Raw genomic sequence first — 55810 nt, 5'->3', positions numbered from 1 at the left:
TTTTCTTGGTATAGACCAGCACATCGCCGGGCGAGGCCGCGAATGTTTCGAGGTTCAGGACTACATCGTTCTGGTCCGTCCAAACACCGGCAACTTCAACGCCGTCGATGGCGCTGGGAGAAACAACCAGGTTGCCAGCTTCGATCGTGCCGCCGGCCACCACGGCCGAGGAGTTCCATAGCGCAAAAGTCGTGCCACCGCCGAGCAGGAGGGTGAGACCGGCGGCGCCGGCAATCGCGCCTTTGGTGAGCTTGTTCATGGTGAGGCCCTTCGGGTACTGGTCTGAAAACTTCGGGTGGTCGCAGGCCAGCAAGCGGCAGGCGTGGAGCAACGGCAAGAAGCCCGCTACGTGATCGCCGCGGGGTAAGCGCGACGGTGATGCGGCCGGTCGTCCACAACCCTGGGTATTGGGCCATGAATTTGCTACAGTCCGGTGGTGTTTTCTGCGGCTGTAGCTCCATCCGCGATTCACACACTAGATGGGACAGACAAATTTGTCTGTCCTGCTCCAACCCCCAGAATGGGGAATTGAGTTTTTGCGCAAATGGCGACGATTTGGTCTGTACGCACAAAGATTTACGCCGTTTAGCTCTATTTTCCGCAGATATACCGACGTTTCGACGTGTGGCTCCGTTGGTCGAACCTCGGCCGACGCTGGCGCGACGAACCGTTCTACCTCCGAATTGGTCTCATCCGCGGCAGGGTACACACTGGAGTTCTCACGAGGAGAGCCCATGACTTCACTTCCCCATACCCCGGCAGAGTCCAACGAGCACGTCGGCCCCTCGGTCGTCTGGTTTCGCGACGACCTGCGCGTCGGCGACCACCCGGCGCTGCACGCAGCCCTCGCCCGACACCGGCCGATCGTGGCCGTGTATGTGTTCGACGACGAGTCCCCCGGAGTGCGCACGCTCGGCGGCGCCGCCCGTTGGTGGCTCCACCAGAGTCTCAGATCGCTCGGTGCAACGCTCGAGGCGCTCGGCGGCGGGCTAATTCTGCGCCGCGGCCCGGCCGCACCGATCATCACCGAAATCGCCCGTGAAACGGATGCCGCTGCCGTCTTCTGGAATCGCCGCTACGGCTCCGCAGAACGCATGATCGATACCGCGATCAAGGCCGAGCTGCGCGCCGACGGCGTCGATGCCCACAGCTTCGCGGGTTCACTCTTGTTCGAACCGTGGACCATCCAAACCGGTCAGGGCGGCTCCTACTCGGTGTTCACGCCGTTCTGGCGTGCCTGCCAGGCCGGTCCGCCGCCGCGCGCGCCCTACCCCTCCCCCGACACCGTCTCCGGGTGGTCGGGCAGCCTCGCTACCGACAGCCTCGACGACTGGGGCCTCGAGCCGAGCGCGCCCGACTGGGCCGACGGGCTGCGCGCGGCGTGGCAGCCGGGCGAGACATCCGCTCAGCAAATGCTTGGGCGCTTTCTGGCCGAATCACTCCCCCGCTATGGGGCCGAACGTGACGAACCGGCTCAGAACGCGACGTCGCGTCTGTCGCCGTACCTGCGGTGGGGGGAGATCAGCCCGCACCAGGTCTGGGCGGCCACCCAGGAGGCGCAACGCTCACTCTCCGGGTCGGCGCTCGCGAGTGCGACCCGGTTTCTCACCGAGGTCGGCTGGCGGGAGTTCGCCTACCACGTGCTGTTTCACGCCCCCGAGCTCGCGACCAAGAACCTGCGGCCCGCCTTCGACGCCTTCCCGTGGCCCGAGCTCGACCACGAAGCCGTGACCGCGTGGCAACAAGGCCGCACCGGCTTCGCCCTGGTCGATGCCGGCATGCGCGAGCTCTGGCGAACCGGAAGTATGCACAACCGGGTACGCATGGTCACCGCTTCATTCCTGATCAAGAATATGTTGGTCGACTGGCGGGTGGGCGAGCGCTGGTTCTGGGACACCCTCGTCGATGCCGATGCCGCCAGCAACCCCTTCGGCTGGCAGTGGGTAGCCGGCTCCGGAGCGGATGCCGCGCCCTACTTTCGCATCTTCAATCCCGAACTGCAGGCGGCCAAGTTCGACCCGCACCAGCAGTACATCCGCGCCAACGTGCCCGAATACGGCACGGATACCTACCCGGCGCCCCTGGTAGACCTCGGCGAAACCCGCCGCGCCGCCCTCGCCGCCTACGACAAGGTGAAAGCCCAGTCGGCAAGCTAGGCGACCCGAACGGCCGCGATGCCCCTGGAATCCTTGGACGGTTTCTTTTCGGGCTTCTGTTCCGGCTTCTGTTCCGGCGACCCGACGTACCACATGCTCAGAACGCACATAATGAGGGAGCCGAGGGCGAGCGGGTTCTGCAGGTAGACCACGAGATAGCCGAGGCGGGGAACGAAGGCGATCACTCCGCCGATGACATCGGCAGCCGGCACAGTGAAGGGGTCGATCGTGTCGTTCGCATCGCCCTTGGTGGTCAGGGTGCCATCGTCGTTGATGGCCACGAGTCGGTGGGTGGTGCGATCGTCGGCGCGTCGAAAGGCGATGACCTGGCCGACTTCGTACTGGTCGGCCTCAACAAGCACGACGCTGGCCGGCAAAATGGTGGGCGACATTGATCCGGTGCGTACGACGTAGGCCCGGTAGGGCAGGGCGCCCGTGGCCACGAGAGCCACCGGAGTGAGGACGGCGGCGAGCACGAGCAGCAGAATCAAGGTGCCTTTGAGTCTCTTCACGGTACGCCTTTCACGCTCGAATTGGAATGGTGAATGGCCCGGACGTCGCTACCCGACAGCGACATCCGAGCCGTTTCATCAAGCCTTAGTGGCCGGGTTCCTGCCCAACTTGTGTTGCGACGATCTGGTACGGCAGCCCCGCATCTGTGGGCGTAACAGGGGCTCCGTTTTGCTGCTTGACCGGGTACGGAAGCCAATCGCCGCCGCCGACCTCAGACTGGTCTACAGCTTTGGCAGCGATCATAGCGCTGAAGGAAACTTTTCCTATTGACCCGGGCGCAAGGTTTTCTTGAAGCTTGTACGCTCGCTTGAGGGGCCAGCAGCCTGCCGGGTCAAATCCGGCACATCCGGGAACACCATCGCCATTGTCGTTCAAGTTCGCCGAATCAAACAGCGCTGTGCCGTTAGCTGAAAGATGGAATTCCATGAAGGTGCCTTCGTCATTCAACGCGTGTAGCGCCTCGGCGTTATTGAAGACGACCCAGACATCCTGGGGACTCAGGCCGTTGTTCACGTAACGTTCCGAGACAGTCTGCTTCTCACCGGGGAGCATATTGGTGAAGTGCAAGTCGAGGCTGTCGACGCCTGCGATCTTAATCGAGCCCTTCGTTCCATCAATGCTTCCCTGTTCGGTGTCGCTGAAGTACGCACCGGTCGGCCCCAATGCCGCGAGCGCCATGGTCAACGCAACAGCGACGCCCCCGGCCCCAATGATTGCTTTATTGCGTTTTAACATAAGTTTCACGTCAGTTTCATCTCAAATAGTCAGGCTTGGAGAGAACAATGAGATGTTTTCACTATTCCCATCCAAAACGTTAGGGGTGAGCAATGCTCGTGTATGCCCCCCATTGGGTGCCGCTCTCCCCCCAATCTGGGGGATGGAAGGCCTGCTGACGGCGGCATCGAAACCGAGTACGCAACGGATCTTTTAGCCTCGTTCGTCGACCTTCACGCCAGAATCGGCGGCAGGAGAATCGATCGGTGTCCCGCCCAGTCGTTTACCTCGTCGGCGCTTGCGCACGCCGGCCACGACGCCGACCAGGATCTCGTAGCCCGCGTAGGCGAAGAGCAATGAAGCGGCCACCGGAATGAGCCAGGCCCGATTGGAACCATTGACCGCACTGTTGACATACCCAATCAGCGGAACGGAGTACCAGAGCTGCCCTTGCACCTGCGCTTCGAGCACGGCGTCAGCATCGGCCGCCCCGTTGTTGTCACCCTTCGTGACGAACGTGCGCTCACCCGCCGAGGTATTGATGGCGATGATGCGGTGGGTGATGACGCCGCGTTTTCCGGTCTCCATTTGGTAGGTGATGACATCACCCAGTACCAGGGCATCCACTTCAACCGGCCGAACGATGATCAACGTGCCGGGCGGAAAGCCCGGCTCCATCGAGCTGGTGAGTACGGTCAGTGGGATCGATCCGGTGAACTTTGGGATCACGATCAGCACGACGGCGAGCGCGATAACGAGCAGCAACACGGCCAGACTCAGGGCAAACCTGATCTGACGCCACAGACCAGCGGCCTTTCTGGCCGGTTTGGGCAGCGGATATTGATCGGCCGGGAGAGTCGCGCTCAAAGCTTCACTCTTCACGCGACTCTCCATTCTGGGCACAGGGGCAGTTACAACGTCTGCGAAAGGATCACCGCGAGGCCGGACAGGTAAACCGCCCCGGTCTTCGCATCGTCGTCAACCGCGGCGTCTTCTGGGAATGCGATCGTGACGGTAACGAGAAGCTCATGCTCGCCAGCAGTCAGGTCGAACCCCGTGCGACCAACGCCCACACTGGCGCCAACCCCTCCGCCTTCAACCACCTCGACCGTGGTGGCTTTTGTGAGGAGCTCTTCCAGCGCCAGGTTCGCTTCCACGTCGTCGGAAATGATCGAGCCATGGTCGATGACAATTTGCGCCAGGATATTATCGCCCTGCGCGTCCACGTTAAGCACGGACTCGTAGGTGAGGATGTCACCCGGAACAATGAGGTATTCGTCGATGCTGGTGATCGCGTCGTCGTCCTGATCGGCCCAGGTACCTTCCTCCGCCTCGACCGTCAGCGTTCCAGCCGTGATGGTCGCACCGGCGATTGCCACGGTGTCATTCCACAGCGCGAACGTCCCGGCCCCGCCGAGGAGAAGTACGATACCGGCCGCACCTGCTATTGATCCCGTGAGGATCTTGTTCATGAAGTTCTTCCTTTACAAAAGTCGAGGGAAACGAGAAGAGATGGACCCCTTAGCGTCTTGCGCCGACGTTTAGGACAGGATCGGCGACATCCGTTCAAAGCCCGAATCAGCCTGCTCCTGGGCAGACCTGGCTACACGGCCAACGGGGAGAGTCGCGCGTTCGAATGTAAATTTCACGCGACTCTCCGCTCGCTGGCCTGCCGAGGAGTTATTAAAGGTGCTGCGTCAGCTTGACCCCGAGCTCGGACAGGTTGACCGATCCGGTCTTCGCAGCGTCGTCGTCTTCGTATTCGGCCGGGAATTTGATCGTGACGATCACCTGGTATTGAACGGAACCTTGCAGGAGTTCGAAATCAATTGACTGGTCGCCCCGAACGGGGGCCGGGCCGGCAGGACCCTCGTGGCGAGACACTTCCACCGCGGACACGTCGGTGTACTCCTTGAGAATCTTCTCGAGCGCCTTGTCTTCGGCAGAGTCGCTGTTCGCAGTGAGCTGACCCTTGTCGACAGACAGCAGCGCCTTGATGTTGTCACCGAGAGCTTCCACGTCGAGTAGCGTCTGGTAGGTGAGGGTGTCACCCGGAACGATGCGGTAGTCCGCAATATTAATCGCGGCCTCCGTCTGGTCTGTCCAGACGCCTTCCCCCGCTTTGACCGTCAGTGTGCCAGCCGTGATGTCCGCACCGGCGACCGCCGCGGTGTCATTCCAGAGCGCGAAGGTTCCCGAGCCGCCGAGGAGAAGAGCGGCAACAGCAGCGCCGGCGATAAAGCCCTTGATCATTCTGTTCACAATTGTGCCTTTCAATTTTCGGTTTTTGGTGTGAAATAATGAAATGTTTTCACTATTCCCAACCAGAACCTTAGAGTTGAAAAAAGCTCAGGTATTCCCCCATTGGGTACTCACGCCCCAAGTGAGGGATGGAACACGGGTTGGCCCAAAACGAAAAAACGGGCAAACGGATGCTTCACCCCTGTGATGATGCCGGGGTGAAGCATCCATTTGCCCGCTTTCGCGAACGCCGAATGAGTTATAAGAAGCGGGCGTACGCTCCGACCGTCAAGAAGGTCGGGAACTCGGGCTCGAGCGCCGACGTGCGCAGCACGGTGAGGGCGTCGTCGAAGCGGTCGGTGGGGGTGCGCTCGAGGCCGTCCACGATCTCGTCGAGCACCTCTTCGACCCAGTCGGAGTCGATTCGGCGACCCTCGGCGGTGACCGAGTTCTCGTGGATCCACTGCCAGAGCTGCGAGCGGGAGATCTCCGCGGTAGCGGCGTCTTCCATCAGGTTGTCGATTGCCGCAGCACCAACGCCGCGCAGCCAGGACTCGATGTAGCGGAGCGCTATGAGCACGTTGCCGCGCACGCCGGCCTCGGTGATCTGACCGCCGACCGAGGCGACGTCGAGTAGCTGGGCCGCCGTCACACTCACCTCGGGGCGGGTGCGCTCGACCTGGTTCGGCCGGTCGCCGAGCACCTTGTCGAACTCGGCCTGCGCGGTCGGGATCAGGTCGGGGTGCGCCACCCAGGAACCGTCGAAGCCGTCGGTGGCCTCACGCTTCTTGTCGGCGGCGACCTGGGCGAGCGCCTGCTCGGTGACGGCCGTGTCGCGACGGTTCGGGATGAACGCGCTCATGCCGCCGATGGCGAAAGCTCCGCGGCGGTGGCAGGTGGCCACGAGCAGCTCCGTGTAGGCCCGCATGAACGGCACCGTCATGGTGATCTGCTTGCGGTCAGGAAAGACGAAGCGACTGCCACGAGCCCGAAACGTCTTGATGATGCTGAAGATGTAGTCCCAGCGGCCGGCGTTCAGCCCGGCGCAGTGGTCGCGCAGCTCGTAGAGGATCTCGTCCATCTCGAAGCCGGCCTGAATCGTCTCGATCAGCACGGTGGCACGCACGGTGCCGTACGGGATTCCGAGACGCTCTTCGGCATAGGTGAAGATGTCATTCCACAGGCGGGCTTCCTTGTGGCTCTCCAGCTTGGCGAGGTAGAAGTACGGGCCGGTGCCGTTTTCGATGAGCTTCTTGGCGTTGTGGAAGAAGTACAGGCCGAAGTCGATCAGGCTGCCCGAGGACTTCATGCGACGGTTGGCTGCATCAACGAAGGTCACGTGCTTCTCGACCAAATGCCAGCCACGCGGACGCATCACGATGGTCGGCGTGGTCTTGTTCGTGATCTCGTATTTTTTGCCCTCGGGGCTCGTGTAGCTCAGCTGGCCGCGCACCTGGTCGAACAGGGTCAGCTGGCCCTCGATGACGTTGGTCCAGGTCGGGCTGGTGGCGTCTTCCTGGTCGGCGAGCCACACCTTGGCGCTCGAGTTGAGCGCGTTGATGGCCATCTTGCGGTCGGTCGGACCAGTTATCTCCACGCGGCGGTCTTCCAGACCGGGTCCGGCTCCTGCAACGCTCCAGGTTGAATCCAAGCGGATGCTCTCGGTAACGCTTAGAAATTTGGGGTCGCGACCATTCGCGGCATCCACTCGAGTCTGCAGCCGGGCAGCGAGCAGGTCGTGCCGAGTGCCGGCAAAATGCTCGTGCAGCTCGGCGAGAAATTCGAGGGCGTCCGGCGTGAGGATCTCGTCGTAGCGGTCTGCGAGCGGGCCGGTCACCTCGAGGTGCGGGCGGATGGTGGCGAAGCTGCCGGTCGTGGTCTTCACCTTGTCGGTCTTGATCGGCGCGGAGGTGACCGTCTGATCAATGGTCGGGTTTGGGGTGTTCATGGTCTGGCTCCTTGCGAAAGTAGGTGAAACCGACAGGGGGCGAACCCGAATTGCGGTGCGCCCGATCTCAGGCTGAATGGTGGTGGAACGGTTCTGCTTCGGTCGAACCGATGAGCGCGAGGGTGGATGCGTTCAGTGTTCAAATCGTCGTTACTGGCCTGTGTTCATACTCTGCCGGGTCTGCACGCTACAAAACCAAAATATACCGGCAGAAGAAACCCTGTTCTTCTGATTGTGGAAACTTTTGAATCGTGTGACACTGTGTGAATGGTTCCCGCTGAAGCCCTCGCCGCCCTGTCGTCCCTCGCCGTCGATGAACCCGAGCTCGACGCTCTCACCCTCGGGCGCCGCATCCGCGAGCTGCGTACCGCCCGCCGCATGACGCTCGACACCCTCGCCGCCGCCATCGACCGCGCGCCGTCGCAGGTGTCGATGATGGAGAACGGCAAGCGCGAACCGCGCCTGTCCATGCTGCGCACGATCGCCCTCGCCCTCGGCACGACCGTTGATGAATTGATGCGAACGGATGCCCCCTCCGAGCGAGCCGCACTGGAAATCTCGGTCGAACGCGCCCAGCGCGGCCCGGTGTTTCAGGCGTTGGGCCTCCCCCGCATCCGTGTGAGCAAGGGGCAGAGCGACGAAACGCTGCACACCATTCTGAGCCTGCACAACGAGATCGACCGGCTCAACCGGGAACGAGCCGCGACCCCGGAGGAAGCCCGGCGGGCTAACTCGGCCCTGCGCCAGATCATGCGGCAGCAGGACAATTATTTTCCCGAGCTTGAGGCCCAGGCCCTCGAAATTCTCACCGCGGTGGGGCATTCCGGCGGCCCGGTATCGCAGCAGCTCGTCGCCGACATGGCCACCCATCTGGGCTTCTCACTGCACTACGTGAACGATCTGCCGCACTCCACCCGGTCGGTCACGGACAAACGCAACGGGCGGATTTACCTGCCGACGAACCGCTCGGCCTCTCGGGATTCCCGCTCCCCGATCGTGCAGGCCTTCGCCAGCGAACTATGCGCACACGAGGAACCGAAAAATTATGCAGAATTTCTGCGTCAGCGGGTGGAGACGAACTATCTCACCGCCGCCATTCTGCTGCCGGAGCGTGATGCCGTTCGCATGCTGACCGAAGCGAAGACCCTGCGGCGCATCTCGATGGAAGACCTGCGCGACGCCTTCGCCGTCTCCTACGAAATGGCCGCACATCGCTTCACCAACCTCGCCACCGCCCGGCTCGAAATTCCGGTGCACTTCATGAAGGTGCACGAGTCGGGCACCATCATCAAGGCCTACGAGAACGACAATGTGCGCTTTCCCAGCGATGCGCTCGGCGCGGTCGAGGGCACCACGGTTTGCCGCAGCTGGACCGCCCGCACCGTATTCGACGTTGCCGATCGCTTCAGCGCCTGGTACCAGTACACCGACATGCCAGCCGGAAGCTTCTGGTGTACCTCACGCGTCGAGAAGGCCAAGGAGGGCGAATACTCGGTGAGTGTGGGCGTTCCCTTCGCCCACGTGAAGTGGTTTCGCGGGCGTGAAACGTCAAACCGCGCCGTGTCGCTCTGCCCGGACGAGTCGTGCTGCCGCCGGGCGCCCGACAACTTGGCCGACCGCTGGGCCGGGCAATCCTGGCCAGCCGCGCGCACGCCGACCAGCCTGCTCGCTGCACTGCCCACCGGAACATTTCCCGGCGTCGACCAGACTGAGGTCTACCAGTTTCTCGAGGCCCACTCGCCGCACTGAGCACCACGATGACCCGGCGGCGGAGGATTCACTGGGTCTAACTGGAAGATTACTGGGGTGTGAGCATCCGCTCAAAAAAAGAAAAACAAACCGGTACGTTGTTGGCACCGGTATTAGCTAGCATTGGGTAGACGTGAGGGTGCTGTCGAGTCTGGCACACGCTCACAGCCCCATGCACCAGAGAGTTTCGGTTGTGAGCGTCAGTTCCACGTTTCAGTCCCTGCTCTCGCCCTACTGAAATGCGAGCTGACCATGACTGATGCTCGCGCCGTTCTTCGTCGGATCAATCTCGCCGTGCGGACAGGAATCCCCTCGGCCGAGTCGGCACTCACGCCGCCGGACGAGTCGCTCGATCCCGCCGCGCCGACTGCACCGACCGCGGAGACCACGGCTCCGCTGCCGTCGCACTGGTTTCGCTCGGCGGCCGTGCTGGACGTGCGCGGACTGCGCGTTGCTGCGGGAGCCCGCCCCGACGCACCGCTGCTGGTCAATGGCATCTCACTTTCTATAACCCGCGGCGAAGTGATCGGGCTGGTCGGCGACGCCAATTCCGGCGCCCTCGAGATCGCCCAGTGCATCGCCGGTCTGCTGCCGGCTCCGGCGGTCATCCGTTCCGGGTCGATTCTGTTCAACGGCGGGGAACTGGTTGGTCTGCCCCCGCGACCGCGCGACCGGCCGCGGGACGCAAGGATCGCCTACCTGCCGCGCGATCCACTCGGCAGTCTCGACCACGGAGTGACCGTCGGAACGAAGCTGACCGCACCGCTGCGTTACCTCGGCCTGGCCAAGACGGCCGCCTATGAGCGTTCGCTGGCCCTGCTGGATCAGGCTGGGGTCGAGCGCCCGGAGGACACGTTCATGTCCTACCCGCACCAGCTGTCGCACGTGGTCGCCCAGCGCGTACACATTGCCGCTTCACTCGCGAGCAAGCCCGACCTCGTCGTGGCCGATAACCCCACAGACGCCCTGGACGCGTCAGACAGCTCAGACATTCTGGACCTGCTGCGGATGTTGCAGCGCGACAACGGGCTGACGATGATCATGGTCACGCGCTCGATCAGCGTGGCGGCGCTAACCTGCCAGCGGGTCGCCGTTGTTCGTTCCGGCACAATCGTGGAATATGCTTCGGTCGCCGAACTCTTCGGCTCGCCAAAGCATCCGCATACCCGCGAACTGCTGCATGCGGAGCAGAATCAGTGGCCAGGGAGCCCCGCGCTGTAGCTTCTGCGGCTGCGTCGTCTTTAATCATCCGCTGCTATATCTTTGACAAACCAGAGTTTGCATCGGCGCCGGTATTTGGTGCCTGACCAGTGAAGGATAAGCCTATGACCAGCTACGCAGTCATCAACCCGGCCACCGGGGCGACAGTCAAGACCTACGACACAATCTCGGATGCCGACCTCACCACCGCGATCACCGCCGCAGACGACGCCCACACCTGGTCGCGCTCCGTCAGCGTCGATGATCGCGCAGCGCTCATCCGCCGCGTGGCCGAACTGCACCGCGAGCGCCGCCAGGAGCTTGCCGAGATCATCGTGCGCGAAATGGGTAAGCCCATGGAGCAGGCCCTCGGCGAGGTCGACTTCAGCGCCGATATTTACGCCTATTACGCCGACAACGCGACGGACCTGCTGAAAGACGAGGCCATCACCCTGCTCGCCGGCGAAGGTTCGGCGCTCATGCGTCGCAGCTCACTCGGCGTGCTGCTCGGAATCATGCCGTGGAACTTTCCTTATTACCAGGTTGCCCGGTTCGCCGGACCAAACCTGATCATCGGCAACACCATCCTGCTCAAGCACGCCGAGCAGTGCCCAGAATCGGCCGCCGCGATCGCGCAGATCATGCTCGACGCCGGTTTCCCCGAGGGTGCTTACACCAACCTCTACGCTTCCCATGATCAGATCGCCACGGTCATCGCCGACAAGCGCCTGCAGGGTGTCTCGCTCACCGGTTCGGAACGCGCCGGAGCGGCGATTGCTGAGCTGACCGGACGCAACTTGAAGAAGGTCGTGCTCGAGCTCGGCGGCTCCGACCCGTTCATCCTGCTCTCCACCGACGACCTGGATGAGACCGTCGGTGCCGCCGTGGCTGCTCGCATCGACAACAATGGCCAGGCCTGCAATGCTGCCAAGCGCTTCATCGTCATCGAGGAGCTATACCAGCCCTTCCTCGAAAAGTTCACGGCGGCAATCAATGCCGTCGAGCTGGGCGACCCGACCAAAGACGGTACCGGACTCGGGCCGCTTTCCTCGAAAAAGGCCACCGAGACTCTGACCGAGCAGGTTGCGCGCGCGGTGGCTCAGGGTGCCACCCTCGTCACGGGCGGAACCGCTGAGGGCAACTTCTTCGCCGCAACCGTGCTCACCGACGTGTTACCCGGGTCCGATGCCTTCCACGAAGAATTCTTCGGCCCGGTCGCACAGATCTTCAGCGTCCCCGACGAGGCCGCAGCACTAGCATTGGCCAACAACACTCCGTTTGGCCTGGGTTCCTACGTCTTCACGACCGACCCAGAGCAGGCACTGCGCGTGGCCGACGGCATTGAGGCTGGCATGGTCTTCATCAATTTGGTCGGCGCCGACGGTGCCGAGCTGCCCTTCGGTGGCGTCAAACGTTCCGGCTCGGGGCGCGAACTGGGCCGTTTCGGTGCCGACGAATTCGTCAACAAAAAGATGATTCGCATCGGCTGACCCGTCCGCTGCGGCAGCTTCTCAGCGGATGCGCGCGCCCCCTACGGCTGCGCGCTACGCCACAGCTACCGGAGCGCGTACCCGACTGGGCACGGCCGAGACAAGCGATGGCGGCGGGTTGCTCGCGGGGTGTCGAGTGTTGAGCTGAGGAGCTGAGGAGCAAGTGCTCCCTGCCAGCGCGACCCACGGAGAACCAACCCGGCCATCATCATCCGTTTAAATGAAGCAGGGCCCGTCCGAAGACGGGCCCTGCTTCAGTGAAGCGGATGCTTAGATGCTGTTGACATCGAGCTGGATGCCAGGACCGAAGGTGGTCGAGACGACGCCCTTCGTGATGTAACGGCCCTTGGACGAGCTCGGCTTGAGGCGAACAATCTCTTCGAGCGCTGCGGAGATGTTCTCGTTGAGCTGCTCGGCGGAGAAGGATGCCTTGCCAACGACGAAGTGCACGTTGGAGTGCTTGTCGACGCGGAATTCGATCTTTCCACCCTTGATGTCGGACACGGCCTTGGCGACGTCGGGCGTCACTGTTCCGGTCTTCGGGTTCGGCATGAGGCCACGCGGGCCGAGAACCTTTCCGAGACGACCGACCTTACCCATGAGCTCGGGGGTCGAAACGGCGGAGTCGAACGAGGTGTAACCAGCGGCTACCTTCTCGATAAGCTCGTCGCCACCGACCTCGTCGGCGCCGGCTGCGATAGCGGCTTCGGCGGCCGGGCCGGTTGCGAAGACGATGACGCGGGCGGTGCGGCCGGTGCCGTGCGGGAGGATGACGGTTCCACGAACCATCTGGTCGGCCTTGCGCGGGTCGACTCCGAGGCGGAGGGCGACCTCAACCGTGGAGTTGAACTTCGCGGAGCCGGTCTCCTTGGCGAGGGTGACGGCTTCGACGGGCGTGTAGAAGTTGTCTTCGCCGATTTTCGCGGCGGAGGCGCGGTACGCCTTTGACTTGGTTGCCATGTGAAATCTCCTGTATGTACTTCAGAGTGTGGTGCGAGCCTGGCAGGCTCTTCCACTAATTGCTTAGGGTGCTCACGCGCCGTGTGGCGCAGAAGCGAGGGGGTGTTCGCGCAGTTGTTGGTGCTAGGCGCTGACCGTGATGCCCATGGAACGGGCGGTTCCGGCGATGATCTTCGCGGCGGCGTCGATGTCGTTGGCGTTGAGGTCAACCATCTTCGCTTCAGCGATCTCGCGAACCTGAGCCTGCGTGAGGTTGGCAACCTTGACGGTGTGCGGGGTTCCGCTGCCCTTGGCGACGCCGGCAGCCTTCTTGATGAGCTCCGCTGCGGGCGGGGTCTTCAGGATGAAGGTGAACGAACGGTCGTCATAGACGGTGATCTCAACGGGGATGACGTTGCCGCGCTGGGCTTCGGTCGCTGCGTTGTAGGCCTTGCAGAACTCCATGATGTTAACGCCGTGCTGACCCAGTGCCGGCCCGATGGGCGGTGCGGGGTTGGCTGCGCCGGCCTTGATCTGAAGCTTGATCAGACCGGTAACCTTCTTCTTCGGTGCCATTGTGTTGTCCTTCGTATTGATGTGCGAGCTGCCCCGAAGGACTGCTCTCCCGGTGGCCCGGATGGGCCCCGGTGGTTTGGGAACCTAGCGTGGATGACCCGCGCGGGTCATCCGTTCTGCCGGTAAGAGGTGCTGGTTAGAGCTTGGTGACCTGGTCGAAGCTGAGCTCGACCGGCGTCTCACGCTCGAACAGGGAAACGAGCACGATGAGCTTGCCGCTCTCCGGCTTGATCTCGCTGATCGAACCGGGCAGGCCCGCGAACGAGCCTTCCTTGATCGTGATGGTCTCGCCGATTTCGTAGTCGACCTCAGCAGCGATGACGCGCTGCGCCGACTTTCCGGGGGCGCCCCCAGCTTTGGTCGGGGCTTCGACGATTTCGACGAGTCCCTTGAGCATGCCGAAGGCCTCTTCGAAGCGCAGCGGCGTGGGGTTGTGGGCGTTGCCGACGAAGCCGGTCACACCGGGGGTGTGGCGAACAACCGACCAGCTGTCTTCGTCGAGGTCCATGCGCACGAGCACGTAGCCCGGGATGCGCACACGGGTGACCATCTTGCGCTGGCCATTCTTGATCTCGACGACATCTTCCATGGGAACTTCGCACTGGTAGATGAAATCTTCCATCGCCATCGACTGCTTGCGGTTCTCAATGTTCGACTTCACGCGACGCTCGAAACCGGCGTAGGAGTGAATGACGTACCACTTACCCGGCAGCAAGCGCAGCTCCTTGCGGAAAGCTTCGTAGGGGTCGATCTCGGCGTCGTCTTCTGCATCTTCGGCGTTGACGAGCTTGCCTTCATCTTCGACGGCTTCGACGGAGGCGTCGGCCTCTTCGGCGGAATCAATGTCGAGGGCGCCGTCGACAATGGCGTCAGCTTCGGGATCGGCGGACTCGGCCAGGGCATCGAGAGCGGCGTCGAGGTTGACCTCAACGTCGTTGTTCTCGTCGATGACGTGCAGGGCAACCTGCTCTGCGGCCTCTACGGAGTCTTCGTCGGCCGCGAGGGTGTTGCCCTCTTGCGCTTCGTCGTCCTCGGAGGACTGCTCAGCGGCAGTGGCCCAGTCGACATCGTCGTGCTTCGTCTCAGTCACTAAATCTCAATCCTTATTTGTTCTACGTGTTCAAGTGTGTATGGGCACGGGTGCCAGTAATGCTTGGCGGTCCGATCAAAGCGGATGCCGGTGGCGGGAGTTATCCCGGCGTTCCGAAGACGTAGAGAACGGCGAGGCCGAACACCCAGTCCAGGAGCGACACGATGCCCATCATGATGACAACGAAGACGAGCACGACGCCGGTGTAGCTCAGCAGCTCTTTACGAGTCGGAGTGACCACCTTGCGCAGTTCTGCAAAGACCTGCTTGATAAACAGGGACAGCCGAGCGAAAGGTCCACGACTTGACTCGCGTGCCATTCGTGCGTTCGCGACGATTTCCTCACCGGGTTCGTCGACAACTTTTCGGGCCACCTGTTTACACCTCTCATGGTCGGCGGACTAACCACCGATGTGCAGGGCGGACAGGACTCGAACCTGCAACCTGCGGTTTTGGAGACCGCTGCTCTACCAATTGAGCCACCACCCTATGGAAGTAAATTCACCCTGCAGTTCTACGTTCTCCGGCGATTTACCACTCAGAAAAAGGCGCAGAAAAGCATGGCAGAATTCAACTACCTTGAACCAGTCTAGGTCACGGACCGGCCACTGTAAAGCTGAGACGAGTTCGCGCCGAAGTACGATCCTTGTTTCAGTGCTAGCTTGGCACACTCTCGCGGTCGGCGGGATTGCGGCCGGCGACGGGTCAGTGACCGTCCAGCCGGCCGATCAGCTTGTGCATCGCGGTCATGGCTCCCCCGAGCACGGCCGGGATGCCGCCACCGGGGTGTACCGAGGCGCCCACCCGCCAGAGCCACGGGTGCGCCCGGCTGGTATACCCGGGTCGGTGGAATGGGCCGCTCTGCCAAAGTGGATTGGTCGCGCCATACAGCGCACCCCCCGCGGAGCCCCAGCCGGCGAAGTAGCGCGGGTCGAGCATGACGTGGTCTCGGAACAGCTCGGTGATGGGCCGGTCCAGTCCCACTGCGGAGCTGACCCGGGCCATCTCGTTGGCGACCCAGGGAGTGTCGAGATCGTAGTGTCGGCCGTCGGCAGGCGCGGTGAGGAGCACGGCTACCGTCGGCCGATCGTTGGGATAGATCTCGTTCGGGCGGTAATAGTTCAGAAACGCCATGGTCTGCTCCGGAGCGACGCCGGCGTCCAGGCTGCGGTGCAGCGCGGCCGGGTCGTCGGGCAGCACCACAGAATGGGTGGCCGTCCCTGCGGGCAGCGGCGCTGCGAGTGACGCGTAGACGGCCACTCCGGAGCAGGACAGCGACCGCGGTCGCGCTTTCGGCCGTCCAAGGAGCTCGTCGAGCACGCCCCGGTCAAGCCCGCTCACGATCACGTCTGCCGGGTAGGTCGCCGAAGTCGTCGACACGAGTCCGTTGCGCACAGCCGTGACGGGCTCGCCCGTGTGCACCTGTGCGCCCGCGTGGAGTGCCAGCCGATGCAGCGCCAGCGGAAGCTCATTGACTCCGCCTTCGGGGACCCAGACGCCATCGGTGGCCATGATGGCCGGCATGCTCGCATACAGCGCGAGGGTCTGCCGGGGCGAGACGCCCGCGTTGAGGGTGTGGATGGCGATGACCTCACGCAGTCCGTCGGGCATCCAGGTCAAGCCATCGAGAAAGCCCCGTGTGGTCAGCCGTCTGCCGTAGAGGCGGAATACCCGGCGCACGGCCGGGAGCGACGCCGGGCTGGCTGGGTCGGCGGTGAGCATGCTCGTGACTTCGGGTCCCAACCCACCGTGCTCGCGTTCGAACCGGGTCCAGGCCGCATGCCACGGATGCCCCGGCGGCACCGGCAGGGTGACGCTGTCACCGGCATAGAAATACCGACCGACTTCGGGCAGTTTCTTCAGGGTCAGCGCGGCGACCGCCGCGGCCTCGGCGGGAGCGGACCGCCGGGCGCCGATGGCGTCGTAACGGGCAAGCAATTCCTCCCACACCGGGGGGAAGGTGACCAGAGCCGGCCCGGTATCCACGCGCTGCCCGTCGATCTCTAGGCGTCGGCTCTTTCCTCCGATCCAGTCGGATCCTTCCAGCACGGTCACCGAGTGCCCGGCGCGGGCCAGCAGAGCGGCGGCGGTCAATCCACCAATGCCGGCACCGAGCACGACGATGCGCCGGGGAGTCGATGGCATGCGGGATCGCTTCATGGATACGTTCCTAACAGAATGGCGGCCACGACCTGGGCTCCGGCGACGGAACCAGCAACGTAGGGGAAGATGATTGAGTACCGATAAAGTCTGTGCGCCGTGGCGGGTGTTGGGTCACGCCCCAACGACCACACCAGCCAGCCGGCGATGAGCGCGTTCACCAGCGCTACCGGCCAGTTGATGAGGGCGAAACCGACGGTGGACAGCGCCCACCAGATGGCGCTCCACACCGTGGCGCCGCGCGCGCCGAGATGCACCGCAGTGGTGTGAATACGCGCAGCGCGGTCCTCGTCGATGTCCTGCACCGCGTCGTAGGTGTGTTTGGCGACGCTCCAGGCCATCAGCCCGATCGCCGCCGACCAGATCGGCTGCTCACCGACGGCGAGCGGCACGAACACCAGCGGAAAGGCATACGCGGCGTTACTCAGCGAATCCAAGTAGCGCCGAGCTTTGAAGCGCAGCGGGGGCATCGAGTAGAAGACAAAGATGACCGAGTACGCCGCGATCCAGGCCAGCGCTGCAGGCGGCAGCGTGACCAGAAAAAAGACTAGGAAGGGCACGTTGGTCAGGAGGACGCCGAGCACGATCGGGCGGGTCTCCGAGCCGAGGATTCGAGCACCCTCGTGTCCACCCTTGCGGGCGTTCTGGGCATCCGTTTCTTGGTCGAAGATGTCGTTCACGCCGTAGATCAGCAGGTTGAACGGCAGGGTCACCCAGAGTAGGAGGGGCAGCACGTCCCAGCGCCATAAATCGCCGAGGAGCCACATTCCGATGACGGTCGTGCCGATGGTGTTCACCCACAGCACCGGTCGGGAGATTTGAACCAGGCGCGTAAGCATTTTCTCACTCTAGCTAGCTCGGCGAGAGATCTCGCTACGAGGCCACACGCCGCCCCGCCGAAACGACGGTCGAGCAGCACCGCGGCCCCGTCAGGACCTCAGAAGGAGCGGATCGGCCGACCAAGAGTGCTCCCACTGACCGACTCCCGGGAGGGGATAGCTAAACTCAACGTGTGGCTCACGAACTCAAGCGAATTTCTACCCGCATCGGCTCGATCGCGGAGTCGGCGACCCTCAAGGTCGACGGCAAGGCCAAGGCGTTACAGGCGGCCGGACGGCCGGTGATCAGCTTCGCGGCGGGGGAACCCGACTTTCTGACGCCCGAGCACATCGTCGAGGCCGCTTTGGTCGCCGTGCGTGACCCGAAGAACTACCGCTACACCCCGGCAGCCGGACTTCCCGATTTGCGCGAGGCCATTGCCGCCAAAACTCTGCGCGACAGCGGACTCGCGGTATCGCCGAGCCAGGTCGTGGTGACCAACGGAGGCAAGCAGGCCGTCTATCAGGCCTTCGCCACCCTGCTCGATCCGGGCGACGAGGTCATTGTGCCGACTCCGTACTGGACCACCTACCCCGAGGCCATCCGCCTGGCCGGTGGCGTGCAGATCGACGTATTCGCCGGCAGCGACCAGGGCTACCTGGTGACCGTCGAACAGCTTGAGGCCGCGCGCACCCCGCGCAGCAAGGTGCTGTTGTTCGTCTCACCGTCGAACCCCACCGGCGCGGTCTACTCCCCGGAGCAAACCCGAGCCATCGGTCAGTGGGCCGAGGACAACGGGCTCTGGGTCATCTCCGACGAGATCTACCAGAACCTCACCTATGACGGCGTGCGTGCCGTCTCGATCGTCGAAGCTGTTCCGGCCTTGGCCGACCGCACCATTCTGGTTAACGGGGTCGCCAAGACCTACGCCATGACCGGCTGGCGCCTGGGCTGGATGGTTGGCCCCGCTGACGCTATCAAGGCCGCGGCGAACCTGCAGTCGCATCTCTCCTCGAACGTGTCGAACATCTCGCAGCGCGCCGGCATCGCTGCGCTGAACGGCCCCCAGGAGGCCGCTGAGGGTATGCGCGTCGCCTTCGATCGCCGCCGCAAGCTCATCGTCGCCGAGCTGAACAAGATCCCCGGTGTGGTTACCCCCACCCCGCAGGGCGCCTTCTACGTCTACCCCGACGTCACCGGCCTGCTCGGCCGCTCGTGGGGCGGAGCTACACCGACGTCCTCGCTCGAACTGGCCGACCTCATCCTCGATCAGGCCGAGGTGGCGGTCGTTCCCGGTGAGGCCTTCGGACCGAGCGGGTTCCTGCGCATGTCCTACGCGCTCGGCGACGATGCCCTCCTCGAGGGAATCCAGCGCCTGCAGCGGCTGTTCGCCTAGTACGGCATCCGTCGACTGATGGATGAGGGAGACAACCATCGGAGGAGGTACGGGGGCGCGGAAGTGAGATCATGAATCCATGACAGCCACACCCCCGGTCGTGCAGGTGCGCGACCTGCAGAAATCGTATGGCAGTGTCGAGGCCGTGCGCGGCGTGAGCTTCTCGATCGAGGCCGGGGAAACCTTCGCCCTGCTCGGCCCGAATGGCGCCGGCAAGAGCACGACGATCGAGATTCTCGAGGGCTACCGTGATCGTTCCGGCGGTGAGGTGAGCGTGCTTGGCATTGATCCGCACCACGGCGGCTTGGATTGGAAGGCCCGCATCGGCATTGTGCTGCAGACCAGCAACGAGAGCGGCAATGCGACCGTGACCGAGCAGCTGCGCCACTTCGCCGGGTTCTATCCCCATCCCCGCGACGTCGACGAGGTCATCGACGCGGCGGGTCTGCGCGAGAAGGCGAAAACCCGCATCAGCAAGCTTTCCGGCGGGCAGCGCCGCCGAGTGGATGTCGCCCTCGGCATTATCGGACGCCCCGAGCTGCTGTTTCTCGACGAACCGACCACAGGCTTCGACCCCGAGGCCCGGCATCAGTTTTGGAACCTGATTCGCGGACTCAAGGCGGAAGGCACCACCATCCTGCTGACAACCCACTACCTCGACGAGGCCGCGCAACTCGGCGACCGTGCCGGAATCATCGTCGGTGGCCGGCTCATCGACATCGGCCCGCTCGACACAATCGGCGGAGCGGATGCCCGCGTTCCGGTCGTGCGCTGGCGTGACGGCAACGGATTGGTGCGCGAGGAGCGCACGAGCCGCCCGGCGCAGGTCGTGGCGGACCTAGTCGCCAGCGGCAAGGGCGCCGAACTCGAAGGTCTTGAGGTGATCCGACCAAGCCTCGAAGACGTGTACCTGTCCCTCGTGCGCGGTCACGAAGCGACGGCCGCCGGGAACGAAGCTGCCACGTCCGCCCCTGAGGCTCGGCCCGATCCAAGCCGGCTCACCGACAAGGACGTGCGAGCATGAGCGCCACGATAATGAGCACCCGCCCGCAGCACACAGCTCCGAGCACGCTCGCGCTCGGCCTGTCCCGCATCGGCTATGAAACACGCCTGTACTTTCGCTCCCCCGACACCCTGTTGTTCACGTTCTTTTTCCCCTTCATCATGCTTGGCATTTTCACCGCCGCGTTCAGCTCCTCCGGAAATATCGGTGCCAATCCCGACGGTACCGGCGGCGTCAGCGTGGGCGCCTACTACCTGCCGGGAATGCTCGCCGCCGGCATGCTTCTCTCCGGTGTGCAGAACCTCGCCGTCGATATCGCCGGCGAGAAAAGCGACGGCACCCTCAAACGCCTGGGCGGCACCCCGCTGTCCCCACTGAGCTATTTCCTCGGCAAGATCGGACAGGTGTTCGTCACCGCAATTCTTCAGGCCGGCCTCCTACTTCTCGTGGCGCGGCTGGTGCTCGATATCGCGCTGCCGAGCGAACCGGAGAAGTGGGCAACCTTCGCCTGGGTGTTTGTGTTCGGCGTGATCACGAGCGCGTTTCTCGGCATCGCGCTGTCGGCGGTGCCTCGGTCGGGGCGCAGCGCCACGGCCGTTGTGGCTCCCGTAGTGCTCGTGCTGCAGTTCATCTCGGGCGTCTACCTGCAGTTCACGACGCTGCCCGAGTGGATGCAGAACCTGGCGAGCATTTTTCCGCTCAAATGGATGGCGCAGGGCATGCGTTCTGTCTTCCTTCCGGAAAGCTTCGCTGCTGCCGAGCAGAGCGGCACCTGGGATTTGCCCTGGGTGGCCGGCGCCCTCGGCGTCTGGCTGGTGCTGGGGCTCGTGCTGAGCCGGGTGACGTTTCGTTGGATTCGACGCGACGCGTGAGCCTGGCCTGAGGCCCGGGCGCTAAAGCAGTTTGCGCGCGAGCGCCCAGGCGGTCAGTTCGTGGCGGCTGGACAGTTGCAATTTGCGCAGTACCGCCGACACGTGGGTTTCCACGGTCTTGGCGGCGATGAAGAGGGTGCTCGCGACTTCTTTGTAGCTGTAGCCGCGGGCGATGAGGCGCATCACCTCGGTCTCGCGGGCGGAGAGCCGGTCGAGTTCCTCCGTGGTTTCGGCGGTCTCGCCGGCGACGGCGCCGAAGGCGTCGAGCACGAACCCGGCCAGGCGCGGCGAGAACACGGCATCACCCTCGGCGACGCGGCGGGCGGCCTCGGAGACCTCGGCCCCGGAGGCGCTCTTGGTGATGTAGCCGCGGGCACCGGCCCGAATGACGCTCACCACGTCGTCGGCGGCATCCGACACGCTGAGCGCCAGAAACAGGGTGTGCGGGGCGCGCGGCGCCGCCTCGCGAATGACTTCGGTGCCGCCCCCGCCGCGGCCGCCGGGCAGGTGCACGTCGAGCAGCACGACTCGCGGCTGAAGTTCGATCACGCTCGCGATCGCGGCGTCGACCGTCGCCGCCTCACCAAGCACGACGATGTTCGCGTCGAGCTCGGCGCGCAGCCCCGAACGGAAGATGGAGTGATCGTCGACGATGAGTACGGGCAGGCCAGCGGATGCCGCGGCCGACGTTGTGGCCGCAGGGCCGCTTTGGCTCGGGTCATGGTTGGTCATCGCACGCTCGTTTCGGTGTGCTGCTCATCATTCGCCTGCGTGGCGGCCGCAGCGGGCAGGGTCAGCAGAATCTCGGTTCCGGTGCCGCCGGGGCCCGGGCGCACGGCGGCGTTGCCACCAGCCCGGCGCATCCGCCCGAGAATGGATTCGCGCACGCCGAGCCGATCTTTGGAAATCTGGTCAACCCGAAAGCCTGGCCCGCGGTCGGTCACGCTGAGTTGAACGCCCCGGGCGCCGGTCTCGAGATACACCGACACCGCTCCGCCGGCATGCCGGGCCGCATTGAGCATGGCCTCACGGGCGGCGGCGGCGAGTGCTTCTCGGGTGTCGTCAGACGGCGAGTCGGAGCTGCCGGCCGACCCCACGCCCATACCCGCTCCGACCGTCACCACCTCGAAATGCACTGCGAAGTCCTCTTCGATCTCGCCCGCGATGCGGCGCAGCGCGGTGGCAAGGTCGGTCGCCGGTTCGCCGCTGCCGCCGCGAGTTCCGGTGAACAGCCACTCGCGCAGTTCGCGTTCCTGAGCCCGAGCGAGCCGCGCGACGTCACTGTGCGGGCCAGCCTTCTGCTGAATGAGCGCGAGAGTCTGCAGCACGGAGTCGTGCAGGTGCGCGGCAATGTCGGCCCGCTCGGCCTCTCGCGCCCGCGCGGCGCGTTCGTCGGCGAGGTCGCTCCACAGGCGCAGCAGCCACGGAGCGGTGACCACTGCCACTCCCAGCAAAACGGATGCCGCCGCCAAAATAACCGTCCACGCGTTCGGGTTGGTGCCGGTCACGAAAAATAGCAGAATGCCGACGGCGACCAGCACGAGCGCCCCGAGAATGCGCACGAGCAACGCCGAGGATTGCTGCGCCGCACCACTGCGAATGTCAGCGAACTGGCGCCAGGCCAGCGCGGTTCCGGCGAGTACGACAATCGCGGGAACCACCACGGCGAGCGGAATGTCGGCGCCGAGGCGGCTCGCTACGAGGGCACCGCCGGCGGCCAGCAGGGCGAGCCCGAGCAGGATTTCGGTGACGGGCGCGGCGCGCGCGGAGTCGGCATCCGTTTTAACGGCGGGCGCAACGGGACTGGCGAACCGGGAGCCGCCGGGTGACACGACACCGGGTGAAATAGCATAGGGCGACACGACACCGGGAACCGCGGCGGAGCTGGCCAGGGGCGCCAGGCCGCGGGGTGACGTCGACGAGACGCGACTTGAACGGGCCAGGCTCGACTTGGGCAGCGGGTCGGCGGCCACCCCGCCCGACGGAACCGTACCCCAGAGCCACGCATAGAGCAGCACGCCGAAACCGCCGCAGAGGCTCAGCAGCACGGTCAGCAAACGAACGGTGACCACCGGAAAACCTGTGTGCTCGGCGAACCCCGCGCACACACCGCCCACGAGGCGCAGCCGGGGCCGAGTCATCCGTTCTGTTCTCACGTGTTTATCCAAGCACGCCCCACCGACACGACGGAACCCGCGCAGAATCAATCAGGGTTCAATCAGGGTCATCCCCCATGGCCGCGGTTTGGGCGCGCTGCCAGACTCGAATCATGACCGACGCACCGAGGGCCCAAACACCTCACCCCGACCAAATCACCCGATTCTTCGACTGGATTCGCGGAAGTGGACTCAACCGTGACGGCGACCGCTGGATCGCCGGCGTCTGCGGTGGCATCGCCGCCCGCACCGGGCTCGACCCACTGATTGTGCGCGGCATCGCCGTCGTGATCGCCATCCTCGGCGGCCCCGTCGTTTTCGCCTACGCAGTGGGCTGGGCGCTCATGCCGCGCGGCACCGGCCGCATCTACGCCGAAGAGGCCCTCCGCGGCCGCTTCCAGCCCGCCATGATCGCCATCGGAGCGCTGCTCCTGGTCACGGTCGTGCCGCTGTTCCGCGGCTTGTGGTGGAACGGCCCGACCGGATTCTGGGCCGTCCCCGACTGGCTCAACGGCATCTTCTCCTTCGGCTGGGGCCTGGCCGTTCTGACCGGCATCGTCTGGCTGATCGTGTATCTGGTGCGCCGCGCCAGGAAACCCGGCAGTACTGGCCCCGGGTTCGGCCCGTTCGCTCCCCCGGCCGGCCCGTTCGGCCCGGGCAGTGTCTACGATCCGAAACCGCCGTCCGGCACCGGCTACAGCGCGCAAACGGATGCCCCGGCCCCGCCGCCTACAGCGACCAGCACGTCCACCGAAACCGACCAGAGCAGCGCCCCGAGCACCGCAACGGCAACCGCCCCGACCGTCGCCTTCGCAGCCACGCCGACTTCGACCCAGAACCCGTTCGTCACCGGCGCAGCCCCGGTCGGTGCAACCTATCCGCCGGCCAACCCGTACGCATCGGACTCGGCCCGAAACATCCGCTCGCAGCAGAATCGGGACTGGCAGGAACAGAACCGCGCCCGCCAGGCTGCACACCGTGCCCGGGTGCGTGCCCGCCGTCCCGGCGCCGGCTACAGCGTCATCGTGCTGGGCCTGGCCCTGGCCACGGGCGCGGTTGCCGCCGGTGTGTACTCGACCGGCGTCTGGTCGCAGGATGCAATTTTGCTCGGCGTTGCCTTCACCCTCGGAGTGCTCGCGCTCGGCATCGTGACCGCCGGAATCCGCGGTCGCACCGACGGCGCCATGGGCGGGTTCGCCTTTCTGGCCGCGGCCACCTTGGTCGTGCTCGGCGTGTTTCCGCAGGGCACCCAATTCGCCGCCATCGGCGACACCGTCTGGCCGCTCATCGCCAATGACGCCGCCGTTGACCCGTCGACGAGCTACGTCATGGTTGCAGGGGAGTCCACGCTCGACCTGAGTGATTTCGACAACCCGGGGCTCGACGACGAGGATCGCATCTTCGACGTTTGGCTCGTGGCCGGCGTCACCAATATTCAACTCCCCACGGATGCCCCGGTGCGCGTCGAAACGCACGCACTGGTCGGCGGCGTGGAGTACTCGGGTCGGGCGGTGAACGCGGAGAACGGCGAGCGCACCGGAGTATTCGCCTCCGATCAGCGCACCTTCAACGCGAGCAGCCGCAGCGACGGCCCGCTGCTGCGCATCTGGACCATCGCCGGCGTCGTCACGCTCGATTCCTCCAACAACTAGGACCTCACAATGACCACTCCACTTTCTCCCGCGAACTCCGGATCCGACCACTCTGACGCACCGACCGAGGTCTTCGCCGCAAATTCGCCGGCAGCCGACGCGCCCGCCACCGAACCAAACCCGACCGCGCCGATCGCCGCCGCGGCCAGCCCCGCACCGGAGTCCGACCCGACGCCGAGCTTCTTCAGCCCGAACCAGGCCGCGCCGGCTGGCGAGGAGACACCATCCGCTCCCCGCTTGCGCCCCCGCTTCGGCACGATCCTCTGGGGCATTCTGCTGCTGGCGTTCGCGACTTACATGGTCGTGTTCACCCTGCTTCCGGTGCCGCCGGATCCCACGCTGTGGCTCCTCGGCGGCGTGATCGCGGTCGGGCTGGGCCTCGTCGTGGCCGGCATCGCGGCCGCAGCGCGTCGCGCCGACTGACCGGCCGCGTAAGGCGCCCTCACATCACCGAGCCGTGAGTTCACGTCACCCAGCCGTGAGTTTGAGCCCGTTTTTCGCGCAGAATGGGCTCAAACTCACGGCTCGGTGGAAGAAGGGGCGGCCGACCCTGGTCGACTCGAAGCTAGAGCGTCAGGCCGACCAGAACCGGTTCAGGCTGCAGATTCACGCCGAATTCGGCCTGCACCCGGCCGAGCACGTAGCGGGCCAGTTGGGCCACCTCTTCGGCGGTCGCGCCGCCCGTGTTCGTCAAGGCGAGGGTGTGTTTGCTCGACACGGCCGCCTTCGACCCGGGCAGCCGGAACCCGCGGGAAACGCCGGACTGCTCGATCAGCCAGGCAGCACTGAGCTTGACCAGGCGTACAGGTTCCGCGCCGGGAATCGGCCCGACACCCATATATTCCTCAATGGGAATAACTCGATCCGGCAGCTCCGTCGTCATCGGCCACTGGGGCGCCGATGCCGGCAGGGAACGCGCAATCGCCTCGGTCACGATCGGGTTAGTGAAAAAGGATCCGGCGCTGTACGTGTCGGGGTCGCTCGGGTCGAGCACCATACCCTTACCGGCCCGCAGGGCCAGCACCGTGTCGCGCACGGTCTGCAGCGGCACGCGATCGCCGAGCTGCACCCCGAGCGCACCGGCGAGTTGGGCATATTTCAGCGGCTGACCGAGCGTACTGCCCAAAACGGATGCCTCGGCGGCGGTATCGTGCAACTCCAGTTCGATCGCCAGGACGACTCCGCGCAAGCCCTGTTTGAGCACCGAGGTGCGGTAGCCGAGGCCGAGCTCGGCCCGTTCGAGGCGTTCGACCTCGCCGGTTTCATAGGAGAGAAAGTCAATCGCGACGAGGCTGTCCGAGATTTCCTGCCCGTAGGCACCGATGTTCTGCACCGGCGCGGCACCACACGATCCGGGAATGCCGGAGAGCGCCTCAATACCGGCCCAGCCGTGCTGGACGGCATAGGCGACCAGCTCGTCCCAGGGCTCGCCGGCCTGCACGCGCAGCCGCACGAGGTCTGCGGGACCGGCGCCAGTGGCATCCGCTTCGCTGGAATCATCGAGCACCTGGATGCCACGGGTCACCACGTGAATGACGATGCCGTCGAAGCCGTCGTCGGCGACGACGGTGTTGGATCCGCCACCGAGCAGCAGCCAGTTTTCGTCCATGCCCCAAACAACGAGGGTTTCGTTGATGAGGTCCTGCTCGGTGACCGGTGCCACCCGTGCTGCGGGCGGGCCGCCGACACGAAATGTGGTGAGTGTGCTCAGGGCAACGGGTTCAATCATGGGTTCAGGCCAGGTTGACGCGCGCCTGCGCCTTGCCGAGAACGGTCGCGCCGTTAAAGGTCACGGTCAGGTCGATACGGGCCACACTCGCCTCGACATCGAGCGCGCCGACCTTGGCGACCACCATCACGACGGCGCCGACGGTGGCGTCAACGAAGACCGGACGGGTGAATCGCACCTGATAATCGACGACGCGGGCCGGGTCGCCAGCCCAGTCGACGACGGGCTGCACGGCCAGACCCATGGTGAGCATGCCGTGGGCGAGCACGCCCGCCAGACCCACCGATTGCGCCACATCGTCGCGGTAATGAATGGGGTTGAAATCGCCGGATGCCCCGGCGTAATGCACGAGTGAATCGCGCGTCAGCGAGAAACTCGCCTCGGCGACGACGCTGCCGACCTCGAGGTCGGCCACTGACCTGATAGATGAGGCGGGGATCATTCGTCTCCCCTGACGACGAGGGTGGAGGTGGCGGTCACAACGTGGCCGCCGGTCGCATCGACGATGGTGGACTCGGCCGTCACCATCGAATGACCGCCCAGCGACTTGATGCTCGTGACCGCGAGGGTCGCCGTGAGCTCATCGCCGGCCACGATCGGTCGGGTGTAGCTGAAGCGCTGATCGCCGTGCACGACCCGGGTGAAGTCGATGCCGCCATCCGGTTCGGCCAAAAGCTGGGCCAGGGTGGCCTCCTGCAGGACCACAGCGAACGTGGGCGGGGCGACGACGTCGGCGTGGCCGGCCGCGCGGGCCGCTTCGGGATCGTGGTTGATCGGGTTGGTCGCGAACACGGCGCGGGAGAATTCGCGCACCTTTTCGCGGCCGACAAGATACGGTGCGACCGGCGGAAAGACCCGCCCCTGCAACTCTGGGTTCACTGACACCCGTTGAGTCTACTAAGTACACTCCCGCGGCCGGTCACGAGCACGCCTCGCCAGGGCGCACACTTATAACCGTGAAATGCGTATCCGTGCGCCTCGGTGATCCCGAGGTTGCCCCCCTTCTGCTTGACCTGCACCGTGAATATGAAACCCGATACGGCACGGGCGATTCCGTGCACGACGTCGACGGCACCGAGTTTGATCCCCCCTTCGGCGGCTTCCTTGTGCTGGTCGACGGCGACACGACCGTCGCCGGCGGCGGCCTGCACCGGTTCAACGCCACGACCGCCGAGGTCAAGCGCATGTGGACCAACCCCTCCTTTCGCCGCCAGGGCCACGCGAAAACAATTCTGCGCGAACTCGCGATCCTGGCGCGCAGCCTCGGCTATGAGCGGATGCGCCTGGAAACCGGCTACGCCCAGCCCGAAGCGCTCGCCCTCTACCGCGGCCTCGGCTTCACCGAGATCGGCAACTACGGCATCTACGAGCACGCTTCCGGCTTCGAGCTCGACCTTTGCCCCGAACCGGCGTCGTAGCGCACAACGCCGCGAGCCGACAGAAGTCCGCCCGCGGAATCCTGTGCTTGTCGACGAGGACCGCCCACCACCGACGCCGGTTCCGCACGATTCGCCGGTAGATCGCCGTCAGGGAGCGGTTTCGATGGCTCAGGGCGCGCCGGGGAGGTAGCGTTAGAGGGCTATGCAAAACAAATTGACTCCGCACCCCGACCTTCCGATCGACAGTCCGACCGAGGAACGCATTCGCGCCGCCGTCGCGCATTACGGCGAGAGCGTTGTCATCGACAACTCCGTGGCCCTGCTGCGCGCCAAGAACGCCGGAAAAGACTTTCTGCTCTACGCCGGCGGGCGCCACGCCCTCGGCATCCTTGAAGGTGCTCCGGCCCTGTACTGGCCCGAGCTGTGGGGCGCCCGCGCTCTGCTGCACGTCTGGGGCGAGCAGGCGGCGCCGTACATCGTCGTCGGACTCAACAACCAGTCCTGGCGGGTGCGCGAAATGTGCGCCAAAGTCGTGCTGCTGCGCGGACTGCAGGTCGTGCCCAAGCTGGTGCGTCTCACGACCGACGAGCACCCCCGCGTGCGCGCCGCCGCCCTGCACGCCCTCGCCGACCAGGGCACCACCGCCAACATTGCCACGATCGAGGTGCGCCTGCGCGACCCCGACAAGGAGGTGCGCCGCGCGGCCCAGCAGGCCCGCGACGCGATTCGCACCCGGCTGAAGTTCACTGATCCGGTTCCTGAGACGAGCACCGAAACGAGCGCGCCTGAGACGAGCGCGCCTGAAACAAGCACCGAGGCGTAAGCGCGGCTCGGCGCCCGACGAGCAGCCCGTCGCAGCATCCGCTCTGCCGGAGGTCACGGGCGTCGGAGCAGGGCGCCCTCCTGCCGGCAGGTCGCCGCGGCGGTGAGCATGGCGTCGGTCAGCAGCGCCTGCCAGCCGGCGGCATCCTGTGGCACACCGCTGTGAACGATGGTGCAAACGGATGCCGCGAGCGTCGCGTCCCCGGCACCCATCGTGTCGACGATCGGGCCGTCAAGCTCAGCGATCGGCACACTGACCAGCTCATGTTGGCCGACGCCCACCGACGCGCCAAGGCGCCCGGCCGTCGCGAGCACGGTACCCGCCCCGGCGTCAACCAGGCGGGTCCGCAGCTCCTTGAGGCTGCTGTCGTAGAGCAGGTCGGCGTCTTCGTCGCCCACCTTCACGAGCAGGCTGCGAGCAGCGAGTGCCTCGAAGTTGCGTACAAACCGCGGCCCGTCGCGCAGCATGCCGGCGCGGGGATTGGGGTCGATCACGAGGCGCTGCTCCGGGTCGCTCACACAGGCCGCGAACGCCTCGGTCTGATCGGTATCGTCGAACGGAAAACAGCTCACGACGACCAGTTCGGCGGCGTCGAGCGCGGCCCGCTCGGCAGCCCCGAACTCGATGCGGCGCGCTTTCGCGGCGTCGTTAAAGAAGTAACGAGGTTCGCCGTCGGTGCGGTCCGAAACCGCCCGGGACGATCCGAGCGGGCCAGGTGTTGCGATCAGTTGCACCCCATGCTGTTCCAAAAACGCCCGGATCACGGCGCCATCGGCATCCTCACCGACCATCGCGATCAGAGTCGTGGGCACGCCGAGCACGGCCAGCCCGACCGCCACATTGAGCGCGGCGCCCCCGGCAAACTCGCGGCTCGCCTCCGAATCACGCAGCACGTCGATCAGCGCGTCGCCAACGACGACGACACGGGTGGGAGCGTTCAGTCCAGGCACGAGGTCCAATCTTGTCGCACGCCGCAGACGGCGAGCGCGCAGGGAGGTGGTCGCACCGATTGTCAGGGGCAATCCACCGTGATTTTGCGTGCCTTGACTCTATAGTAAAAGTTCTGCCCTGATTGATTGAGTGGCGGCCGAGGCAGGTCCGGGCCGCTCACACCGCTAACCCCCTGGAAAGTTACACCCATGATTCTCACAACGGATGCCGCGACGACAGTAACCGAAGCGAGCGCGGCATGAGCGGTGCCGTGATCGCCCTCTACGCCGAGTTCACAGCCCTGCCCGGTCATGAAGCGGAAGTCGCTCATTTGCTGCGCGAGCTCACCGCGCACGTGCGCCGGGAAGCCGGTTGCGTCCGCTTCGACCCGCACCAGCTGGAAACCAATCCGGCGGCGTTCTTCGTCTATGAGGAATACCGCGACCTCGCCGCGTTCCACGCCCACCGTGCCGCCGCCTATGGCGCCGAGTTCAACCGCGCGCTCGGACCGATCATCGAGGGCGACGGCTCGACCCTGACCTTTCTGGCCCCACTGGTCTGAATCCCAGCCGGGCGTCACACAAAAACAGCCGACAGAAGGAGTCAGTATCCTGCTGCCGGCTGTCGTCCATCCTGCTGGTCAGGCACCCTTGCGCCCCGACATCGACCGCATCAGGAACATGATCACCGCCAGGATCGCGAGCACGATACCGACCCAGAGGAGAAACTGCAGAGACTGCACCAAGCCACCGGTAATGAGCAGCACGACCGCAACGATGGCCACAATAATTAGAAGCGGATTCATGATCCGACCTTTCCCTTCATGCGCGGGTAATTCCCGATTGCCCCGATCGTACCCCCGAATGAGGCTCAGACGCGGATACCGCACGCGGCATCCGCGTCCTTGTCGCATTGGCTCGTCGTGCTCAGATCGAGCCCACCGTCACTACGCGCCGAGGTACGCGTCGATGATGCGGGGATCGTTAAGCAGGTCGGCGGCCTGACCCTCGACCGTGGTGACTCCGCTTTCGATGACATAGGCGCGGTCGGTGACCCGCAGCGCGGCGCGCGCGTTCTGCTCGACCAGGAGCACGGTCGTGCCCTGGGCGCGAATCTCCTTGATGACGTCCATCACCTGGTTGACGATCAGCGGCGCGAGACCCATTGAGGGCTCGTCCAGCATGAGCATCTTCGGGCCGGCAATGAGCCCGCGACCGATGGCAAGCATCTGCTGCTCTCCGCCGGAGAGCGTGCCACCCTGCTGCGTTCTGCGTTCGAACAGCAGCGGGAGCAGCTCGAACACGTGCTCAATCCGAGCGGCGACGAGGCTCCGGTCCTTGACCAGGTAGCCGCCCAGCTGCAGGTTCTCCAGCACCGAGAGTGTGCTGAAGATGCGCCGCCCTTCGGGCACGTGGATGAGCCCGGCAGACACGACATCCCAGGGATTGGCCCGGCTGATGTCGCTGCCGTTGAAGGTCAGGTGCCCCGAGCTGGCTTTCACCAGAGCCGACGCGGTCGAGAGCGTCGTCGTTTTGCCGGCGCCGTTGTTGCCAAGCAGGGCCACGATCTCGCCCTCGTCAACGTGCAGACTCAGCCCGCGCAACGCCTGTACCTTGCCGTAATAGACCTCGACGTTGTCGAATTCAAGCATTGCCATCGATCTGCACCTCCTCGTTCTTGCCGAGGTAGGCCTCGATCACGGCGGGGTTCGCTTTGACCTCGGCCGGTGTTCCCTCGGCGATTTCGCGCCCAAAGTTCATCACCACGATGCGTTCCGACAGCTCCATGACCAGTCCCATGTCGTGCTCGATCAGCACGATCGAGGTACCGAGATCGCGGATGCGGCGGCACAGTTCGAGCAGCTTCTGCTTCTCCGTGTAGTTGAGGCCGGCGGCCGGCTCGTCGAGCAGTAGCAGCTTGGATTTTCGGGCCAGGGCCCGGGAAATCTCGACCTGTTTCTGTTGCCCATAGGAGAGGTTGCCGATCGGCACCCCGCGCGGGCCCTCGAAGTTCACGAAGTCGAGCCAGTAGTGCGCTTCTTCCGTGTAGGCGGCCTCGCTGCGTTTGAACCGGGGAGTGTGGAAAATAGCATCCGCCCAGCTCTGGCCTCTGTTCAGGTGCATGCCGGCGCGCACATTGTCGAGTACGGTCAGGTCGTTGAACAGGCGCAGGTTCTGGAACGTGCGCGCGACACCGACCGCGGCGATGTCGGCCGGTCGTTTTCCGGTGATGTCGGTGCCGTCCCTCACGACGGAACCGCCGGTCGGCTTGTAGAAGCCGGTGATGCAGTTGAACGCGCTGGTCTTGCCGGCCCCGTTCGGACCGATCACCGCGATGATCTCCTTCTCGTGCACGTCGAAGGTGAGGCCGTCGACGGCCTTGACGCCGCCGAAGGCGATCTGCAGGTCGTTGACCCCGAGTACGACGCTCATCGGCTTTCCCCTCTCGCGACCGCGGCGTCGACCGCGGTTTGTGGCGGCTCGTTCTTGTTCCCGCGTTCCTCTTCATGGCCGCGAGCCGGCCATAGGCCCTTGGGTCGAAACACCATCGCGACCACGAGCAGCAGACCAAAGGCCAGATAGCGGTATTCCGAGAGGTCGCGCAGCAGTTCGGGCAGCAGGGTGATGACGAGGGCACCGACAACGACCCCGCGCATGTTGCCCATGCCGCCCAGCACGACGGCCATCAGCACGAGGGCCGACTGCAGAAAAACGAAGCTCTTCGGGGAGATCGCCGAGAGGTGCGAGGCGAACAGCACGCCCGCGAAGCCGCCCCAGATGGCCCCGAAAATGTACGCCATGAGCTTCACCTTGTAGGTGTGAATGCCCATCGCTTCGGCGGCATCCTCGTCTTCGCGCACGAACCGCCAGGCCCGTCCAAGCCGGGACTTGCCCAGCCGGGCCGAGGCCAGCACGAAGAACGCCACAATCAGGATGGTCACGTAGTAGAACACGGCGGGACTGTGCAGGCTGAAATCACCGAAGGCCAGCAGCTTGGGAATGCCGAAGATACCGGATGGCCCGCCCGTGATGGTGAGATTGTTGGCCGTGATGCGGGTGATTTCGCCAAAGCCGAGCGTGACAATGGCCAGGTAGTCGCTGCGCAGACGCAGTGTCGGCGCTCCGATGATGAGTCCGGCCAGAATGGTCATGACCAACACCGCTGGGATGGTGAAGATCAGGGGCAGTTCGAAGGCCTTGGCAAAGATGCCGGCCGTGTAGGCGCCGACGGCCATGAACGCGATATAGCCGAGGTCGAGCAGGCCGCAGTAGCCGACGACGATATTGAGGCCAGCTGCGAGCATCACGAAGATCGCCGCCGTCGTCATCACATTGAGCGAGTACGGCGATGCGGTGAGCAGCGGGGCGAGCAGGGCAGCGGCCAGGGCGATCCAGCCCAGGTACTTGCTCTCGAACAGTCCGGACACCCAGGCGGCGACAGGGCCGGTGCGACGGGGGGGCCTGGCTCTTAAATGTTGTTCCACTCATGCTAGACACGCTCCGTAACCCGTTCGCCGAGAATTCCGGTCGGACGCAAAGTGAGGAAGAGGATCAGCACCACGAAGGCGAAAACGTCACGCCACTCGCCGCCGAACACCGAGGCGCCGAAGGCTTCGATCAGGCCCAATACCAGGCCGCCGAGCATGGCCCCCTGAATATTGCCGATGCCGCCAATCACGGCCGCGGTGAACGCCTTGAGGCCGATCAGGAACCCCATCATGAAGTCGATTTTTCCGTAGTAGGCACCGGCCATGACTCCAGCGGCCCCGGCCAGGGCCGACCCGATAAAGAACGTACGGGTGATGACCGAGTTGACGTTGATTCCCATCAACAGGGAACCCTTCATATCGAGCGAGATCGAGCGCATGGCGCGACCAGTCGATGTTTTCTGAATATAGGTATTGAGCGCGATCATCAAGATCGCGGCGATGGCCATGAGCAGCACCTGGGGCAGCGAGACGCGAGCGCCGAGCACGTCGAACACGTCGCCTTCGAGGCGCACCGGGTAGCTGCGCGGGTTCGGCCCGGCGATGGCGCTCACGCCGTACTGCAGGGTGAACGAAACGCCGACGGCCGTGATCAGCACGGCTAATCGTGGGGCATTGCGCAGGGGGCGGTAGGCGAACCGTTCGATCAGAACGCCGGCACCGCCGGTGAGCAGCATGCTCAGCAGCAGCACGACGAGCAGGGCACCGATGCTCAGCGCCCCGGGGAGGCCTCCGACGGAGGCCAGCATGACGAAGCCGATGAAGGCACCGAGCATATAGATGTCACCGTGGGCGAAGTTGAGAAGTTTAATGATGCCGTAGACCATGCTGTAGCCCAGCGCGATCAAGGCGTAGAACGAGCCGACAAACAACCCGTCCCAGATAATTTGCATCATGTTGGTCCGTTTTCTGTAAGCAGTGGAGCGGATGTCGCGGCGTGGGCCGCGGCATCCGCTTCAGGGGTCAGGATCTTGCGTTCAAGACCAGAGTCCGGACCCAATGATCAGAACTACAGGATCAGGACAGGTCATCCTCGAGGGCGAAGGCGCCATCCTGAATGGACAGGATGATGAATCCACCGTTCGACAGGGTGTGATCGGCCGTGAAGGTGAGCGGGCCGGAGAACATCTCAAACCCGTCGATGGCCTCGAGCGCCGCGATGATCGCGTCGCCGTCGGTCGAGCCAGCCTCGTCGATGGCATGCGCCGCAACGCGAACCGCGTCATAGGACTGCAGCGAGAACGGTCCGGGAGCGCTGCCGAAAGCCTCTTCGTAGCTGGCGATCCAATCGCCGCCACCCTCGAGGGTGTCGGGGGTCTGGGTCATTGTGGCGAGTACGCCTTCGGCACCGGCCCCGGCGATTTCCGAGATGGAGCCGTCGACGCTGCCGTCGGCCACCATTATGTCGCCTTCGAAGCCAGAATTGCGCAGCTGGTTGATAATGAGACCGCCCTCCTGGTAGTAGCCGGTCCAGTAGACGAGCTCCGGGGCGGCATTCATGATGTCGCGCACGGCGGCGGAATAGTCGCTCTCACCGGGAGTGACCGAGGTGCCCAGGGCGAGCGTCACTGTGCCGTCTTCCTCGATCAGGCGGGCGGTCTCCGCGGTGATGTCCGCCGAGTAGCTGTCGTTGTCGTCGACGAGGGCGACGGAGGCGACGCCGGTCTTCAACATGTACTCGAGAGCGGCAGTGGACTGCTGATTGCCCGTGCCGTTGACAAGGAAAACGTTTTTGAGGCCCTGGTTGACGAGGTCCTGCGAGTTGGCCGCCGGAATGATCATGGGCACGTTGGCCTCTTCGAAAATCGGCAGCTGCGGCAGTGTTGCGCCGGAGCAGTAGCCGCCGACCGAAACGACGGCGCCGGCCGAGACGGCCTTGTTGGCGCTCGCCACGCCCTGCTGGGCGTCGCAGGCTTCGTCTTCGACGAGCAGCTCGAGTTGGCGGCCGTCCAGGACGCCGCCTGCCTCGTTGATTTCGTCCACGGCGAGCTGCGCCGCATTGGCCATGTATTCGCCGGTCGGGGCGCTGCTGCCCGAGATGGGAACGACCATGGCCAGCTTGACCGTGCCGGTCTCTTCGCTGCCGGCTTCGTCGGCGGCGAGCAATCCGCCGCTGCAACCCGATGTCGCAAGAAGCATCGCTGTGGCGACGCCGAGCAGCAATGTGCTCTTCTTTGAGATTCTCATGTGTGCCTCTCCTGTGAGAGCGCCGAGCAAGTGTTCTACACGCCTTGATCGCAAGACGGCTTGGAACAAGCACCCAAACACCCCAGTGCTGTATGACATATTACACACGCGGATCGTTGCACCGGCGTCCACACTCCGGCCTCAGTGCGGCCCGTCGGGTTCCGAGCTCCACCCGGCCACGGTGCCGAGGTGGCTGACTGTGAGCTCACGCAGCGCCTCGGATTCTCCGCTTGCCAGCAGATCGAGCATGACGTGGTGCTCGCGCGCCGTGCCCCACAAGTCGTCGCTCTGCATCATCGCGGCGATGCTCACCATTCGAGTTTGCGCGCGCAGTTCGCTGACCATTTCGACCAGCCGGGCGCTGCCGTGCAAGGCCAACAACCCGAGATGAAACTGCCGATCAGCGGCGAGAAATCCGGCCAGGTCCTTCTGCCGCGCATACTCAGAGATCTGTTCAGCCACGCCGCGCCAGCGCGTGAGCGTCTCAGCATCGAGTGTTCCTGCGAGGGCGCCCATCGTGGGAGCCTCGAGCAGCTGGCGCAACTCGATGACGTCGCGCAGGTCTTTGTCGCTCATCTGCGTCACCCGAAAACCCTTGTTGCGCACCGAGGTCACGAATCCTCGTTGTTCCAGATCCAGCATTGCCTCCCGAACTGGGGTGGCCGACACCTCGAAGCGGATGGCCAGGGTCGGCACGGTCACCAGGGTTCCGGGAGCGAGTTCACCGGTGTTGATCGCGGCCGCGAGCGACTGCGCGATACGGTCCCGCAACGTCGAACCCTGCTCCACTTTTTGAATCGATAACACCTCGGTGGCTCCTCACTTGCCGATGCGGCCGCTGCGAGCCTCGTGCCGCCCAGTATCCACCGCCGGGCGGCAAATGAGTAATGCACTACTGTGCCGGAGCCGGTCGGTCCGCCGAGCCGGGAGTGCCCGACGGCGCTCATGACCGCGACGGCGTCGCCGTCATCCCACCCGTGGTCGCTCACGAGAAAGTAAAACACGTCCTCGTAGCCGCGCGTGATGCGCTCTTGCACGGGGTCACCGAGACCGACGAACACCCACTCGATGAGGGTTTGAACCCGCGGCGCCCGCAGGTTCATGCCCTTTCGCAGTTCGACACTCACAACCGCGATGCCCTCAGCCTCAATCGCGATGAATGAAGATCCTCCCTCCGCCATGAACGCGTGAATGTCGCCGATCGACAGGTAGGCACCCTCGACCATGACGTGCAGGTAGACGATCGAACCGGGGCCGCAGTCGGTGACGTCCATGTTTCCACCCTGAGCAGAGGAGGGAATGATCGTGGAGTTCATTCCCTCAGCGGGCGCCGTTCCGATGCACCCGATCATCGGGCGTGGGGCGAACACGTGCCGGTCGGTCACGTGCACACCGGCGCTGTCGATAGGAATGCGGCTGGTGAACATCCGCTCGCCCATGTCATGCTGCAGGGCGCCGGAACCGGGAAGACTGACCGACCACCCCCAGTCAGAAACACCCCGGACTTCCGCAGAAGTCCGGGGCGATTTTAGTGAATACCGTGTAGCGGGAGCGGGAATTGAACCCGCGACACCACGATTATCGTGAACCAGACTCAGAGGGGTCACGGAGGCCTCATACGGTCGTTGATCCCAGTGAAACACTGGCTGGGTGATCACACACTCGTCCCCTTGCGGATTTCAATCTGCGGGGTAAATGCGGGGTTTCTGCGGGGTTTCAGGAGTGACCACCGTGACGGCGATCTGGATCGCGTCTCGCCGCGACCTAGTCGCGGGTGATCGCATATCTCACTCCGGCCAGACTTCGCAGTGAACGACGCAGATTTCAGGCAACAGTTATGAGCCAGGCCACCGGAAGAGTCCGCTCAAATCTTGACACCTTGCGGGTCCCGCAGGGGTCTCCCTGGCAGGTTTCTACAAAGATCACGGCCTCAGCGTTCACACAAAGCTCGGGTCGGTGGGCTGATGTGGGGATTCGATCGGTCGATTGCGTGCCGTGACGCCGCTAGGCTGAAGCGCATTGTGGCTAGAAACTTCGGGAGAGACGCACATCGTGCCTCAAAGAAAGCTGCCGCGAGTGCGTTCGACAAGGTCGTTGAGCAACGCTGGGCAAACCCCCCTTTAGAAGACTGCGAAGAGGAGACAATCCGTTACCTGGATACAGCCTCAAGCCGGGTTACTCAAAGAGTCTGGCGGAGTCGGTCAGATTCCAGAATTGTGGACTGCGCTGTGGTTCATGAGATAGCTCATGAAGAAGAGTGGCATGAAGTGGCGAAGATCGATTGTAGCCACCAGGAAGTGCATCGTCATGAAGCAACCAAAGACAAGACCGGTACCCGTCTTAGAACCGTAATCCGCGTTATCTACTCGCAAGCCGATGTAGAAGATACGTACCAAAATTCTGTGGACGAAATTTTTGACAATCTTGTTGAAAACGAAGGGAAGTGGCGACATGGCCGCTGAAGACAGCAATGCAGTTCTGCGCCGCAACTACGCGCGCAAACTGATGACGGCCATCACACGCAACAAGCTTCACAGCATGCTTAAAGTCCGAGCAGAAGATGGAAGTCAGCCAATAATCGTCGCTCTCGGTAGCGACTGTCTAAGCGATGTGGGGCCTCGCATACGCGCGGCAGGGGGGTCTGCCAATCTCATCATTGTGGACAGCAAGTTGAGCATCCACATCATCGACATTGAAAATATGCGTCCTGCCGAGGATTCCACCGCTCAGGACGTTGCCGACATTCACAAAGACATCACGATGGAATTTCTAATTGACTACATGCGCAAGCAGCCCGGTGGCTCGGGTCTGCTTCGGTTTGCCTTCTCGGGTGTTGATATCTCTGCGTCATCCCGCCGCGAGCTCCAGCTGACGTAAGGCTCCCGAACCTGTAATAGTCGTTTCGATCGCCTTGGAGCTATTCGACCTTCACAAAATGGCGAGGCTGCCTGTCGGCCGCGAGTCGCGATTTCACCACGTCCATCGCGATACCGAGTTCCAGCGCGACCCACGCTCGCACGACCATGACGCTTTCAGCCCACGAAGTCAGTACATCGACATCATCAGCTAGGGTCCGGTTCGCGTGTTTCAACGCGTTATATGTCGCCACGGTTTGTTCGGCCCACGTGGGGCCATCGAATGGGAGACAATCGCCTAGGTCAGCGAGAATCCGATCGAACCGCGACTTCAGCGTGGCTCCCGCCGCCTTGTTCGACCCCATGCCGTCGCGAAGCATCAACAGGTACCCAGCGCCTCCACGCCTGGGCTTGTGTGGGCGAGGCGCGTCTGTGGAGTCGCGTTGCGAAGATTATTGCTGGTGATTACGGGGTCGAGGGCTCGAACGAATTGGTCCCGAAGAGCAATCCAGCGACCGATTCCCTCAACGCCGAAGTCTTGGTACTGCACCAGGTGCGGAAGATGGCCCTTCGGCGCCGGCTTGCGCTCGTCATCCGAAACGACGATCTCGCGCCACTGCTCCCCATGGGAAAGGCCGTCCAGAGTCGTCATTGGATCGTCTTCGCGCAGCGCACGTACTGCGATACAGGATTCGTCGCGCCACCTCGAACGAAAGTCGAGTGCCATCCCCGAGTGTTCACCGACCTTCAACGTCGCGGTATCAAGAGAACTCAGGATGTACTTGTGAGTACCGTCGCCCACTTCACGTCGCTCTTCCCAGGAGGTGAGGCCCAACCACTCACGGAGTCCGGATATTTCGGTCTGCACCCCGTGGGGTCGGTCGAATTCCGTGTCTTCCCTCACACCCATAATTGCAGCTCGAGCCCATAACGCTCGGTGCTCCCCCGGCCTGTAGGCGGTGTCTCACCGTTCGCGGCCATCCCCCGGCATGCCAACACACCCGGATCGTGTTGCCTTTGCTCGCTGCCTGGCGCAACATCCTGAGTCCGCAAGAATCTAGAGCTGTCACGCTGTCCAGTGCCCGGTGGGAGATGCGGCACACCACGCTCCCCGACAATGTGCGGGAGAGACCTTGTATGCCGACAACCACAGTGCTTCCATCCTGAAGCCGTCAGTAACCTAGTCAGTGATGACGCTCCCTCGTTCCAACCCACCGGGTTCACACAGGCCGAGCGCTGATATCCCCGGTGACGCCGCTGCCACCAGAGGCCCTGAACGAACGGAGAAAACATGCAACCGGTCCCGGCCCGCTCAGATAATTCGCACGCCGTAAAAACCGCGGGGGCTAGCGGTGTCCCCCCTGACAGTGTCAGTGCCGGCAGGCGTAGCGCGGGCGGGTCGCGTTCTACTCCACGAGGTCTGGAGATTCTCCGCACCAGTTGCCGATCTCGTCGTGCGCCTGGTCGATTGCGGTTACATCGCCGCCGCGCCGCATCGATACCACCGCATCGTAGACCCCGTCGTCACCGATGGTGACTTCACACAAGCTCGCTGTTACCACGACACCTCAGGGACGCGCTCGCACTCCTATGCTCTGGCGGGAGAATGATAGAATTACAAAATTGGCTCAGGCCGTTAGCAGAACTTCCGGTCGGCCTAGCCCAGGAAGGACTCAACAGTCATGCCCAAACTTTTTGCCGATGCGAAGTCGGCTTCACCGAGATTGTTGATCCTGGGAATCACGGCCTGTCCCACCGGCATCGCGCACACTTACATGGCGGCGGAGAAGCTGGAGAGCGCGGCAACAGAGCTCGGCTATGAGATAAAGGTCGAGACGCACGGCTCCGTTGGCGTCGAGGGAACCTTTAGCCAGGACGACATTGATCGTGCGGACGCTATCGTGATCGCGGCCGATACCCGGATCGATCGGTCGCGCTTTGCTGGCAAGCGGATCGTCTCCGCCAAGGTTGCCGACGGTATACACAACCCCGCCGAACTCATTCGGAACGCCCTCGCTACCTCACCGTCCGCAGCCGGCGACGGGGACGGGGACGGGGACGCCACAGTCTCGAGTGCAGGCAGGGCCGACGTCGGGGGTATGTTATACCGCGCTTTGATGAACGGCGTGTCTTACATGATCCCGTTCGTCGTGGTCGGTGGACTCCTGATCGCCGTCTCGCTTTCCTTCGGTGGCGAGGCGACCCCGAATGGGCTCGTCATCCCGGAGGGCAGTTTCTGGCTGACGCTCAACCAGATCGGTGGGCTCGGTTTCACCCTAATGGTGCCGATTCTTTCCGGTTTCATCGCTTACGCCATCGCCGACCGGCCCGGACTCGCACCGGGCATGATCTGTGGCTGGATTGCCACGACCGGGGCCTTCTATAATTCCGAATCGGGCGCCGGCTTCATTGGCGGCATTGTCACCGGATTCCTGGTCGGCTTTGTCGCCCTCGGCATCAAGAAAATCCCCGTGCACCGCTTCATCAAGCCGATCATGCCGATCCTGGTTATTCCCGTGCTCACCACCGTGATCGTCGGCGGCGCCTTCGTGCTCGCCCTCGGCCAGCCGATTAGCTGGGTCTTCTCCACCATGACCACATTCCTCACCGGTCTCCAAGGCGGCAGCGTGGTCGTGCTCGGCCTGATCCTCGGCGCCATGATCGCCTTCGACATGGGCGGTCCGATCAACAAGACCGCGTTCCTCTTTGGTGGGGCACTGATCGCAGCGGGGAACTCAGCTCCGATGGGCATGGTCGCCGCGGCGATCGCCGTTCCCCCGCTCGGGATGGGCTTGGCCACGCTGATCCGCGGCCGTTACTTTTCCAAGCCAGAGCGTGAAGCCGGCATCGCCGCACTGTTCTTGGGATTCTTCGGCATCACCGAGGGCGCGATTCCGCTCGCCGCGGCCAAGCCGTTGCAGGTCATCCCGGCGAACATGATCGGTGGCGCCGTGGCCGGGGGCATTGCTGCCCTGTTCGGGGTCACCAACTCCGTACCGCACGGTGGCCCGATCGTCGCCGTCTTCGGTGCGGTCTCCGGGGTGCCGATGTACTTCACCGCCCTGCTCGTCGGTGCCGTTGTCACCGCCCTCGTATCGGTGCTGCTGCTCGGCATCTCCGCGCGCACGACGGCCCACCGTACGTCCGCAGATGCCGATGTTTCCAGTCCAGTAGTGCGCGAATCCGTCTCGGCATCTGGTCCTCCGGCGAAGAAGACCGTACTCGACTACATCGACGAACGCACGATCGTGCTCGACGTCGACGAGACCGACCGGGACGCGATGATCCGCACTCTGGCCGGCCTGATGCACACGACCGGCCGTGTCACTGATGAGACCTTGGTAATCCAGGCCGCCTTCGCTCGCGAGGAGCATGGTACAACGGGTATCGGCGACGGCATCGCGATCCCACATTCCAAGTCGAATGGGGTGAGCGCCCCGGTGCTCGCCTTCGCCCGCAGTACAAATGGCATCGACTGGAACTCAGCCGACGGTTCCAAGGCCACGTTGATCTTCATGATCGCCGTTCCGGAGGCGGCAGCCGGAACCGAACACCTCAAGGTTCTCGCTCAACTGTCCCGCGCCCTGATGAAACCCGCATTCCGGGCCGCGATCACGTCCGCCACGGCCCCGTCAGACGTGCTCGAAGCGCTTGCTGTGCAGGTCGGCACGAAGAAGGCCGAACGCGCCACGCCCTAGTCGTTCGGACGGTGCGCCCAAGACGCCAGCGCACGCCGAATACGGCTTCACTCACCGCGGGCACACCCTCGTACCGGCACACAAACCACTCGCAAAATGAGGAGCCATTGTCCGCACAGACGTGGCCCGAACCAGTCCCCAGTCCCAGTCCCCGCAGCTGAGCGCGTAGCACCGTCACGAATCGGGCACGAGCCCGTGTGACAAGACCTATTGCCGTATTTCTCGTCCAGGCAAGGGCGGAATTTGATGCTCGCATTGTTGTCAAAGGGACTGTCTCTTAAACGGTGTTTCCGAGACACTCCCCGCCTTAACAAGGTCGAAGCCTCGACGACGGGAACACTATGAGCAGCAACGCACGGCAGGTACCCTACCGTTGCGAAATGAATCGCTCGGGCGGAGCGTGTCCCTCCATATTTTGTCATACGCAAATCCATGCGGCGGCAGGCCCCGGCCTGCCATCGGGCCGCCACCGCCCGTATCTTCGGCAAGTTGCCGCTCAATCCGGATACGCGCAGCTGGTACCAGGGCGTCCGGTGAGAGGTGCGCAGCAAATCCGATCTGCTCTAGGACGGCTGGACGGTGCTACGCGCCAGACCGCGAGCTACACAGTGACATTTTTCCACATACCAAATCAACGAATTCACTCCAATTACCAGCACAAAACAAATTGACTATGAAACACTTCACTCACCGAAACGTTGCTACGAAAACATCACTTCGCCGACCCTCCCGTGATCTGCTGTGACAGATGCGCAGACCAGGGTGCGTTTTATCTTGGTGGGAACGAACCCACCGAGCAGGAACCCGCCGGGGAACGTCCAATCACCCCACGGTGAAGGAGATGAATGTCGAATAATCAACATGAACCATGCGCGGCAGCAGACCTCGAATTGTGTATTCTTTCAGACCATGAATGGCGGGTAGCTGACCGGCGACAAGATGAGCAATCACCCGAAAAAGTTCTCGGCTACATCAACCAGAGCGGCTCGCTATTCGAAGTCCTCAATATAGAATCGCCCCGCCGACACCTGACCTTCAATCAGTTTCACAGCGCCATCGAATCGTTCACTGCAGCGTCCAACCGCTGAGAATTACGTGGAAGAGATAGCCGGCAACTCAGAACGATCCCCTCCTATCGCGCAGACGAATACAGATTCCGCAGGCACTGCGCCGCATTAAACGAGCTCAAGCACCCGACGTACGCTGAGAACCATTCCCCCGACCGCACCGCTGGCAGCATCTGGCGAGGGGTACGCCCGTGCAGACGGAGGCCTCGGCGTCCGGTCAGGACGTGAGCATCATCCAGTTAAGCACGGGCGTAGCGCGACGCGAGTTGGCGCAGAGTGGCTTCGATGCCGGCGGCGTTCTGCCGAGGAAAGCCGAGCAACTCGAAGACCTTGGCCTGCACGGCTGGGACGGTGCTGTAGTCGAACGTCTCAGTGACGCGCGTAGACGTGGGCGTGAGTGGCGTGAGTTCCCAGCGCCACCGGTGGCCCGCTGGGTGACGCCATTCCACAAGTCGACCCTCCTCGATGCGCGTCACCGTGCTGGTAATGCGATACCGGACGCCGAACTGCTTCATCGCTACCGAAAATTGTGCGCCCTGGCTGAGCCGCCGCGGCCCCGAAACTGTGTCGCGGACGGTGCCTGAGCCGTCCAGCTCACCGTGACGGTGCGGATCAGCCACCAACGCGAAGACGTCGTCAGCCGAGGCCGACACCTCGACAGTGCGCGCGACTCGGCGCGGTCCTTGCTCAACCTGTTCGACCGTCATGCTGCCTAGCCTAGGTCGTTCCAGCACCGGCGTTAGCGCTGTAGGCGAGGAGCGCCTCCACCGCCGAGCGTACGGCCGCCTGTCCCAGCCGCGTCCGGACACAGAGGGAGCCAAGTGTGTGCGGCCGTTCCCGGGTGGCTTCTGAACAGACCACACACCCTAGTCATGGGGCGAGGCTAGCATTTCGCGGAGGATATGTCGGGTTATTTGTCGGGTGATACCGGTAACGATGCGTGTCCAACGGCGTCGAATTGCACTTGATCCCGCCTGTCGAGAGGCGATGAGTCACTGGCGGAGCGCGGCGCAGCGGGCGAAGTTAGCGCCGGCGAGTTCTGCGTGTCGCACGGCCGTTTCAAGGGTCATTCCGAGGAGACCGGCAAGGATGCTCGGTGGGGCGTCTTTGACCATGTCGCGCCATGCCGCCGTGCGTCCGAGTTGGCCGGGAATGCCTTCCCTGGCCAGCGCTGTGGAGATATAGGCCGGGATAAGGTGTTGGCCTGGCATCAGGCCCGGGAACAGCCAGGGTGACTGTGTGTGCGCGGCGGTCTGCAAGTTGAATCGCGTCGTGAGCCACGACCGCATCAACGCGTCGAACGGAGCGGGGAGGTCCAGCCATTCATCGACGATCTGAAGCCGTGTCACGTCGCCGTCGAGCTGGACGTGGTCCAACTTCATGGATGCGATGCGGTTGAGCGGCTGGCCGAAGAGGAGCACAAGGCCGCCTGCGATCCGTAGGTTCAGGAGCATCTCGTCCGACAGGAGAACCCGTCGGATCGCGTCAACTCGTTGGTCGTGCCCGAAGGACTTGCGGTTGGCCAGCGATCGCTTAGGCAGCTCAAGCGGTGGGACAAGGCGGCGGCCGATCGCCCAGTAGAGAAACGTTTCGATCAATGCATTTGTGCTCGGACCGTGCGCCAGCCAGCGATCCACGTAGGCTTGGTTAACGTCCTCGAGGGTGGCTTCGTTGTCGGTGAGCCAGTTGAGGAAGTTCACGGTGACGGTCGTGCTTTGCTTGGCACTCAGGAACAGGCCGCTGCTCACCGCGCCGTCCGTCTTGATCTGTTCCCGGAGCCGGCGCAGCTGGTGCCATCGAATGAAGCGTTCGGTCACTGACTTGTGTGCCGGATCTTTGAGCAGGGTGAGTTTGCGAGTGGACCAGGCCGTGAACTCGGCCAGATAGCGGTCACGGGTCGGCAGCGCGTCGTGCTCGATGAGCAGTGCGCGGATGTATTCGACGGTCTGGGACGGTGGCAGCGCGTCGAACGCGTCGTGCGAGAGGTCGATAGTTCCGGCGGCGATCGATCGGAGCAGCCGATCGACATGTGGTTGTCGAATCCAGGTCAGGCCACTGTTCGGCCGTGCCATGTCGCCCAGCGCGGCAGCAAGGGGAGCAAGCTTGTCGGGAATCTGGCCGGTGGGACCGGTCAGGGTCTGCCTGATCTGATCCTTCAGCACGCATCTCCAGCAGCGCCCCTTGCTGTGGAGCTCCTCTTCGGCGCCGCACTCGGTGCAGTCAACGTTGAGGGTGATGCCGCTGCAGGTGCGGCACGTGCGCCCCTGAGGCGTTATGCCCGGGACGATCCCGTCATGCCGGCATATGATGCAGGTGCCGTGGAAACGTTTCGCGGCCATGTAGCAATACGTGCAAATCACCCCCTCCGGCCATAAGGCGGCAGGGGAGTATGCCTCGTGGCAGCGGGCGCACGGAGTGTGACGAGTGGGATCAGGGGCCTTCCGCGGACGACTCATGTCTTCTCCTCGGTGATGATCCGAGCTCGGACCGGGCGTGAATCCGCTGAGATGTCAACGGCCGGAGCGGCGTTGACTGCCTGCTTGCCCACGGTGGCCTCGACGTAGGGCTCCACGAGATCGTTCGGGGTGCAGTCGAAGATGTCACAGAGCGCAACAAGCGTGCGCAGCGATAGTCGTTCCGGCTGCTCGGCCACCAGTCGGTAAACCTGCGCGGGCGACAGACTCACGCCGCGGTCACGGAGCAGCGGGCCCAATTCGGTCGTCTTCCACATGCTGTGCGCCGCCATGAGGGTTCGGAGGTGCCAGTGGTAGCTGATGCGTCGTTTCGCGGTCATGGTCTGTCCTTTTGGGGGTCGGAGAGAGCTGCCGCGATACTCGCGTCCAGTACTTTTCTCAAGGTCCGGGTTCGGAAGTCGGATGACACCGAGGTGTAGATGGAGGTACTGGAGGCGTGGGTATGACCCACCTGTCGTTGGACGAACAAAGGGTCGTAGCCGTCTTCAATGAGATGGGTGACGTAGGAATGCCGCAGGCAGTGCGGGCCGATCTCCGATGGCAGTCCGACCTCCGTTCTCCAGCTGGCAAATCGTCGGCCCAGTGCCTCTGGGCCGACCCGGGCACCGCGTTCGCTCGGCCAGAGCGCCGAGCTGCGCGGGGCCGTGTCAAACTGGCCGCGGAACGTGCCGACCCACTCGTCGATGACCTCGGTGACCCACGGGAACACGGTCAGCACCGACCGGCGACGCGGGGTCCCACCCTTGGTCGCCTTGCCCCAACGAACGTAGAGAACGCCGTTGCCACCGAATTCCGGCGCGTGCGGGTTGGGGCCGAAGACTTCCAGGTCCAGCATCTGGAACTCCCGCCGTCGCAGCCCATAGGCGTAGGCGACTTTGAACGCCGTGGCGTCCCGCTGCGCGGACAGCCATCCCTTCGTGCCCGTGTGGCGCAGCCGGACAACCTCATCGTCGGCGTGATCGAAGAATCCCTGAAGTTCGACTCGCGTCAGAGCGCGCCGCCCCGGCCGCCCCTCATAGTCCGAGCTATGCACGGCCGTGTTCCAGTCAAAACAGATCTGTATCGGGTGCGTGCCGAACAAACGCTCACAGACAGTCACCCAGTCGTAGCGGGGATCGCAAACGAAATCGCAAAAGATCCGGATCGCTGCCTGGTGGGAACGCAAAGTACTCACGGCCACCCCGGAGCCGCTGCGGAGCTCAGACATGAATTCCTCAACGTCAACGGGTTTCCACGTCCAGGGATATGCATTCGTGAACGTCTGGAAGCGCCGTACAAGCTTCAACCGCGGCTCGATGGTTGATCGCTTCAAACCTCGAGCCAATTGCTGATCGGTCCAGCCGCTGATCATCGCCGCGAAAGTCTGCTCATCGGGACGCAGAAGCACTGACACTCGGGAACTCAGAATCTCGGGTGCAAATCCCGGTTCGAAACGTCGCGAAGCCATTTGGCCTCCAATAAGCAGATGCTGAAATCAATCATCAGATGCATGATACGTTCATTTGAGCCCTGAATCAATGGTTCGACGCATTTCTATCAGGTCACCGACGGCGCAATCACGACCCCACAACAGCCTTGATTTCACGGGAAAACAGGTCTCGTATCAAACTAAGACGAGTTTTCTCATCAATTGAAATTGGTTCTAGTTTGTGACCGATAATAGATATTATGACAAGTAATACCTGATCAAAGGTCTTTTCACTGAAATCAGTACGAAGTCTCTCGCTGGCTAACTGCACGATCGCTCGAGGATCGAACGAGCTGACGGAGCACGTCGGGGGTCGCCAGTACCCTTCGAACTGAACTAGCACGTTCACATGGCAGCCAGGCCACCGAGCAAGCCGACACGTCTCGCAGCACCCTCAATGCAGAAAGCGCCTCCGACGAAGTCAGCACCTGCGAAAAGTGTCCGCACCGTGCTTGGGTGCTCGCTCGATCGCGGCAAGATCGTTCGCCGCGCGTCGGCTGGAGCCCCCGGTTCGTGACGATGATCTCAAGAAACGCAAGAAAATGCCCCTTCTGGGACTGTGTGACGCAAATAAATATGGCTTGAGTGATTGTTTTCAGTAAAAAACTATAGTTAATGCTGTAGGGTTAGGGATGTCCCCATCACTTCCCTAGGAGTTCCCGATGCTCGAGTCACCCGAACCATCCGAATGGTTCCTCTCTCACTTCGGTGAGCACAGCTCGCAGGTCATGTGCGCACTGGTTTCAGCTGGAGTGGCTGCCCATGAGCGGTCTCTCGAGGCGAAGCATGGAAGCGGGCTGCGAACGAACGATGCCTATGGGACCTTCTGGCTCAGCCTCCGCGAAGAAGTGGTGGCCCATCTGGCCTTCCTCCCTGGCGTCGAGACGATCCGCCCCACCCGTGGGCGCTATCAGCTGCCAGTCTTCAACCAGATGGTGCTGTTCTCAGCCAAGTGCCCTGCTGGAACAGTTGGCCCCGATCGCATGAAGCTCGGAAGATCCGGTGTAGTCACCCGCATCTTCGACGTCGAAGAGCGGAACAGCGTCAGCGAACCCCTCGACTTCGGCAGCCTCGATCTTGAAGAGGAGGCCCAACAGGACTTTGCGGCGCTCCCGGCATCGCTTGGCAGCGCGACCAAGCTCGCTTTCGTCGCGTACGACTGCACCGCGCAGGGCGGAATGCAACACGTCTATATTGGCGAAGCAACACTTCTCCAGGACGGCTCCGTGCTCTGGCTCTACCGCGAGGAGCTCCCGATGCCTGCACTCATCGTTGCCCCGACGCTGCTCACTCTTATCGATGATGAACCGATTCGTCGCTTTGATGACGCTCCACTCCCCACCAACCTCTTGCGTCTGCTCAACCAGGGCGAAGCCGCCGACGCCGACCCGGTCCTGGATGCCGAAGGCACGACCGCAGCGAATGCGCCTGACGGGTCATGAACGATTTGAAGGACGCGATGTCACCGCTCACACCACCATCGAAGCCGCTCAGCGATCGAGAAATCGCCCGAGCATTCGATCCCGATCGGCTACGACAGGCTCGTCAACTTGCACTCAAGACGAAGCAGGATCTTGCCCGCGATATTCTCGTCTCCCCGGCAATGATCGGCCAGTATGAGTCGGGCGTGTCCCTTCCTCGTGGTGACCACATTCCCAAGATGGCGAGCAGTTTGGACGTCCCGCGGGAATTCTTTGCGACCGGCCGTCCGCAAGCGAAGCTGGAATCTGGCGACGCCTTTTTCCGCTCCCTGCGATCGACGACTTCCAAGCAGCGTGCTAAAGCGACCGCGTACACCGAGCAACTGTGGGAACTCGTCCACGCGATAGAAAAGCGCGTGCGACTTCCACGAGTGGACCTGCCCGGATTTATGGGTGGAGAAATTGAGCCGGGAACGTTTTCTAACGATCCAGCTGCCGCGGCTCGTGAACTCCGACAAGCATGGAATCTCGGCAACGAGCCAATTTCGCATGTCGTGCGCACGATAGAAAGCCACGGAATTGTAACTATCTTGGTTCCATTCATCGAGCGCGAAGTAGCGCGAATCGATGCGTTTTCCACGATGTCACTGTCGCGACCTGTGATCGTCCTGTCTCCGGACCGCGCCAACGACGTGCACCGGCACCGGTTCACAGCAGCTCACGAACTAGGTCACTTGGTGATTCATAGCGGGAAGACCGCTGGGGATCCGTCCCTGGAAAGGGAGGCGGACAAGTTCGCCGCCGAGTTCCTTACTCCCGGCGCTGTCCTCCAGAACGTGTTGCCTCGACGGCTAGATTTCGGGCGTCTCGGCCGGTTGAGCGAGGAGTGGGGAGTGTCCATCAAGTCTCTTGTCTACCGCAGTCGAGAAATGGGACTTCTCTCCGATCCCACCGCCCGCCGCGCATACATACGCCTGAATCAACTCGCGGAACAAGGCGCACTCGTCGAGCAGCCAGTGCATCAGTTCCCGGGAGAGGTCCCGGTCCTACTTAAGCAGGCGGTCGAACTGGCGGAAGCCCAGGGGCTAAGCGTCGTCGCGTTGGCGAAGGAATTGGCATGGAAGCCAGCACGAGTCCGGGTATTCCTGGGTGAGATTGACGACCGCCCAGTATTACGGCTTGTCTAAGCGCGTTGCGAACAGAAAGATCATGACTGATGGGCAAGAGCATTCCCGTGGAACTCGACAGCTTCACCTGGCCAAGCAAAACAGCCGCCCAGGCTGCATTCCGAGCGATTCTTTATGACCCCCGGTACAGCGTCTACGACCGCATATCTGACCCCGAGCACAACCGCATGCTTCACGAATTAGTCGACAGGCATCCCGACGCGTCGATCAAGCGAGGAGATGGAATCGACCACTTCTACATAGGCCGAACCATCGACGGTGACCTAACGACTGTCTCCCCGAACGCCACCGGCATCTGGATCCGCCGAACCAACGGAGAGGGGGAGGACTTCAGCTATATAACGGCGATAAAGAGCCACACCCCGAAGTCACGGGTCAAAGAGGGTCTACGCCATGCGGTGGCCGACCGGCGCCTGGACTATCGCGAAGCTCGGTTCTCCGGGGCGGGGCCTGTTCTGAGCGACATTAGCGGCGCCGCGTTCGAGCACCAATCCGATGCCCACGTCGTCTACTTAGCGCCGAGTTGGGAGCAGCTCTCTTTTCACTTCGCGCAATCCGAAGGCGGATGGGAATCGATCGATATCCATTCAGGTGGGGGCAAAATCCAAATCGGCAGCCACCTCCTCGACTCCGATGTCGAATCCCGATGGCTCGCCTTCTTCGACGAGCACGCCGTCTTCAGCCTCGCCACAGCATCGGAATCCGCCCGCCGCCCGCGCTCAGTCGAGCTGGCATGGAGCACCGCCTGATCCATGATTCAGTAGCTGGTCATCGACCCATATCGTGACGGCCGCTCGCCCTACACCGTGGGGCGTTGGCCAGGGCCGCGTTGAACTCGTTCATCATCCCAGCGCGGCGGTTCCCGGACCAGCTGGCGGTCTAGTAACTGCTGGATGCGCTCGGCGGCCTCCAATGCGGGACCGCCACTGTTGGTTTCGGCCAGGCGCTGCCGCAGGCTGGCGACGCGACGGCGTGCCTCTGCCGCAGCGTTGTCCTCGACAACACGAAGGCTCTCGAGAGATGCTTCGGCCGCCGTATAGGCATCGTCGCCTGTGCGGACAGCACCCAGCGGCGACTCAGCGTCGGCGATCTGGTTCAGGTCCCGGAAGGCAACTACGTTCCCGAGGTCGCGCCGCCACGCCACCGTCAGGGAGGCGTCATCCGGGGAGGGGCGAATCTTCTCGCTCCACGGTTCCGGGTTCGCGGCGGCAGTATCGACGAGCGCTTCCGTCCGGTTTCGGATGAGCTCGGCCTGCGCGCGCAGCCAGGCGCGAGTCTCCGGATTGTCTCCGTCTACTCCTACGGGCGGAGGGCTGACCCAGCTCGGGAGGCCTGTCTCCGTTGGCGTTGCCCCGTCTGCGGGGGCTCCGATGCGGTGGTGGTAGATCTTCGCGAACGACTCGACGGTCGAGTCGGGCGCGGCATCCACAAACCGCACGGCTGCAGCGAGGTGGGTGCGCACGTCGGCGCCATGGGCTTCGTGCGCAGCGAGCCGCCTCGCGAGATGAGTCCACGCTTCGTCTCGGACGACCCGGTCGGCGATCTCCGAGTCGAGCACGTCGCGGACAACGGCCTCCATCCGGTCGAGCTGGTTGGGGTCGTAGACGCGACTGAGTGCGTCCTCGTACGCCGGTAGCAGTGTGGACAGGCTGGCTGCGGAGTCCTGGGCTCGCTGGATTTCTTCGGTCGCGGATCGTTCCGCGCTCTCCCGAGCGAGGACGGCCGTGAGGGCATCGAGGACGCTGGTGCGGAGGTGGTCGGGGGCGTGCGCGTCGACCTCGAGAGTTTCTTCCACGACGGCATACATGCGGTTGGACTCGCGCCCGCGGGTCGCCGCGACGTACAGCTGTTCGCGCGAGGTGGATTGCGGGTCGACGAGGATGTGTGAGGTGTCCACGGTCATGCCCTGGACCCGGTTGATGGTGGCGGCGTAGCCGAGCTCAACGTGGGTGGCCACGTACTCGGCGGGCAGGGTGAGGACTCCCCCGTGCCGGAGGCTCTTCACCTTGAGGTCACCGCCCTCATTGTCAATGACGGTCCAGAGGTCGCCGTTGGCGACGAAGTCCTTGCCCTGGTTGGAGCGCAGCTTCCGGTCGTTCTGCCGGGTCACGATCACATCGTTTAGGCCGGCCTTGTTCCCGTCGTGCAACACTGCCCCGCTCTTGCCGACGACGCCCTGACTGACCAGGTCCAGGCGGGCGCGCGCGTTGAGCGCGGCGACCTCGTCGTTGGTTCCCGCGACCATGATCGAGTGCCGCTTACCTGCCCGGTCGGCAGCCCAGGCCACGTAGATCTCTTCCAGCATGCTCTGCCGGATCCCACCGCGGGTGCGGTCGGCGGTGACGTAGAAGTCGAGCGCGGCACTCGCTCCGTCGCGGAGGAGCAGGGACGCGGCGGCTTCGTCGGTGTCGATGAAGCGGTGAACCTGGTCGAGGTAGCTGGCGCCCACGCGCTGCTCGATCAGGCGCAGGGCGCCGCCGGATTCGACCGCGGCCAGCTGAGCCGGGTCACCCAGCAGCCGGATGGTGGCCCCGTGCTGTTGGGCGAGGGCGAGGACGTCGGCGAGCAGCGGGGTGGATGCCATGCCTGCCTCATCGATGAGGAGGACGGTATTGCTGTCGATGCGGTACTGGTCGGACTCTTGCTGCTCGGGTGAGCCGTGGCGGTGGACGTCGACGAGCTTGTGCGCGGTCTCCGCCTCGACCTTGATCTCTTCCGCGAGGACCGTCGACGCGGCCGCGGTCGGCGCCAGGGCCAGGACCCGGCCGCCGCCGGCTTCGACGGCGCGGGCGAATGCGCGCATGGCCGTGGTCTTGCCTGTTCCGGCCGGGCCGATGCCGACCTCGAGGAGCCGGCCACCTGACGCGAAGCGGCGGGCCAGCTCCACCTGGGACGCATCCAACGGATACTCACTGGCCGCGTTCAACGCCTCAACAGTGGTGGCGAATGTGGCGGGGTCGACGGTGAAGCCGGCGACGGTGCGGGCCGCGTCGATGAGGCTGTCTTCGATCGCGAGGATCCGCGTCGACGTGAACCGCTCGGTCCCGTGCACCCTATAAATGGACTCGCCGTCCTGGCGTTGCAGCTGCTCCGGGACCGGGTTCAGCGCCGGGGCGGTGACACCGATCACGCGGGCCATCACGGCCTGGGCGACCTGGTCGGCGACCTGCTGGGCATCGACGCCGGGGCGCACGTTCGCGAACGCCCGGGCGATGCGCTGGGTCTCCGCGGCGACGTGGGATCGGCGCCAGGTGGCGCGGCTGTCTTCGACCGTGTTCAGCACCCGCTCGGCCAGCTGGTTGATGCTCAGGGCGGCGAGGATCTCGTCCGTGACGGACAACTGCTGGGGTTGCCGGACCGTGGCCTCGATTGTGTCGACGGCGACTTCGCCGATGATCTTGATCGCGGCCAGCCGCCACTCGGCACGCTGCCGGGACAGGCTCTTTGGGGCGCTCTTGCCCTCCCGGGTTTCCAGCGTCGCCCGCTGCGCCAGACTCAGCTGCACCGTCTTCGGCGGGGTGTGACCGTGCTTGGCGACGTACTTTTGAACGAGGGTTTCGTACGCGTCTTCAATCGCCGCGCGCCGGGACGAGAACGAGTCGCGCAGCTCCCGGCTGATGCCGGCGATCTCCCGGACGCTGCGCTTGTTCCGCCCCCGCGTCTCATCGACGAAAGTCACGCCGAGGCGGTTGCGGACTTCTTGTTCGACGAGGGTGTTGTACCGTTCGGACGCGGCCACGCCGAGCGCGTGCAGCACCCGGCCATCCAGCGAACGCCACTTCCCATCCAGGCCCTGCACCTTCGTGGACACGGCCACATGCGTGTGGAGATTGGGGTCGCCGGTGCGGGAATCACGGTGCTCAAACGCGGTGGCAACGAACCCGTGCGTGTCGACCTGGGCAATACCACCGGCACCAACCCGGGTCACACCGGCTTCTGTTTCGAGCCACGCGACCGTGGCCTGCCAGGCCGCGTTGTGCGCGTCACGGACCTGCTGGGAGGTGGCCTCGTCGCCGAGGGCCCAGAGCACGGACACGCTCTTCACCGGGGTGAACACCAGGTCGTAACCGGCAACAGGCTGCCTGGCCGCCTTGCCCATCTGGGAGAGGTGCGTGGCCACTTCTGCGTCGGTGCCGGGACGCTGCAGCGTGGCCGCGATCCGGGCGGCGGCGATGTTCCAGCGGATCAGATCGCGTTCCACCCCGGCCTCGGGGCTGCGTCCGTTCTCCACTTCGAATGCCTGGTAGGCGTCGGCGACGGCGTCGTCCCAACCGTCCAGTTTGGGCTGGATCCGTGGGAACCGGCGCCCCAACCGGGACGCCTGCACAGCATCCTCCGGGGACTCTCCCCCGGCGACGGCAGCCCGGATCGCAGCCTCCGCGTCCGGGTGCAACCCGTCACCGAACAGTGCCTGCATCTGCTCCTCAGACACGTTCCCCGAGACGCCCAGGTTCACCAGTCCAGACCCGAGCCACTCCCCCACCGGGTTGCCCTCGGCGGTGTAGTACTCAGTGAGGTCTTCGCCCCGGCGCACGGAATGGTCCCCGGCCACGACCTGGCGGGTCAGGTAGGTGTAGCCATCACCGGCGTGAAGAACGTGCACGGTCATCATGGCGAAACCACCTCCTTTCAGACAGGTTAATGCCTGAATCCCCTCCAGACACTATTAGTGCAAGAGGTGTGTCTACTTTGCTTTGGCTTTTTGGTTGAGTTTTGGGGTTGGCTGGTTCTGTGATTAGTTTGGTGTGCCGTGATGGTTCGGTGCGAGTTGAGTATGGATACGTGGGGGTAGTTGGACGATGGCAACGAAACAGACTGGGAAGAAACTGGATGCCCGCGAGCGAGCGAGGCTCGCCCGTACCCGGGTGGATCAGGTCCGTGCGGAGCGCGACACCAAGATCGAAGCGACTCTCGCGGAGTTCTTCACCGCTGGCGACGAACGGGACACTCTGGTCGCCCAGTTGGCCGCCGTCGAGAACACGATCGGGCAGAGCGTGGAACGTCTCTTCACGCTCGGTGAGAACGTGAGTCGGGTCGCCGACCTGCTGGATCTTGACCCCAAAGAAGTGAAACGTCTGCGCGGACTCGCCACCCCGACCGCCTCGGTCCCCTCCCCCGCAAACACCGCCGGCTGACACCGATCCTCGACCCGTTCACTCGCGGCAGTGCCTTCACCGGGGTGTGGCCAACTCGATTTGCAAGTAGGCCAGGCTGACATTTCGGCCCGCCTCAGCCGGCATTCAGCCCATCCCCAGTACTGTTGGCGACGGAGTCCCCCACTCCAAGAACGAATTGGCCCCGGAAGATTCCTCTCCTCCCCCAGGTGCAGTGACCCCGGGGCTTTTTCGCGGCTATCACCGAACTCTTCAGAAACTCCCAGCCACCCAGGCCCGCGGGCTCCTGGCCCGCTTCTGGCCTGCCATCGGTCCGGTCCGTCGCCAGACCGAGCCGTGTGGGGNGCCGTGTGGGGCGCGCCATTCGAGCCCAGATTGGGGCGGCGTTGTCAGGGGCGCCGGTTACTTTGATGGCGTGGGCCCACCGCGTACGCAGTGGGCCCACGCCAATACTTGAACGTCCGACGGGCCGTTACACCCGGCGCTGCCGCTGGCTCGATGAGATCGAAGAGACAGCTCAGCAGGAGATCACAGCCATCCAGACACACGCAGCGCGCAGCGAGGCCTGCCGTTCGAACGCCGGATTCGGCTCTCTACGCTCGGGTAACAAGGTCCAGCCGCCCCCGCCAGAATCTCGCCGGAGACTGCTGAGCGGTCCGACCGGCTGGTGTGCGCGGAGAGTTCGCCCGAAGCCTCGATGTCGCCAGGTTCCGGGTCGGCGGCGTTCTTCATTCAGAATCGGCTAGCCGTCGTCGGTAATTGCGCCCTGGGTGAGTTGCCGCGGTGTCGAACCGCCCCTCGATGCCCTTACTAAGGGGGCGGTTGCTCGACATTCAGGCTTGGTGGTGGTCGTCTTCGTCTTGGTCTTCTGCGGCGTGTGCCGCTACCCAAGTTTCGGCGGCGGTATCGGCCCCGACGGCGCGGAGCATCCTGGCGAGGTCGTCAACTTCGGTGCAGCTCATCCGCGGGCCTACGTCGCCCGCGAAGTCGGCGGCGGCGAACACGTCAACGAAACGCGCCGCGGTGGGGGCGTCAATGGCGGTTGTGCTCATTGCTGGTTCTCCTGGTTCTATCGGGTGGGCGCGGTGATGGTGCAGAGGTTGACGCGGTGCAGGATGACTTGGGCGATGTGCACGGGACTGTAGATGTAATCGTGGAAGTGCCCGGCGACGTAGATCCCGTGGGGCACGGCGGCATTGTTGATGGGCTCACCCTCGGGGGTGAACACGACTAGGGCGTGTCTCCTAACGGCTTCAGCCAGATTGTGATGGCCCGCAGGATGACTCCGCCGCGGTAGTTGACGGCGAGCTTGTCGTAT

Annotated in this window: 57 protein-coding genes and 1 tRNA gene (1 of these 58 cut by a window edge); 20 read left to right on the top strand and 38 right to left on the bottom strand. The window is 63.8% G+C overall.

Annotated elements, in window-relative coordinates:
• Positions 1–259, bottom strand: the 5' portion of a protein-coding gene (locus CXY80_RS07870; protein ID WP_092448372.1) for an alternate-type signal peptide domain-containing protein. The gene continues 359 nt to the left of window position 1, outside the view; 259 of the gene's 618 nt are visible here — the first part of the coding sequence; its start codon is at positions 257–259; its stop codon lies off the left edge, out of view.
• 475 nt (positions 260–734) lie between these two features.
• Between CXY80_RS07870 and CXY80_RS07865 the strand changes: the two genes are divergently transcribed.
• Positions 735–2156 (top strand): deoxyribodipyrimidine photo-lyase, encoded by a 1422-nt coding sequence (locus CXY80_RS07865; protein WP_104132155.1) that lies wholly within the window; start codon positions 735–737, stop codon positions 2154–2156.
• On the opposite strand, the gene CXY80_RS07860 is transcribed toward CXY80_RS07865, so the two are convergent.
• The 6 genes from CXY80_RS07860 to aceB all read right to left on the bottom strand — a co-directional run bounded on the left by CXY80_RS07860 (position 2153) and on the right by aceB (position 7572).
• A complete protein-coding gene (locus CXY80_RS07860) occupies positions 2153–2668 on the bottom strand; it encodes a signal peptidase I (RefSeq protein WP_104132154.1) in 516 nt (171 codons plus the stop codon). The two genes, CXY80_RS07865 and CXY80_RS07860, sit on opposite strands and share 4 nt — an antisense overlap.
• 85 nt (positions 2669–2753) lie before the next feature.
• The gene (locus CXY80_RS07855; RefSeq protein ID WP_104132153.1) at positions 2754–3404 is read right to left on the bottom strand and encodes a hypothetical protein; all 651 of its coding nucleotides are present in this window, start codon (positions 3402–3404) and stop codon (positions 2754–2756) included.
• 192 nt (positions 3405–3596) lie between these two features.
• Positions 3597–4250, bottom strand: coding sequence for a signal peptidase I (locus CXY80_RS07850; protein ID WP_158251605.1), 654 nt, complete (start codon positions 4248–4250; stop codon positions 3597–3599).
• Positions 4251–4294: 44 nt separating this feature from the next.
• Positions 4295–4855, bottom strand: coding sequence for an alternate-type signal peptide domain-containing protein (locus CXY80_RS07845; RefSeq protein WP_092448377.1), 561 nt, complete (start codon positions 4853–4855; stop codon positions 4295–4297).
• A gap of 211 nt (positions 4856–5066) precedes the next feature.
• Entirely contained in the window at positions 5067–5636 is a 570-nt protein-coding gene (locus CXY80_RS07840) for an alternate-type signal peptide domain-containing protein (RefSeq protein ID WP_104132151.1), read from the bottom strand.
• A 247-nt stretch (positions 5637–5883) separates the two neighbouring features.
• A complete protein-coding gene (gene aceB / locus CXY80_RS07835) occupies positions 5884–7572 on the bottom strand; it encodes a malate synthase A (RefSeq protein WP_092448379.1) in 1689 nt (562 codons plus the stop codon).
• A gap of 267 nt (positions 7573–7839) precedes the next feature.
• Here aceB and CXY80_RS07830 point away from each other — a divergent pair, with 267 nt between their 5' ends.
• The 3 genes from CXY80_RS07830 to CXY80_RS07820 all read left to right on the top strand — a co-directional run bounded on the left by CXY80_RS07830 (position 7840) and on the right by CXY80_RS07820 (position 12011).
• The gene (locus tag CXY80_RS07830) at positions 7840–9321 is read left to right on the top strand and encodes an XRE family transcriptional regulator (RefSeq protein ID WP_092448380.1); all 1482 of its coding nucleotides are present in this window, start codon (positions 7840–7842) and stop codon (positions 9319–9321) included.
• Positions 9322–9573: 252 nt separating this feature from the next.
• Complete coding sequence (locus tag CXY80_RS07825) at positions 9574–10542, top strand: ATP-binding cassette domain-containing protein (protein WP_104132150.1); 969 nt, start codon at positions 9574–9576, stop codon at positions 10540–10542.
• 104 nt (positions 10543–10646) lie between these two features.
• Positions 10647–12011: an NAD-dependent succinate-semialdehyde dehydrogenase gene (locus tag CXY80_RS07820; protein ID WP_104132149.1), complete on the top strand. Its 1365-nt coding sequence runs from the start codon at positions 10647–10649 to the stop codon at positions 12009–12011.
• Between the two features lie 270 nt (positions 12012–12281).
• Here the strand turns inward: CXY80_RS07820 and rplA are convergent, their stop codons facing one another.
• From rplA to CXY80_RS07785, 7 genes are all read right to left on the bottom strand, one after another.
• Positions 12282–12971, bottom strand: a complete 690-nt coding sequence (gene rplA, locus CXY80_RS07815) for a 50S ribosomal protein L1 (protein WP_092448383.1) — start codon at positions 12969–12971, stop codon at positions 12282–12284.
• Positions 12972–13094: 123 nt separating this feature from the next.
• Entirely contained in the window at positions 13095–13526 is a 432-nt protein-coding gene (rplK, locus tag CXY80_RS07810; RefSeq protein WP_092106326.1) for a 50S ribosomal protein L11, read from the bottom strand.
• Positions 13527–13662: 136 nt separating this feature from the next.
• Entirely contained in the window at positions 13663–14616 is a 954-nt protein-coding gene (gene nusG, locus CXY80_RS07805; RefSeq protein ID WP_104132148.1) for a transcription termination/antitermination protein NusG, read from the bottom strand.
• 100 nt (positions 14617–14716) lie between these two features.
• Complete coding sequence (secE, locus tag CXY80_RS07800; protein WP_092448385.1) at positions 14717–14989, bottom strand: preprotein translocase subunit SecE; 273 nt, start codon at positions 14987–14989, stop codon at positions 14717–14719.
• A 42-nt stretch (positions 14990–15031) separates the two neighbouring features.
• Positions 15032–15104, bottom strand: a tRNA-Trp gene (locus CXY80_RS07795).
• Positions 15105–15320: 216 nt separating this feature from the next.
• On the bottom strand, positions 15321–16775 hold the full coding sequence (locus CXY80_RS07790) for an NAD(P)/FAD-dependent oxidoreductase (RefSeq protein WP_233195138.1): 1455 nt from the start codon (positions 16773–16775) through the stop codon (positions 15321–15323).
• Complete coding sequence (locus CXY80_RS07785) at positions 16772–17614, bottom strand: UbiA family prenyltransferase (protein ID WP_104132147.1); 843 nt, start codon at positions 17612–17614, stop codon at positions 16772–16774. The genes CXY80_RS07790 and CXY80_RS07785 overlap by 4 nt, the downstream gene beginning before the upstream one ends.
• A 173-nt stretch (positions 17615–17787) precedes the next feature.
• Here CXY80_RS07785 and CXY80_RS07780 point away from each other — a divergent pair, with 173 nt between their 5' ends.
• The 3 genes from CXY80_RS07780 to CXY80_RS07770 all read left to right on the top strand — a co-directional run bounded on the left by CXY80_RS07780 (position 17788) and on the right by CXY80_RS07770 (position 20865).
• The gene (locus tag CXY80_RS07780) at positions 17788–18990 is read left to right on the top strand and encodes a pyridoxal phosphate-dependent aminotransferase (protein WP_092448387.1); all 1203 of its coding nucleotides are present in this window, start codon (positions 17788–17790) and stop codon (positions 18988–18990) included.
• Positions 18991–19069: 79 nt separating this feature from the next.
• Positions 19070–20014, top strand: a complete 945-nt coding sequence (locus CXY80_RS07775; RefSeq protein WP_104132146.1) for an ABC transporter ATP-binding protein — start codon at positions 19070–19072, stop codon at positions 20012–20014.
• The gene (locus CXY80_RS07770) at positions 20011–20865 is read left to right on the top strand and encodes an ABC transporter permease (RefSeq protein ID WP_092448389.1); all 855 of its coding nucleotides are present in this window, start codon (positions 20011–20013) and stop codon (positions 20863–20865) included. The genes CXY80_RS07775 and CXY80_RS07770 overlap by 4 nt, the downstream gene beginning before the upstream one ends.
• Positions 20866–20886: 21 nt before the next feature.
• Here CXY80_RS07770 and CXY80_RS07765 read toward each other — a convergent pair whose 3' ends face one another.
• Together CXY80_RS07765 and CXY80_RS07760 are read right to left on the bottom strand one after the other, a co-directional pair.
• Positions 20887–21597: a response regulator transcription factor gene (locus tag CXY80_RS07765; protein WP_104132145.1), complete on the bottom strand. Its 711-nt coding sequence runs from the start codon at positions 21595–21597 to the stop codon at positions 20887–20889.
• On the bottom strand, positions 21594–23021 hold the full coding sequence (locus CXY80_RS07760; RefSeq protein WP_104132144.1) for an ATP-binding protein: 1428 nt from the start codon (positions 23019–23021) through the stop codon (positions 21594–21596). Before CXY80_RS07760 ends, CXY80_RS07765 begins: the two co-directional genes overlap by 4 nt.
• Before the next feature lie 113 nt (positions 23022–23134).
• Between CXY80_RS07760 and CXY80_RS07755 the strand changes: the two genes are divergently transcribed.
• Together CXY80_RS07755 and CXY80_RS07750 are read left to right on the top strand one after the other, a co-directional pair.
• Positions 23135–24673, top strand: a complete 1539-nt coding sequence (locus CXY80_RS07755) for a PspC domain-containing protein (protein ID WP_158251604.1) — start codon at positions 23135–23137, stop codon at positions 24671–24673.
• A gap of 9 nt (positions 24674–24682) precedes the next feature.
• Positions 24683–25096, top strand: coding sequence for a hypothetical protein (locus CXY80_RS07750; RefSeq protein ID WP_104132142.1), 414 nt, complete (start codon positions 24683–24685; stop codon positions 25094–25096).
• A gap of 142 nt (positions 25097–25238) precedes the next feature.
• Here the strand turns inward: CXY80_RS07750 and CXY80_RS07745 are convergent, their stop codons facing one another.
• From CXY80_RS07745 to CXY80_RS07735, 3 genes are read right to left on the bottom strand one after another with little or no spacing between them, the layout of a single operon-like run.
• Positions 25239–26402, bottom strand: a complete 1164-nt coding sequence (locus tag CXY80_RS07745) for a UDP-N-acetylmuramate dehydrogenase (RefSeq protein WP_104132141.1) — start codon at positions 26400–26402, stop codon at positions 25239–25241.
• Between the two features lie 4 nt (positions 26403–26406).
• Positions 26407–26844: a MaoC family dehydratase gene (locus tag CXY80_RS07740; RefSeq protein WP_092448394.1), complete on the bottom strand. Its 438-nt coding sequence runs from the start codon at positions 26842–26844 to the stop codon at positions 26407–26409.
• Positions 26841–27287, bottom strand: coding sequence for a MaoC family dehydratase N-terminal domain-containing protein (locus CXY80_RS07735; RefSeq protein WP_104132140.1), 447 nt, complete (start codon positions 27285–27287; stop codon positions 26841–26843). The genes CXY80_RS07740 and CXY80_RS07735 overlap by 4 nt, the downstream gene beginning before the upstream one ends.
• Before the next feature lie 71 nt (positions 27288–27358).
• Between CXY80_RS07735 and CXY80_RS07730 the strand changes: the two genes are divergently transcribed.
• Both CXY80_RS07730 and CXY80_RS07725 read left to right on the top strand, forming a co-directional pair.
• On the top strand, positions 27359–27820 hold the full coding sequence (locus CXY80_RS07730) for a GNAT family N-acetyltransferase (RefSeq protein WP_158251603.1): 462 nt from the start codon (positions 27359–27361) through the stop codon (positions 27818–27820).
• Between the two features lie 163 nt (positions 27821–27983).
• Positions 27984–28604, top strand: coding sequence for a HEAT repeat domain-containing protein (locus CXY80_RS07725; RefSeq protein WP_104132139.1), 621 nt, complete (start codon positions 27984–27986; stop codon positions 28602–28604).
• A 53-nt stretch (positions 28605–28657) separates the two neighbouring features.
• Here CXY80_RS07725 and CXY80_RS07720 read toward each other — a convergent pair whose 3' ends face one another.
• Positions 28658–29554 carry a PfkB family carbohydrate kinase gene (locus tag CXY80_RS07720; protein ID WP_233195134.1) on the bottom strand — a complete coding sequence of 299 codons (897 nt, stop codon included), beginning with the start codon at positions 29552–29554 and terminating at the stop codon, positions 28658–28660.
• 239 nt (positions 29555–29793) lie between these two features.
• Here CXY80_RS07720 and CXY80_RS07715 point away from each other — a divergent pair, with 239 nt between their 5' ends.
• The gene (locus CXY80_RS07715; RefSeq protein ID WP_092448397.1) at positions 29794–30096 is read left to right on the top strand and encodes a putative quinol monooxygenase; all 303 of its coding nucleotides are present in this window, start codon (positions 29794–29796) and stop codon (positions 30094–30096) included.
• Between the two features lie 78 nt (positions 30097–30174).
• Here the strand turns inward: CXY80_RS07715 and CXY80_RS19695 are convergent, their stop codons facing one another.
• The 8 genes from CXY80_RS19695 to CXY80_RS07680 all read right to left on the bottom strand — a co-directional run bounded on the left by CXY80_RS19695 (position 30175) and on the right by CXY80_RS07680 (position 36635).
• On the bottom strand, positions 30175–30339 hold the full coding sequence (locus CXY80_RS19695; protein WP_166787509.1) for a hypothetical protein: 165 nt from the start codon (positions 30337–30339) through the stop codon (positions 30175–30177).
• Between the two features lie 141 nt (positions 30340–30480).
• Positions 30481–31185, bottom strand: a complete 705-nt coding sequence (locus CXY80_RS07710) for an ABC transporter ATP-binding protein (RefSeq protein ID WP_092448477.1) — start codon at positions 31183–31185, stop codon at positions 30481–30483.
• Positions 31178–31966, bottom strand: coding sequence for an ABC transporter ATP-binding protein (locus CXY80_RS07705; RefSeq protein ID WP_104132138.1), 789 nt, complete (start codon positions 31964–31966; stop codon positions 31178–31180). The genes CXY80_RS07710 and CXY80_RS07705 overlap by 8 nt, the downstream gene beginning before the upstream one ends.
• Positions 31963–32961 carry a branched-chain amino acid ABC transporter permease gene (locus CXY80_RS07700; RefSeq protein WP_233195132.1) on the bottom strand — a complete coding sequence of 333 codons (999 nt, stop codon included), beginning with the start codon at positions 32959–32961 and terminating at the stop codon, positions 31963–31965. The genes CXY80_RS07705 and CXY80_RS07700 overlap by 4 nt, the downstream gene beginning before the upstream one ends.
• Before the next feature lie 62 nt (positions 32962–33023).
• Positions 33024–33917, bottom strand: a complete 894-nt coding sequence (locus tag CXY80_RS07695) for a branched-chain amino acid ABC transporter permease (protein ID WP_092448400.1) — start codon at positions 33915–33917, stop codon at positions 33024–33026.
• A gap of 121 nt (positions 33918–34038) precedes the next feature.
• Positions 34039–35208 carry a branched-chain amino acid ABC transporter substrate-binding protein gene (locus CXY80_RS07690; protein WP_198415557.1) on the bottom strand — a complete coding sequence of 390 codons (1170 nt, stop codon included), beginning with the start codon at positions 35206–35208 and terminating at the stop codon, positions 34039–34041.
• A 141-nt stretch (positions 35209–35349) separates the two neighbouring features.
• Positions 35350–35979 (bottom strand): GntR family transcriptional regulator, encoded by a 630-nt coding sequence (locus CXY80_RS07685; RefSeq protein WP_158251602.1) that lies wholly within the window; start codon positions 35977–35979, stop codon positions 35350–35352.
• On the bottom strand, positions 35907–36635 hold the full coding sequence (locus CXY80_RS07680) for an acetamidase/formamidase family protein (RefSeq protein ID WP_233195130.1): 729 nt from the start codon (positions 36633–36635) through the stop codon (positions 35907–35909). Before CXY80_RS07680 ends, CXY80_RS07685 begins: the two co-directional genes overlap by 73 nt.
• 594 nt (positions 36636–37229) lie before the next feature.
• Here CXY80_RS07680 and CXY80_RS20090 point away from each other — a divergent pair.
• Both CXY80_RS20090 and CXY80_RS07670 read left to right on the top strand, forming a co-directional pair.
• Positions 37230–37670 carry a hypothetical protein gene (locus CXY80_RS20090; RefSeq protein ID WP_146070702.1) on the top strand — a complete coding sequence of 147 codons (441 nt, stop codon included), beginning with the start codon at positions 37230–37232 and terminating at the stop codon, positions 37668–37670.
• The gene (locus CXY80_RS07670; RefSeq protein WP_104132136.1) at positions 37660–38085 is read left to right on the top strand and encodes a hypothetical protein; all 426 of its coding nucleotides are present in this window, start codon (positions 37660–37662) and stop codon (positions 38083–38085) included. The genes CXY80_RS20090 and CXY80_RS07670 overlap by 11 nt, the downstream gene beginning before the upstream one ends.
• Before the next feature lie 40 nt (positions 38086–38125).
• On the opposite strand, the gene CXY80_RS07665 is transcribed toward CXY80_RS07670, so the two are convergent.
• From CXY80_RS07665 to CXY80_RS19430, 3 genes are all read right to left on the bottom strand, one after another.
• A complete protein-coding gene (locus CXY80_RS07665) occupies positions 38126–38443 on the bottom strand; it encodes a HEPN domain-containing protein (protein ID WP_104132135.1) in 318 nt (105 codons plus the stop codon).
• Positions 38443–38898 carry a hypothetical protein gene (locus tag CXY80_RS07660; RefSeq protein ID WP_146070700.1) on the bottom strand — a complete coding sequence of 152 codons (456 nt, stop codon included), beginning with the start codon at positions 38896–38898 and terminating at the stop codon, positions 38443–38445. Before CXY80_RS07660 ends, CXY80_RS07665 begins: the two co-directional genes overlap by 1 nt.
• Positions 38899–39469: 571 nt before the next feature.
• Complete coding sequence (locus CXY80_RS19430; RefSeq protein WP_158251600.1) at positions 39470–39625, bottom strand: hypothetical protein; 156 nt, start codon at positions 39623–39625, stop codon at positions 39470–39472.
• 120 nt (positions 39626–39745) lie between these two features.
• Here CXY80_RS19430 and CXY80_RS07655 point away from each other — a divergent pair, with 120 nt between their 5' ends.
• Together CXY80_RS07655 and CXY80_RS19090 are read left to right on the top strand one after the other, a co-directional pair.
• Positions 39746–41761: a fructose-specific PTS transporter subunit EIIC gene (locus tag CXY80_RS07655; protein WP_104132133.1), complete on the top strand. Its 2016-nt coding sequence runs from the start codon at positions 39746–39748 to the stop codon at positions 41759–41761.
• An 845-nt stretch (positions 41762–42606) separates the two neighbouring features.
• A complete protein-coding gene (locus tag CXY80_RS19090; protein WP_146070699.1) occupies positions 42607–42849 on the top strand; it encodes a hypothetical protein in 243 nt (80 codons plus the stop codon).
• Between the two features lie 218 nt (positions 42850–43067).
• Here the strand turns inward: CXY80_RS19090 and CXY80_RS07650 are convergent, their stop codons facing one another.
• The 4 genes from CXY80_RS07650 to CXY80_RS07635 form a co-directional block, all read right to left on the bottom strand.
• Positions 43068–43535: an SRPBCC family protein gene (locus tag CXY80_RS07650; RefSeq protein ID WP_104132132.1), complete on the bottom strand. Its 468-nt coding sequence runs from the start codon at positions 43533–43535 to the stop codon at positions 43068–43070.
• 285 nt (positions 43536–43820) lie between these two features.
• Positions 43821–44990, bottom strand: a complete 1170-nt coding sequence (locus CXY80_RS07645) for a hypothetical protein (protein WP_104132131.1) — start codon at positions 44988–44990, stop codon at positions 43821–43823.
• A 290-nt stretch (positions 44991–45280) separates the two neighbouring features.
• Complete coding sequence (locus tag CXY80_RS07640) at positions 45281–45622, bottom strand: helix-turn-helix transcriptional regulator (RefSeq protein ID WP_104132130.1); 342 nt, start codon at positions 45620–45622, stop codon at positions 45281–45283.
• A complete protein-coding gene (locus CXY80_RS07635) occupies positions 45619–46509 on the bottom strand; it encodes a tyrosine-type recombinase/integrase (RefSeq protein WP_233195128.1) in 891 nt (296 codons plus the stop codon). The genes CXY80_RS07640 and CXY80_RS07635 overlap by 4 nt, the downstream gene beginning before the upstream one ends.
• A 923-nt stretch (positions 46510–47432) precedes the next feature.
• Between CXY80_RS07635 and CXY80_RS07630 the strand changes: the two genes are divergently transcribed.
• From CXY80_RS07630 to CXY80_RS07620, 3 genes are read left to right on the top strand one after another with little or no spacing between them, the layout of a single operon-like run.
• Positions 47433–48212, top strand: coding sequence for a hypothetical protein (locus tag CXY80_RS07630; RefSeq protein WP_104132128.1), 780 nt, complete (start codon positions 47433–47435; stop codon positions 48210–48212).
• Positions 48209–49378 carry an XRE family transcriptional regulator gene (locus CXY80_RS07625; protein WP_199182237.1) on the top strand — a complete coding sequence of 390 codons (1170 nt, stop codon included), beginning with the start codon at positions 48209–48211 and terminating at the stop codon, positions 49376–49378. Before CXY80_RS07630 ends, CXY80_RS07625 begins: the two co-directional genes overlap by 4 nt.
• Before the next feature lie 29 nt (positions 49379–49407).
• On the top strand, positions 49408–50127 hold the full coding sequence (locus tag CXY80_RS07620) for a DCL family protein (RefSeq protein ID WP_104132127.1): 720 nt from the start codon (positions 49408–49410) through the stop codon (positions 50125–50127).
• 50 nt (positions 50128–50177) lie between these two features.
• On the opposite strand, the gene mobF is transcribed toward CXY80_RS07620, so the two are convergent.
• Positions 50178–53990 (bottom strand): MobF family relaxase, encoded by a 3813-nt coding sequence (gene mobF, locus CXY80_RS07615; protein ID WP_104132126.1) that lies wholly within the window; start codon positions 53988–53990, stop codon positions 50178–50180.
• 187 nt (positions 53991–54177) lie between these two features.
• On the opposite strand from mobF, the gene CXY80_RS07610 reads away from it, so the two are divergent.
• Positions 54178–54513, top strand: a complete 336-nt coding sequence (locus tag CXY80_RS07610) for a hypothetical protein (protein WP_104132125.1) — start codon at positions 54178–54180, stop codon at positions 54511–54513.
• An 812-nt stretch (positions 54514–55325) separates the two neighbouring features.
• Here CXY80_RS07610 and CXY80_RS07605 read toward each other — a convergent pair.
• Positions 55326–55544, bottom strand: a complete 219-nt coding sequence (locus tag CXY80_RS07605; RefSeq protein ID WP_104132124.1) for a hypothetical protein — start codon at positions 55542–55544, stop codon at positions 55326–55328.
• 17 nt (positions 55545–55561) lie between these two features.
• Positions 55562–55720 (bottom strand): hypothetical protein, encoded by a 159-nt coding sequence (locus tag CXY80_RS19425; RefSeq protein ID WP_158251599.1) that lies wholly within the window; start codon positions 55718–55720, stop codon positions 55562–55564.
• Positions 55721–55810: the final 90 nt, after the last annotated feature.

Origin of the sequence: Cryobacterium sp. M91 (genome assembly GCF_002929615.1) — a bacterium.
GTDB lineage: Bacteria > Actinomycetota > Actinomycetes > Actinomycetales > Microbacteriaceae > Cryobacterium > Cryobacterium levicorallinum.
This window is presented reverse-complemented; position numbering and strand designations above follow the sequence as displayed.

Excerpts from the sequence above, each read along its gene's own strand:
- CXY80_RS07865 (WP_104132155.1), top strand. The coding sequence starts at position 735 with ATGACTTCACTTCCCCATACCCCGGCAGAGTCCAACGAGCACGTCGGC.
- CXY80_RS07855 (WP_104132153.1), bottom strand. The coding sequence starts at position 3,404 with ATGTTAAAACGCAATAAAGCAATCATTGGGGCCGGGGGCGTCGCTGTT.
- CXY80_RS07845 (WP_092448377.1), bottom strand. The coding sequence starts at position 4,855 with ATGAACAAGATCCTCACGGGATCAATAGCAGGTGCGGCCGGTATCGTA.
- CXY80_RS07840 (WP_104132151.1), bottom strand. The coding sequence starts at position 5,636 with ATGATCAAGGGCTTTATCGCCGGCGCTGCTGTTGCCGCTCTTCTCCTC.
- aceB (WP_092448379.1), bottom strand. The coding sequence starts at position 7,572 with ATGAACACCCCAAACCCGACCATTGATCAGACGGTCACCTCCGCGCCG.
- CXY80_RS07830 (WP_092448380.1), top strand. The coding sequence starts at position 7,840 with ATGGTTCCCGCTGAAGCCCTCGCCGCCCTGTCGTCCCTCGCCGTCGAT.
- CXY80_RS07825 (WP_104132150.1), top strand. The coding sequence starts at position 9,574 with ATGACTGATGCTCGCGCCGTTCTTCGTCGGATCAATCTCGCCGTGCGG.
- CXY80_RS07820 (WP_104132149.1), top strand. The coding sequence starts at position 10,647 with ATGACCAGCTACGCAGTCATCAACCCGGCCACCGGGGCGACAGTCAAG.
- rplA (WP_092448383.1), bottom strand. The coding sequence starts at position 12,971 with ATGGCAACCAAGTCAAAGGCGTACCGCGCCTCCGCCGCGAAAATCGGC.
- rplK (WP_092106326.1), bottom strand. The coding sequence starts at position 13,526 with ATGGCACCGAAGAAGAAGGTTACCGGTCTGATCAAGCTTCAGATCAAG.
- CXY80_RS07790 (WP_233195138.1), bottom strand. The coding sequence starts at position 16,775 with ATGAAGCGATCCCGCATGCCATCGACTCCCCGGCGCATCGTCGTGCTC.
- CXY80_RS07785 (WP_104132147.1), bottom strand. The coding sequence starts at position 17,614 with ATGCTTACGCGCCTGGTTCAAATCTCCCGACCGGTGCTGTGGGTGAAC.
- CXY80_RS07775 (WP_104132146.1), top strand. The coding sequence starts at position 19,070 with ATGACAGCCACACCCCCGGTCGTGCAGGTGCGCGACCTGCAGAAATCG.
- CXY80_RS07770 (WP_092448389.1), top strand. The coding sequence starts at position 20,011 with ATGAGCGCCACGATAATGAGCACCCGCCCGCAGCACACAGCTCCGAGC.
- CXY80_RS07765 (WP_104132145.1), bottom strand. The coding sequence starts at position 21,597 with ATGACCAACCATGACCCGAGCCAAAGCGGCCCTGCGGCCACAACGTCG.
- CXY80_RS07755 (WP_158251604.1), top strand. The coding sequence starts at position 23,135 with ATGACCGACGCACCGAGGGCCCAAACACCTCACCCCGACCAAATCACC.
- CXY80_RS07750 (WP_104132142.1), top strand. The coding sequence starts at position 24,683 with ATGACCACTCCACTTTCTCCCGCGAACTCCGGATCCGACCACTCTGAC.
- CXY80_RS07745 (WP_104132141.1), bottom strand. The coding sequence starts at position 26,402 with ATGATTGAACCCGTTGCCCTGAGCACACTCACCACATTTCGTGTCGGC.
- CXY80_RS07740 (WP_092448394.1), bottom strand. The coding sequence starts at position 26,844 with ATGATCCCCGCCTCATCTATCAGGTCAGTGGCCGACCTCGAGGTCGGC.
- CXY80_RS07725 (WP_104132139.1), top strand. The coding sequence starts at position 27,984 with ATGCAAAACAAATTGACTCCGCACCCCGACCTTCCGATCGACAGTCCG.
- CXY80_RS07715 (WP_092448397.1), top strand. The coding sequence starts at position 29,794 with ATGAGCGGTGCCGTGATCGCCCTCTACGCCGAGTTCACAGCCCTGCCC.
- CXY80_RS19695 (WP_166787509.1), bottom strand. The coding sequence starts at position 30,339 with ATGAATCCGCTTCTAATTATTGTGGCCATCGTTGCGGTCGTGCTGCTC.
- CXY80_RS07710 (WP_092448477.1), bottom strand. The coding sequence starts at position 31,185 with ATGCTTGAATTCGACAACGTCGAGGTCTATTACGGCAAGGTACAGGCG.
- CXY80_RS07705 (WP_104132138.1), bottom strand. The coding sequence starts at position 31,966 with ATGAGCGTCGTACTCGGGGTCAACGACCTGCAGATCGCCTTCGGCGGC.
- CXY80_RS07695 (WP_092448400.1), bottom strand. The coding sequence starts at position 33,917 with ATGATGCAAATTATCTGGGACGGGTTGTTTGTCGGCTCGTTCTACGCC.
- CXY80_RS07690 (WP_198415557.1), bottom strand. The coding sequence starts at position 35,208 with ATGAGAATCTCAAAGAAGAGCACATTGCTGCTCGGCGTCGCCACAGCG.
- CXY80_RS07680 (WP_233195130.1), bottom strand. The coding sequence starts at position 36,635 with ATGTTCACCAGCCGCATTCCTATCGACAGCGCCGGTGTGCACGTGACC.
- CXY80_RS07670 (WP_104132136.1), top strand. The coding sequence starts at position 37,660 with ATGGCCGCTGAAGACAGCAATGCAGTTCTGCGCCGCAACTACGCGCGC.
- CXY80_RS07665 (WP_104132135.1), bottom strand. The coding sequence starts at position 38,443 with ATGCTTCGCGACGGCATGGGGTCGAACAAGGCGGCGGGAGCCACGCTG.
- CXY80_RS07655 (WP_104132133.1), top strand. The coding sequence starts at position 39,746 with ATGCCCAAACTTTTTGCCGATGCGAAGTCGGCTTCACCGAGATTGTTG.
- CXY80_RS19090 (WP_146070699.1), top strand. The coding sequence starts at position 42,607 with ATGTCGAATAATCAACATGAACCATGCGCGGCAGCAGACCTCGAATTG.
- CXY80_RS07650 (WP_104132132.1), bottom strand. The coding sequence starts at position 43,535 with ATGACGGTCGAACAGGTTGAGCAAGGACCGCGCCGAGTCGCGCGCACT.
- CXY80_RS07640 (WP_104132130.1), bottom strand. The coding sequence starts at position 45,622 with ATGACCGCGAAACGACGCATCAGCTACCACTGGCACCTCCGAACCCTC.
- CXY80_RS07635 (WP_233195128.1), bottom strand. The coding sequence starts at position 46,509 with ATGTCTGAGCTCCGCAGCGGCTCCGGGGTGGCCGTGAGTACTTTGCGT.
- CXY80_RS07630 (WP_104132128.1), top strand. The coding sequence starts at position 47,433 with ATGCTCGAGTCACCCGAACCATCCGAATGGTTCCTCTCTCACTTCGGT.
- CXY80_RS07625 (WP_199182237.1), top strand. The coding sequence starts at position 48,209 with ATGAACGATTTGAAGGACGCGATGTCACCGCTCACACCACCATCGAAG.
- CXY80_RS07620 (WP_104132127.1), top strand. The coding sequence starts at position 49,408 with ATGGGCAAGAGCATTCCCGTGGAACTCGACAGCTTCACCTGGCCAAGC.
- mobF (WP_104132126.1), bottom strand. The coding sequence starts at position 53,990 with ATGATGACCGTGCACGTTCTTCACGCCGGTGATGGCTACACCTACCTG.
- CXY80_RS07610 (WP_104132125.1), top strand. The coding sequence starts at position 54,178 with ATGGCAACGAAACAGACTGGGAAGAAACTGGATGCCCGCGAGCGAGCG.
- CXY80_RS07605 (WP_104132124.1), bottom strand. The coding sequence starts at position 55,544 with ATGAGCACAACCGCCATTGACGCCCCCACCGCGGCGCGTTTCGTTGAC.